This window comes from Aquitalea palustris (genome assembly GCF_003693445.1).
Classification (GTDB): Bacteria; Pseudomonadota; Gammaproteobacteria; order Burkholderiales; family Chromobacteriaceae; genus Aquitalea; species Aquitalea palustris.
This window is the reverse complement of record NZ_RFAR01000026.1, coordinates 57,672-107,919: the sequence shown is the minus strand read 5'-3', so window position 1 is coordinate 107,919 and position 50,248 is coordinate 57,672. Positions and strand designations below refer to the sequence as shown.

Sequence of the window (50,248 nt, the reverse complement as noted above, 5' to 3'; positions counted from 1 at the left end):
TTTTCAATCCGCTGCTCTACCAACTGAGCTAACTGGCCATCACTGCTACGCTTTCGCGTCATCAGAGCCACGCATTTAATCAGAGCCAGCTTGCCGCGTCAAGATTTTTTTCAAATACCGCTTTAAAGCCCTGGCACTCAGCCGTCACGCCGCTTTGCGTTGCGGCATTGGCTGCTGCACTAAACGGCATCCGGCTGCTGTGCCGGGTGTGCAGCCTGTACCGCTGGCAGCGCGCTCAAGGCCGCATCCACCCGCACGATATGCGGGAAAGCTGCCAGATCCACGCCGAAACGCCGCGCGGCAAATACCTGCGGCACCAGGCAGGCATCCAGCAAGCCAGGGGTATCGCCACAGGCATAAGTGGCTGGCTGGCTGGCCAGCTGCAGCTCCAGCGCAGTAAAGCCGGTGGCAATCCAGTGACGTATCCATTGGGTTTTCTGCGCATCGTCCTGGCCCAGCTCGGTCTCCAGATACTTAAGCACACGGGCATTGTGCAGCGGGTGGATATCGGCACAGATGCTGAGTGCCAGTGCACGCACGCGGGCGCGTTCCATGCAATCGCTTGGCAGCAAGGCCGGGGTATCCGGATAGGCTTCGTCCAGATATTCACAGATAGCCAGCGACTGGCTCAGCAACTGGCCATTATCCAGCAGCGCCGGCACCAGCCCCTGTGGGTTGAGTGCCAGATAGGCCGGATCGCGCTGCTCACCCTTGAGCAGATTGACCGGCTGCTGCCGGTATTGCAGGCCTTTGAGATTCAGCGCAATACGCACCCTGTAGGCCGCACTGGAACGGTAGTAGCCGTACAGCACACGCTCAGTCATTGCCCATCACCCGCTGATCGATACAACCGAAAATCGACTGTCCGCTGGCATCCAGCATTTCGATACGGACATGATCACCCGGCTGCATGAAAGGCGTGCGCGCTGCGCCGCCCTCGATGATTTCAATCATGCGCTGCTCGGCGAGGCAGCAAGAGCCGGTGCTGCGGTCGTGATTGGAAATGGTACCGGAGCCGACAATGGAGCCGGCCGCCAGCTGGCGGGTTTTCGCCACATGCGCCACCAGCTGCGCAAAACTGAACTGCATCTCCACCCCGCATTGGGGTTCGCCGTACAAGGCCCCGTTGTATTCCACGCGCAGTGGCAGATGCACCTTGCCATCGCGCCAGGCAGCACCCAGCTCATCCGGGGTAACTGCCACTGGGGAAAAGGCGGTGGCAGGCTTGCTCTGGAAGAAGCCGAAGCCCTTGGCCAGCTCGGCCGGAATCAGATTGCGCAGGGTGACATCATTCACCAGCATCAGCAGGCGGATATGCCCGGCGCAATCGTCAGCCTGGCTACCCAGCTGCACGTCATCGGTAATCACTGCCACTTCGCCTTCAAAATCCAGCCCCCAGCTGACATCGGCCAGCGGAATGGCGGCATGGGGTGGCAGGAAGGCGTCCGAGCCGCCCTGATACATCAGCGGGTCGTGGTAAAAGCTGGCCGGCACTTCGGCACCGCGCGCCTTGCGCACCAGCTCGACATGATTGAGATAGGCACTGCCATCGGCCCACTGGTAGGCACGTGGCAAGGGGCTATGGCAGGCGGACTGGTCGAAATCGACAGCCCCGTTAACCGGCCCCTGGTTCAGCGCGACATAGACCTCCTGCAAGGCCGGTTCACAGCGACTCCAGTCATCCAGTGCGGCTTGCAGGCTGGCGGCGATATGCGGTACGGCGACGGCGCGGGTGAGATCGCGGCTGACGACCATCAGCTGGCCATCGCGGGTGTGATTTTGGTAGGTGGCTAGTTTCATGTGTGTTCTTTCTGCTCACCGACCGGCCTTGGCCGGTCGCGGGAGGCGATCAGGGGATGATGCGGCTCAGGCCTTGGGCTTCCAGCTATCGACATAGCCGGCCCACTCTACCGCTGGCAGGCCGGGGCCCTGCTCCAGTGCACTGCGGGTATCTATCATCACCGCCACTTCGTCGGTGAATTTCTTCGGCTCGGTCATGGCCTTGGCAAAAGCCTTGGGATGCGGGCCATGGGTGAAACCGGCCGGATGGAAGGTGAGCATGCCGGGCTTGATATTGTCGCGGCTGAAGAAGTCACCAGCGTGATAGAAGATGACTTCGTCGTAGTCGTCGTTGTTGTGATAGAACGGCACCTTCAATGCGCCAGGGTCGGATTCAATCGGGCGCGGCACAAAGGTGCAGACCACAAAACCATCCGCCACAAAGGTGCTGTGTGCCGATGGCGGCAGATGGTAACGATGGCTCATCAGCGGGCGGATGTCGCGCCAGTTGATACGCGCCACCGCGATATTACCGTGCCAGCCGATGGCATCCAGCGGATTGAAAGGGTAAGTCACGGTGGACAGCGCATTCAGGCGCTTGATCACCACCTGCCACTCGTCCTCGGTCTGCTGCGCCTTGAAGGCATCGTCGATGGCCGGCACATCCAGCATGGCCTCATCGAAAATCGCGTGCGGCCCCACCAGTCCCTTGTCCGGCAACTGGTAAGCGCCATTACTGGCCTCGATCAGCAGCATGGTGGTGGTGTCGGCCGGCTCGATGCGCCAGCTGGTGGAACGCGGAATCAGGATGTAATCACCATCGCGATAGCTCAAGTGGCCATAGTCGCAAAACAGCTCGCCGCTGCCGGCATGGATGAATAACAAATCATCGCCATCGCCATTGCGGAACAGCTGGGTCATGGCCTGGCTGCAGGTCCAGATACGGAATTGGCACTGGCTGTTATGCAAGACCAGCGGCGCGCCCCACGGAGCCGCCGTTTCTTTGGGCAGGTCATTCAAATCAAAGGCACGTGGCTTGAGCGGGCCTTCCCAGGCCGACCAGCCGGTGGGCGGGTGCTTGTGATGCAGATGGGTGGCCGGGCCGAAAAAGCCGCTACGCCCGACTTCGCGTTCATAAATGCCTTCGGCCGGCAGATCGGCATGAGCCTGACGGGAAATTGTCCCTTCCCGGTGCGGGAAACTTATCCATTTGCGCATGGGCCATTCCTTGCCATATGGCGCAGCAAGCGCCGCAGGCTGTCGATTTAGCGGAGCGGCGCGCAGTACCAGGCTGCGCGCCACGCAGTCACTGTCTGGTTCAGTCGGCCTTCAGCACGCCACGGCGGATCTGGTCTTCTTCGATGGATTCGAACAGCGCACGGAAGTTGCCCTCGCCAAAACCTTCATTGCCCTTGCGCTGGATGATTTCAAAGAAAATCGGCCCGATGACGGTTTCGGTAAAGATCTGCAGCAGAATGCCGGCGCCTTCGACCGGCGCGCCGTCGATCAGAATGCTGTTCTTACGCAGGCGGGCCAGATCTTCACCATGGCCGGCCACGCGGCTATCCACCTTGTCGTAATAGGTGTCCGGCGTATCCAGGAAACGGGTGCCGGCGGCTTTCAGCGTTTCCACCGTCTGGTAGATGTCGCGCGTGGTCAGCGCGATGTGCTGGATGCCTTCGCCATGGTATTCGCGCAGGAATTCCTCGATCTGGCTCTTGTCGTCGGAAGACTCATTGATGGGGATGCGGATCTTGCCGCAGGGGCTGGTCATGGCCTTGGATACCAGGCCGGTCAGCTTGCCCTCGATATCGAAATAACGGATTTCGCGGAAATTACCGATGCCGGTGTAGAAATCCGCCCACTTGCCCATATTGCCGCGGAAAACATTGTGGGTCAGGTGGTCGATCTCAACCAGGCCGACACCAGCCGGGAACTGCTCGACCCCCTCCAGCGGCAGGAAATCGACATCATAGATATTGTGCGACGGGCCGTAGCGATCAACGAAATACAATGCCGAGCCACCAATGCCTTCAACCGCAGGAATATTCAGCTCCATCATGCCGATGGGGCGCACGTAGGGCTTGGCACCGTGGGCCAGCGCATAGTCGTAGGCCTTGGCGGCATTCTGGACGCGCCAGGCCATGGCACAGGCCGACGGGCCGTGCACCTTGCCAAATTCATTGGCCGGCTGGGACGGTTCACCATTCAGGATGAAATTGATGTCGCCCTGGCGGTACAGGCTGACATTCTTGCTGCGATGGCGGGCCACTTCGATAAAACCCAGCGACAGGAACAGCTGGCGCAGATCGGCAATGCCTTGCTCGGTGGGGGCGGTGTACTCGACAAACTCGAAGCCGTCGGTCGCCAGCGGGTTTTGCAGCAGTGCTTCCATTTTCATCATTTCTCCTCTTTATCCATTGGCAGTGCCGACCTGGATCACAAGCCGGCCGCCATGGCTGATGTGCAATACGGCAAGGGTCACAACCGGCCATGCAAGGCAGCAGGAGTCAAGGCGGGGGACAATGGACAAAGCGGAGGAACGGGCAGCGTATTGGCTAGTCAGCAGGCAGCCCCGCAGGGCAGCGGTGCACGCAACAGACCAGCCTCAACAAGCCGGATGTGGCAGAGGGTACCGCTGGGATGGACCATGCCATGCGACAGCCAGCGCCATCGCCTTTCCCTGGCGGCACGATTGTGTGTGTCTCACCGGGGCTCTCCTCTATCTTTGCCGACATTATCCAGTGATCTCGCGCCACCGTGTAAAATGTCCGGGTTAGGCTATTTATTCTAGGGAAAATGCCTGGCAATTTTCTTGCAAACATTCCCCAGACAAACAATAACTAGAAATATAATTTCAAAAAATTCAAATCAGAGGAGTTTACATGCCAAGTCTTACGCTAGATAAGACAGACTTGCGCATCCTGTCAGAGCTGCAGCTCAATGGCAGGTTGACCAATGTGGAGCTTGCGGAAAGAGTGGCCCTCTCTCCCTCACCTTGCCTGAGACGTCTCAAGCAACTGGAGGAGTCCGGTGTCATCCGCCAATATGTCGCCCTGCTCGACCCGGCCAAAATCGGCCTCGGTTTGCAGGCCTACGTCCGTGTCGTGCTGGAGAAGCGTGGCAATACCCATGTGCAAAGTTTCATCGATGCCGTCCAGCGCTGGCCGGAAGTCATCAATTGCTTTGCAATGACCGGGGAAATGGACTACCTGCTGCAAGTTTATTTTGAAGATCTGGAACATTTCTCGCGCTTTGTCATGGATGAGCTGCTACAACAGCAAGGCGTGGAAGATGTGAAATCCAGCTTTGTCCTGAAAGAAATCAAGCGCACCACTTCGCTACCGCTCAGCCAGCTCAGAAGTCTGTGAGCCGGCATGCCTGCCTGAGTCGCTGCGCCATCCGATATATCCTGGAGGAATAAACAAAGGCCCCGGCATGAGCATGATCCGACGACTGCACATTCTGCCCCTGGCTGTTGCAATAATGTTGCACAGCACGGCATGGGCGTTTTCGGTCACTTTCATTTCGCCGGGGCGTCATGACGAAGCGTATTGGCTCAGTGCAACGCGGGCCATGCAGGCGGCGGCACAGCAACTGGATATCCAGCTGGAGGTGTTGTATGCCGAACGCGACCCATTGCAGATGGTCAAGCTGACCCGTGCCGTCACCCAGCGCCGCCACAAACCTGACTACCTGCTGCTGGTCAACGAAAAACTGACCGGCCCAGCCCTGCTTTCACTGGCCGATCAGGCCGGTATCCCCTGTTTTCTCAGTTTCAACCAGCTCACCCCCACCCAGTTGCGCAACAGCGGCCTGCCGCGGCAAAGGCTGAAACACTGGCTGGGCTCGCTGGCGCCGGACAATGCCACCGCCGGCACGCTCACCATGCAGGGGCTGCTGAGCGAGGCCAGCCGCCACTTTCCCGCCGGCACGCCACTGCATGTGCTGATGATGGCCGGCGATCACGCCACTCCGGCTTCCAGCGAACGAGTGGCTGCCGCCCAGCGCGTGCTGGCGTCCCATCCGGAGGTGCGGCTGACGCAGCTGGTTTATGGCGAATGGGAACGCCAGCGCGCCATCCAGCAAGGGCAGTGGCTGTTGCAACGCTATCCACAGATCAATCTGGTGTGGGCAGCCAATGACGAAATGGCCTTCGGTCTGGAAGAAGCCATCCACCGCAGCGGCAAGCAAGCCGGCCGCGAGGTATTGCTCAGCGCCATCAACAACTCACAGCAAGCCATGCGCGAACGCCAGCAAGGCCGGCTTAGCGCCCTGGCCGCCGGCCATTTCATGACCGGTGCCTGGAGCCTGGTGCTGCTGTACGACTATCAACACGGCCGCGACTTCGCCAGCGAAGGCCTGCAGCTGCAACCGGCCATGTTCAGCGCCATTTCCGCGCCACAAGCCCTGCACTTTCAGCAACGATTTGCCGATAATGATTTCAGCAGCATCCGTTTCAGACAGTTCAGCAAATTTGCCAATCCGGCCCTGCAGCACTACGCCTTTCGCTTCAACATGGTGCTGGACTAGCAGCTGCTGACACGATGCGCACTACAGGACGCGTGCTGCCGCCTTGCTAGCCGGCATGACCGCCGCGGGCCGTACCCTGGTACTGTCTGCGCCGGCGCGACTTGCACCACGGACGCAATACCATTTTGTGAGCCGCTCTTAACAAACTCTGCCGTGCAGCATCGCGCTAACAGGCCATAGGAGCTGGCACATGCCAACCCGCAGACTCACCCGCCAGCTGATCTGGCAGCTGCTGCTGTATACCTTGTTGTTCGGGGCTGTGGTGACCGGCCTGAAAGCCGCACTGGTCTGGCGCAACGGTCAGCAGCAGATGGATGCCATACCGGCCACGGTATCGCGCCTCTATCTGCCGCTATTGAGCCAGAGTGCCTGGGATGTCGATATTCCGGCCATCCAGCTGCAATTACGGCTGATCGCGCAGATTCCCGGCGTACAAAGCGTGGTCCTGCGCACCGAGCTGGGCCAGTCGCTACGCTATGACAACCCGGAACAGGGCGGGCAGGACAATAGCGGCCAATACCAGTTGCCCCTGCGCTCGCCACACAGCATGGAGGCAATTGGCAGCCTGCAGCTGACAGTCTCCCGCCAGCACATCTACAGCGCCATGCGCCAGGAAGTGGCCAGCGCCACCCTGGCCTTCCTGCTGGGCTTCTTCGGCCTGGCCCTGCTGCTATGGCTGCTGTTCAACCGCCGGCTGGTACGCCCGCTGCAAGGCATGGCGGAAATCGTGCGCAACTATCAGCCCGGCATGCAGCTGCCACCGCTACTGCCCGGCCAGCAGCACGGCCAGATCGACAATGAGCTGAGCGAACTGGCGCAGGCTTTCCGCAGCATGAGCAACAATATCAGCCACCACCTGCAGGAACGGCAGCGGATCGAAAACGAACTGGCCAGCCACCGCGACCAGCTGGCCGGCCTGGTGACCGCACGCACGCGCGAGCTCAAGCAGCTGCTCAGCTTTCAGCAACTGATTGCCGGCATTTCCACCCGCTTCATCAATATTCCGCTGCATGACATCGATCAGGCCACCCAGATGGCGCTGGGCGAGATCGGTCACTTCATGCAGGTGGAGCGCTGTTATCTGATCAGCTTTGCCGATGACTGGCTGGTCAATACCGTGCACGAATGGTGTGCTTCCGGCATCCAGCCCACTACCCACGCCCTGCGGGGCCAGAGCATGTTGCAGCGCAGCTGGGCCTGTCAGCAATTGCAGGAGCATGGCCTGCTGTCGCTGGACAATCTGGACGCGCTGCCCGAGCACGCCATGCTGGAACGCCAGGAGCTGGAAGAACACGGGGTACAAAGCCTGTTCATGCTGCGCATCGATCACATGGGCCGGCCGGTGGGGCTGTTCGGCTGCGACATGGTGAGCCACCCGCGCCAGTGGCAGGGCAAGGAGCAGCAACAGGCGCGCCTGCTGGGTGAAACGCTGGCCAATACCATCATCCGCCGCCAGCAGCTGCAGGCACTGGGCCTGGCTCAACAGCAGCTGCACGCCGCCAATGCCGATCTTGCACGCATGGCCTTCAGCGACGGACTGACCGGCATTGCCAACCGCCGCCATTTCGACGAGCAGCTTGGCCTGTGCTTCCGTGAGGCCCGCAAGCAAGGCAAGGCCCTGAGCGTCTTGCAGATCGACATCGATTTTTTCAAGCAATTCAATGACAGCTACGGCCACCTCGCCGGCGACCAGTGCCTGCGCCAGGTGGCGCTATGCATACAGGCGCAACTTCCCGCCGCCACGGATCTGGTGGCGCGGGTTGGCGGTGAGGAGTTCGCCGTGCTGTTGCCGGGCTACCAGGCCACGGCGGCCGCCACGCTGGCCGAAGCCATCCGCCAGGCCGTCTGGCAGCTGGCCATTGCTCATGGTCGCAGCAGTGCCGGCGACCGGGTCACCATCAGCATCGGTGTGGCCAGCCTGCAAGGACCGCCACAGTCCGAACACCAGTTGATGCGCGACGCCGACAAGGCGCTCTATCTGGCCAAGCACCGGGGGCGCAACCGGGTGGAAACGGCCACCGCCCATGCAGGAACACCCCAGGGCAATTGATCTGCGACCTCGCCCGACCATGAAAAAGCCCGGCAATGCCGGGCTTTTTCATGATGGCGCGGTAGGGATTACAAACCCAGTCGCTGCCATACGGTGGAGACCAGGCCAGCCTGGTTCAGGGTGTAAAAGTGCAAGCCCGGTGCACCATTGGCCAGCAGGCGGTCGCACAACTCGGTCACCACATCCAGGCCCAGGGCGCGGATGGAGGCCGTGTCGTCATAGTAGGACTGCATGCGCTGACGCAGCCAGCGCGGCACTTCGGCCCCGCACATATCGGAGAAGCGGCACAGCTGGCCAAAGTTGGCAATCGGCATGATGCCCGGCACGATGGGAATGTCCACGCCGCGCGCCTGCGCTTCGTCGACAAAGCGGAAGTAGGCATCGGCATTGAAGAAATACTGGGTCATGGCCGAGTTGGCACCGGCCTTGACCTTGCGCACGAAATTGTTCAGGTCGTCCTCGGCCGACTTGGACTGGGGATGGAATTCCGGGTAGGCCGCCACTTCGATATGGAAATGCTCGCCGTGCTCGCTGCGGATGAACTCCACCAGTTCGTTGGCATAGCGGAATTCACCGGCCGCCACCATGCCGGACGGCATGTCGCCACGCAGCGCCACAATGTGGCGGATACCGTGATTGCGGTATTCATTGAGAATGGCGCTGATGTTTTCCCGGGTCGAACCGATGCAGGACAGGTGCGGCGCGGCGGCATGGCCTTCGCTGCGGATTTCCAGCACGGTGGACAGGGTGCCATCGCGGGTGGTGCCGCCGGCACCAAAAGTCACCGAGAAGAATTGTGGCTTGAACTGCGCCAGTTGCTGGCGCGTGGTACGCAGCTTGGCCACGCCTTCGGGGGTCTTGGGCGGGAAAAACTCGAAGCTGAAGGTTTTTTTCGGTTCGTTCATGATCGTCTCTGTCCCTGCTCGTGGCGGCAGGCTGTGTTCTGGTACTGCAGCATGGCGGGCCTGCCGTGGCCTGCCGATAAAAAAACGGACAGGTGCATTCTACCCTGCCCTGTCCGTTCGCCTTACAGCCCGCTATCAATAACGATAGTGCGCCGGCTTATAAGGACCCTGCTTGGGCACGCTGATATAAGCAGCCTGCTCGTCGGTCAGCTCGGTCAGATTGGCACCGATACGCTTCAGGTGCAGGCGGGCCACTTTTTCGTCCAGATGCTTGGGCAGCACATAGACTTCCTTGCCGTACTTTTCACCGTGCTGGAAGATCTCCATCTGCGCCAGCACCTGGTTGGTGAAGGAGTTGGACATCACGAAGCTGGGGTGGCCGGTGGCGCAACCCAGGTTCACCAGGCGGCCTTCGGCCAGCAGGATGATGCGCTTGGCCGGTTCATTACCCTGGGCCGGGAAGATGATGTGGTCTACCTGCGGCTTGATATTGTCCCACTGGTATTGGCGCAGGCTGGCGACTTCGATTTCGCTGTCGAAGTGGCCGATATTGCACACGATGGCGTTATTGCGCATCTTCACCATGTGATCATGGGTGATTACCGACACATTGCCGGTGGTGGTGACAAAGATGTCGCCCTGGTCGGCCACGTCATCCATGCGTACCACGCGGTAGCCTTCCATGGCGGCCTGCAGCGCGCAGATCGGGTCCACTTCGGTGACCCATACCGTGGCACCCAGGCCACGCAGGCTCTGGGCGCAGCCCTTGCCCACATCGCCATAACCCAGCACCACCGCTACCTTGCCGGCGATCATCACGTCGGTGGCACGCTTGATGCCATCCACCAGCGATTCGCGGCAGCCATACAGGTTGTCGAACTTGGACTTGGTGACCGAGTCGTTGACGTTGAAAGCCGGGAAAGGCAGGCGGCCTTCCTTTTGCATCTGGTACAGGCGATGCACGCCGGTGGTGGTTTCTTCGGTCACGCCCTTGATATGCGGCAGACGCTTGGAATACCAGTGCGGGTCCACTTCCAGATAACGGGCAATGGCGGCAAACAGCGCGGTTTCTTCTTCATTGGCCGGGTGGCTGATCACGCTGCGATCCTGTTCGGCCTTGCTGCCCAGCATCAGCAGCAAGGTGGCGTCGCCGCCGTCGTCCAGAATCATGTTGGCTTCCTGACCGGCCGGCCATTCGAAGATCTTGTGCGAGAATTCCCAGTACTCGTCCAGGCTCTCGCCCTTGAAGGCAAATACCGGGATATTGGCAGCGGCAATGGCTGCGGCGGCGTGGTCCTGGGTGGAGAAGATATTGCAGGAAGCCCAGCGTACATCGGCACCCAGTTCAACCAGGGTTTCGATCAGCACGCCGGTCTGGATGGTCATGTGCAGCGAACCGGCAATGCGCGCGCCGCGCAGCGGCTTCTGGTTCGCGAACTCTTCGCGCAGCGCCATCAGCCCGGGCATTTCGGTTTCGGCAATTGCCAGTTCCTTGCGCCCCCAGGCGGCAAGGTTGATGTCGGCTACATGGAAATCGGTGAATTCAGCCATCGTGCAAAGTCCTTTTACACGCCGGCCAGAACGCGGCTCACCCGCTATTCCGGCTTCGGCACGGAGTTTAGTCAGGTGAGCGCCGTTTGCAAGAAGCCCGAGCCTGGGGATGAACCTCGCAGCGCTCCTCGGGAGTGCCGTAATTATACCTAGAGACGCAAAAATGTGAATGAAACTTCTCTGGCAGGGGTTACACTGGAATATTGCCATCCGCATAGTCACATTGCATAGAGAAGCGCATGTCCTTTGTTTTCACCACCATTTCAGCGACTGCCGGCCTGGCTGCACTGAGTGCGGCCACCATCGGCATCCTGGCCTGGGAGCGACGCCAGGTGACCGGCGCACGCTATCTGGCCTGGCTGATGCTGGCAGTGACCGTATGGGCTGGCGCAGCCATGCTGGAATTGTCTTCTTCCTTGCTGCACGAGAAAATTTTCTGGTCCAAGGTGGAATACCTGGGCACCCTCAGCGCGCCGGTGTTGTTTTTCCTGCTGGCGGCAGACTACAACCAGCTGGACAAGGCGCTGCGCCTGCGCAGCATCGCCACGCTCTTCGTCATCCCCCTGCTCAGCCTGGCACTGGCCATCAGCAATGAAAAACACGGCCTGATCTGGAGTAGTTACCAGGCCTCACCATCCGGGCACAACCTGCTCATTTTCAACCATGGCCCCTTGTTCTGGCTGCTGGTCGCCGGCTATTCCTATCTGATGATGCTGCTGGCTTCCTTGCTATTGCTACGCACCCTGCACTTTTACCCACCCCATTACCGCGGCCAGTCGCTCATCCTGATGCTGGGCGCCATTGTCCCCTGGGTCGGCAATCTGCTCTATCTGTCGGGCAACATCCCACTACGCGGGCTGGACCCCACCCCCTTGTGCTTTGCCATCACCGGCATGGTGTTTGCCTTCGACCTGCTCTACCTGCGCATGCTGTATGTGGTCCCCATCGCTCGCGGCAATGCCTTCAATGCCATGGGGGATGGCATCGTGGTGATTGACCCCAACAAGACCGTGCTCGACATCAACCCGGCAGCCGCCAACCTGTTTGGCAAGCCGGCTGCCGTATTGTGTGGCCAGCCGCTGCAGATTGCCGCACTGCTTGCCGTCGCCGATCAGGATGGAGCCCATCAGGTGGAACTGAATGGCCCGGGCTCACGCTCCATTCTGGAGGTACGCGCTTTTCCCATCAGGGAGTCGGGAGTCACCCTGGGCGGCCGCATGCTGGTGCTGCGCGACATCTCACGCCAGCGCCGCGCAGAGGAGGCCTTGCATCAGGCTTATATGCAGTTGAAAAACCGCATCGATGAAATCGAAACCTTGCAGGACACCCTGCGTGAACAGGCCCTGCACGACCCGCTGACCGGACTCTACAACCGCCGCTACCTGGAGGAGACGCTCAGCCGGGAAATCAGCCGGGCAGAACGGGAACAGCAGCCGCTGTCCTTTGCCCTGATCGATCTGGACAATTTCAAAGGAGTGAATGATCGCTACGGCCACATGGCTGGCGATCAGGTACTGTGTGCGCTGGCCGACCTGCTGCGCCGCCATTGTCGTCAGGCGGATATTGTTTGCCGGCTGGGCGGCGAGGAATTCATCGTGGTACTGCCTGCGGCCGACCAGCGGAACAGCTGGATGCGGCTGGAACTGCTGCGCCGGCGCTTTTCCGATTTGCGCTACCGAGTGGAAGGAGTGGAATTTTCTTCCACCTTTTCCTGTGGCATTGCCTGCTACCCCAGCGACGGCAATAGTTTCTCCAAACTTTACCAGCTGGCAGACATGGCCTTGTATGAAGCCAAGGCGCATGGCAAGAACCAGGTCAGGCTGCATGGCAATCCGCTGCAGGACCTCACCGACATTCCCTTGCTGCAAGCCCATATGGTCAGCAAGGAGCCATAAAAAAACCGGGAAAGCATCCCGGTTTTTCATGGTACATCTGCGGCCTTACTTGACGATGCGCAAGCTGGGCCGACCGCTAGGACGCGGTGCGGCAGCATCATCATCCTTGCTCTCTGCCGGCTCAGGCTCGCTGGCAGCTACCGGCGCCAGCGCCGGAGAGGCCGCCGTGCTGCCCAATTCGACCTCGAAGCCCATGCCTTCACCGGTTTCCCGGGCGAAAATGGACATCACATTGCCGACAGGCACCCAGATATCACGCGACACCCCGGCAAAGCGCGCGGAGAAAGACACCCATTCATTGTCGATACGCAGGTTCTGGGTGGCCCCAGCGGCAATATTCAACACGATTTCGTTGTTCTTCACGTACTCGCGCGGGACATCGGCGTGCTCGTCCACCCACACCACCAGAAACGGCGTATGGCCATTATCCGTACACCATTCATACAGGGCACGGATCATGTAAGGCTTGGTGCTGGCGCTCATGGTCATTCCTTACTTGCGCATGGCCTTTTCGGACGGGGTCAGCGAGTCGATGAAAGACTGGCGCTGGAAAATGCGTTCCGCGTACTTGAGGATGGGCGCAGCATGCTTGCCCAGGTCGATGTTGTAATGCTCCAGACGCCACATCAGCGGGGCGATGGCCACGTCGATCATGGAGAAGTCATCACCCAGCATGAACTTTTGCTTGGCAAACACCGGGGCAATGGTGGTCAGGCCGTCACGAATGGCTTCACGCGCCTTGGTGGCTTCCTTGCCGGTTGCGCCGGCTTCCAGCACCTTCACATTGCAGAACAGTTCGTTCTCGAAGCGATGCAGGAACAGGCGGGCACGGGCACGCATCACCGGATCAGCCGGCATCAGCTGCGGGTGCGGGAAACGCTCGTCGATGTATTCGTTGATGATGTTGGATTCGTGCAGGATCAGGTCGCGCTCTACCAGTACCGGCACTTCGTTGTAGGGATTCATCACAGCCAGGTCTTCCGGCTTGTTGTGAATGTCCACATCGATGATCTCGAAATCCATTCCCTTTTCATACAACACGATACGGCAACGTTGGCTGAAGGGGCAGGTAATTCCAGAATAAAGAGTCATCATGGCTAGCGGATATCCTTGACAGAGGCAATCATTTTCGATCGAAGCGGTGATTTTACCATTTTCAGGCAGGCAATTTCCACAACTACATCGCAAAGCCATGATTACAAAAGAAAAAAGGCGGAAATTTCCGCCTTTTTCGTCATCCAGCAGCAGTGCTTAATGCACGTCTTTCCAGTATTCCTTCTTCAGGAAGTAGGTCAGCGGCAACAGCAGCAGGCCGAGGAACATCAGTACCACATAACCGATCTGGTGACGCTTGACTTGTGCCGGCTCGCCGATGAAGACCAGGTAGTTGGTCAGGTCAGCCATGCGCTTGTCAAACTCCACGGTATTGGCCTTGCCGTTTTCCAGCTTGGTCAGGCTACCGGCCTTGACCAGTTCGAGCTTGTGCTCTTCATGGCCAGCGGCGTTCTTCTCGGTCTTCAGTACCTGCTCGCCCTGCATTTCCCACAGCACATGCGGCATGCCAACCTTGTCAAACACCAGGTTGTTCCAGCCGGTAGGACGAGTCGGATCACGGTAGAAGCCACGCAGATAGGCGTACAGGTAGTCTGCACCACGCGAACGCGCAATCAGCGACAGGTCTGGCGGCGCTGCGCCCAACCATACCTTGGCATCCTTCTTGTCCATGCTGACATTCATCTGGTCGCCGATCTTGGCACCGTCAGGCAGCAAGTTGGCCTTGATCTGCTCTTCGGACAGACCGATATCTTCCAGACGGTTGTAGCGCATGGCGCTGGCCGAGTGGCAGGACAGGCAGTAGTTGCTGAACAACTGTGCACCGCGCTGCAGGCTTTCGGTGTCCTGGATGTCGATCGGCGCTTTCTCCAGCGCCGGGCCTTCATTGGCCAGAACGGTGCCGCTTACCGGCAACACCAGCGCCATGGCAGCGATCAGGTGGCGGATTTTGCTTTTCATATGTCCTTTCCCCTTGCTTACACGTTGGTGCCGAACAGATAGGCCGCGATGATCGTCACAGCCACCAGCACCAGGAACTGCAACTGGCACTTGCCATTGGTCTCTGTCACGCGGGTCGGTACCGGTACCGAGCCAACATCGTTCTTGGTGTAGAACGGCATGCCCAGGAAGAAGGCAAAGTAGATGAACGAAAGAATCTGCGAAATCAGGGTACGGCCAGCCGTCGGCGGCATGGCGCCCAGCATGCCCAGACCGATGAAGGCGATGATGAACAAGACCAGCATGAACTTGAACTTCGGACCGCGATAACGGATGGACTTGATCGGCGAACGGTCCAGCCACGGCAGGAAGGCAATCACCACCACCGCAGCGCCCATGCCGATCACACCCCACACCTGGGTACCCAGGAAGGACGGAATGGCACGCAGAATGGCGTAGAACGGGGTGAAGTACCATACCGGCGCGATGTGCGGCGGGGTCTTCAGCGGGTCAGCCTGGTCGAAGTTCGGATGCTCGAGGAAGTAGCCACCCATTTCCGGCAGGAAGAACACGATGGCGGAGAACACGATCAGGAACACTGCCACACCGAAGATATCCTTCACGGTGTAGTAGGGATGGAAAGGAATGCCATCCAGCGGGATGCCCTTTTCGTCCTTCAGTTTCTTGATTTCCACGCCGTCCGGGTTGTTGGAACCCACTTCGTGCAGGGCAATCAGGTGAGCCACCACCAGAGCCAGCAGCACCAGCGGCACAGCAATCACGTGCAGGGCGAAGAAGCGGTTCAGCGTGGCGTCGGACACCACGAAGTCACCACGAATCCACACCGACAGATCAGGACCGATGACCGGGATGGAACCGAACAGGTTCACAATCACCTGCGCACCCCAGAAGGACATCTGGCCCCAGGGCAGCAGATAACCCATGAAGGCTTCAGCCATCAGGCACAGGAAGATCAGGCAGCCAAACACCCACACCAGTTCGCGCGGCTGCTTGTAGGAGCCGTAGATCAGGCCACGGAACATGTGCAGGTAAACCACCACGAAGAACATGGAGGCACCAGTGGAGTGCATGTAGCGGATGATCCAGCCACCTGCCACATCACGCATGATGTATTCCACCGAGGCGAAGGCCACCGGGATGCCAGCACCGTTGAGGGTGCCATCCGGCTTGTAGTTCATGGTGAGGAAGATACCGGTGACGATCTGAATAACCAGCACCAGCATGGCCAGCGAGCCGAAGAAATACCAGAAGTTGAAGTTCTTCGGTGCGTAGTACTCGGTAACGTGCTCTTTCAGCATCGACGACAGCGGGAAGCGGTCGTCAATCCAGTTCAGTAGCTTTTGTCCTTTGCTCATTTTTCCCCCTAAGCTTATTTGTCGTCGCCAATCAGCAGGCGGGTATCGGACAGATACTTATGCGGCGGGATTTCCAGGTTCTTCGGAGCCGGAACACCCTTGAATACGCGGGCGGCCAGGTCGAACTTGGAACCATGACACGGGCAGTAGAAGCCACCCAGCCATTCCGGGCCCAGATCGGCGGGAGCCAGATCGGGACGGAAGGTCGGCGAACAGCCCAGGTGGGTACAGATGCCCACGGCTACCAGCAGTTCAGGCTTGATGGAGCGGCCTTCGTTCTGGCAGTACTTGGGTTGTTGCTCTACTTCGGACTTGGGGTCCACCAGCTTGGGGTCGTTCTTCGGCAGGTCGGCGATTTGCTGCTTGGTACGGGACAACAGCCATACCGGCTTGCCACGCCACTCGACGTTGATCTTCTGGCCCGGCTCCAGCTTGCTGATATCCACCTCAACCGGTGCGCCAGCAGCCTTTGCCCGTTCAGACGGGAAGAAACTCATCAGAAACGGCGTTGCCACCCCGGCAACGGCCACACCCCCAACAGCGCTGGTTGCTACCGTCAGAAACCGACGGCGCCCCGTATCGACTTGTTGTTCACTCATTACAGTCATCCTCAAACGTGGAAACCGAGCTCAAACTTCAAACCAGACGATTTTACCTGATTACCAGTAGGGACATGAAGCGCCTATGCAAATAAATTGAGCCAGGTCGGGTAGATTTGTCTAAACCGGATTGAAAAGATCGACAAATTCAACAGTTATGCCGGGTAAATGAGAAACCTTCTCGCCCAGAGCCTGTACGCCGTAGCGCTCTGTTACATGGTGTCCTGCTGCAATGAATGCCACGCCATACTCCTCGGCCAGATGGAAACATTGTTCCGAGACCTCACCGGTGACAAATGCATCAACACCGAGGCGGATGGCCTCCTGAAAGAATGACTGCGCCCCGCCCGTGCACCAGGCCAGCCGGCGTACCGGCCGCTCGGCCGGCCCCAGCAGCATGGCTTGCCGCCCCAGACTGACAGAAATCTCCTCTGCCAGTTGCGCGGCAGTCCCGCCGGCAGGCCAACTGCCATGCCATAACAATCCCTGCTCGCCAGCTTGCCCCTGGGCCTGCCAGCCCAATCGCTTGGCCAGGGTGGCGTTATTACCCAGTTCCAGATGTCCATCCAGCGGCAGATGATAAGCAATCAAGCTGATGTCATGCTGCAACAGTTTGGCCACGCGCGCACGCTTCATGCCAATCAACCGGGCATCTTCTCCTTTCCAGAAATAGCCGTGATGCACCAGGATGGCATCTGCGCGGCGGGCAATCGCCACATCAATCAAGGCTTGCGAGGCCGTCACTCCCGTGATGATGTGACGCACTTCTGCCCTGCCTTCTATTTGCAAACCATTAGGCGCGTAGTCCTGATAGCGCCATGGCTCCAGCCATTCATCCATGCTGGCAAGCAGCTGCGGTAATTGCATGATGTATCCTTGCGAAATGAGCTGCTGCCTATTGTGCCAGAGAAGCCGGCAGCTACCCGCCATCGCGCAGAAAAACAAAAACCCCGCACAAGTGCGGGGTTTTTGATTCAGCGAGAGGCTGAGACAGCTTACATCATGCCGCCCATACCACCCATGCCGCCCATATCCGGCATGCCGCCAGCAGCCGGCTTGTCTTCCGGCAGTTCTGCGATCATGCAATCGGTAGTCAGCATCAGGCCGGCAACGGAAGCAGCGTGTTGCAGAGCGGAGCGGGTTACCTTGGCCGGATCCAGCACGCCCATTTCCAGCATGTCGCCGTATTCGCCGGTAGCCGCGTTGTAACCGAAGTTACCCTTGCCTTCCAGTACCTTGTTCACCACTACGGACGGCTCGTCGCCAGCATTCTTGACGATCTGACGCAGCGGGGCTTCGATGGCCTTCAGTACGATCTTCACACCGGCATCCTGATCAACGTTGTCGGTCTTCAGGCTGTCCAGAGTGGAACGGGCACGCAGCAGGGCCACGCCACCACCAGCCACAACGCCTTCTTCTACAGCGGCGCGGGTAGCGTGCAGCGCGTCTTCAACGCGAGCCTTCTTCTCTTTCATTTCAACTTCAGTAGCGGCACCAACCTTGATCACGGCAACGCCGCCGGCCAGCTTGGCCACGCGTTCTTGCAGTTTTTCGCGGTCGTAATCGGAAGAAGCTTCTTCGATCTGGCGACGGATTTCACCCACGCGCGCCTGGATGGCATCAGCCTGACCAGCGCCATCGATGATGATGGTGTTTTCCTTGCCCACTTCGATACGCTTGGCTTGGCCCAGCATGTCCAGGGTGGCTTTTTCCAGGGTCAGGCCCAGTTCTTCGGCAATCACGGTACCGCCGGTCAGGATGGCGATATCCTGCAGCATGGCCTTGCGACGGTCGCCAAAGCCCGGAGCCTTGACAGCAACCACCTTCAGGATGCCACGAATGGTGTTGACTACCAGGGTAGCCAGCGCTTCGCCTTCAACATCTTCAGCGATGATCAGCAGCGGACGGCCCGACTTGGCCACTTGCTCCAGTACCGGCAGCAGGTCGCGGATGTTGGAAACCTTCTTGTCAAACAGCAGTACGAACGGATTGTCCAGAGCGGCAATCTGTTTTTCCTGGTTGTTGATGAAGTACGGGGACAGGTAGCCGCGGTCGAACTGCATGCCTTCCACCACGTCCAGCTCGTTGTTCAGGCTCTTGCCGTCTTCAACGGTGATCACGCCTTCCTTGCCCACTTTTTCCATGGCGGTGGCGATGATTTCACCGATATCGGAATCGGAGTTGGCGGAGATGGAGCCAACCTGGGCGATTTCCTTGGTGGTGGCACATGGCTTGGCGATCTTGGCGATTTCACCGACCAGGGAGATTACAGCCTTGTCGATGCCACGCTTCAGGTCCATCGGGTTCATGCCGGCAGCAACGTACTTCATGCCTTCCTGAACGATGGCCTGGGCCAGTACGGTAGCCGTGGTGGTACCGTCACCGGCCACGTCGGAAGTCTTGGAAGCCACTTCCTTCACCATTTGCGCGCCCATGTTTTCGAACTTGTCTTTCAGTTCGATTTCCTTGGCAACGGAAACACCGTCCTTGGTGATGGTCGGCGCGCCAAAGGAGCGGTCCAGTACGACATTGCGGCCTTTCGGGCCCAGGGTAACCTTGACAGCGTCGGCCAGAATGTTGACGCCAACTACCATCTTGGCACGAGCGGAATCACCAAACTTTACGTCTTTTGCAGCCATTCTCAAATCTCCAGAATTCTATAGGGTCGTTTGAAGTCGGTATGGGTCGGAATTACTCGACGATGCCCATTACATCTTCCTCGCGCATCACGAGGACTTCTTCGCCGTCAACCTTGACGGACTGACCGGAGTACTTACCGAAAATCACTTTGTCGCCAACCTTCAGCTCCAGCGGACGGCGCTCGCCATTGTCCAGAACCTTGCCGTTACCGACAGCCAGCACCTCGCCCATGTCGGGCTTTTCAGCAGCAGCACCCGGCAGAACGATGCCGGAAGCAGTCTTTTCTTCAGCCTCAAGGCGCTTGATAACAACACGATCGTGCAGCGGACGAATTGCCATTGATCTCTCCTAAATACAAAGTGGCTGTTGAATGCAATATGTACTGCCAGGATGGCAGCGCGGGGCGGGTTTTAGCACTCACCCCTGACGAGTGCTAATAATAGGGACGGGGGGACGATGTTTCAAGAGGGGGGCCGGCAAAAACTTGCCCGCCCCTGTCCACACTGGGGGAAGGCTCAGCGGGAAGAGTCGTCGCGGCGCAACACCATCCAGCGCGGGGTTTTGAAGTGGACAATCATGCGGTACAAGCGAAGATAGGCCAGCACAAACAGCAGCACCAGCAGCATCAGAATCCAGGTGTGATTCCAGAACAGCATGGCTGGCACCACCGAAAAAGACGCCAGAACCCACAGGTAGGGGGAGGTCATGCTGTTGCGCTGGGTCAGATGGCGGGCCTCTTTGGAGCCGACCATCCACAACACCATGCGCTTGTACACCATCTGGTGCAGATGCAAGGCGTCCGGATAGCCTACCGCCCGCCCCTGCAGAAACTTGCGCCGATAAATGGAGAAAATCGTTTCGAAAACCGGATAAATCACGCACAGCAAGGGAAACCACGGAGAGACAGCCGGATTACGTGCTACCAGCAGTACGGAAACTTCAGCAATCATGAAGCCAATCAGATAAGCCCCGCCATCCCCGGCAAAAATCAGCCCACGCGGAAAATTCCAGAACAAAAAGCCCAGAATGGCCCCGAGCATGGCAAAGCACACGCTCATCAATACAATGTCCTGCACTTTGAAGCAGACATAAGCAATGGCCAGAAAGATGAACACCGCCACCATGCCGGACAGCCCGTTATAGCCGTCGATAATGTTGACGGCATGAGCCACACCACCTACCGCCACCATGGTCAGCAGCAGGGATAGCCACCAGTAATGTCCCAGCAAGGTATCGATCAGTGGAATATCCAGTCGAGCCAGCCCGGCACCCAGCAGAAAATACCCCAACGCCGCCGCAACAAAAGTGGCGAGCAAGCGCGGCAAGGGGCCGATTTTCTTGGTGAGATCCTCGACAAAGCCCGCAGCAAATGCCGGGAAGGCCGACAGCAACAGCAGCAACACCCACACGGATGTATTGAGATAACCAGACAAGGCACAACCGGCAATCAGGCCCAGCATGATGGGCAGGCCGCCAATGCGGGGAACCGGCGTGGCATGGAATTTCTGCACGCCAGTGACGTCACCATCGCTAGAAAAACGTGCGTGCAAATGCGCATACCGAATCAGCAGCAGCCCGGTAGTAAAAGAAGCAATCAGTGCGAGCAAGAGAATCTGCAACATGGGGCATCAAGGCCTGAATGGGCGTGAAATCGGAATAATCGGGCCTACCCGCAGCAGTCGCAAGACTGTACAAGGAGAAGCCGGGCAATTTTGTCTTATAATGTCGGCCTTGCAGGCGAGCACTGTGCACTTGCCCGCGGCGGTCTACTTTACCATGGCCCCGCGCCAAGCAAAAACCACTTACTTATTGGAATTGTTAAATGATATTGGTGACTGGCGGTGCCGGCTTCATTGGAGCCAACTTTGTTCTGGACTGGCTGAATGGCAATGACGAAGCGGTCATCAACCTGGACAAGCTGACTTACGCCGGCAATCTGCAAACCCTCGCCAGCCTGGAAAACGACCCGCGCCACCTGTTTGTCCAGGGCGATATCGGCGACAGGACGCTGGTTGGCCGACTGCTGCAGGAACATCAGGTGCGCGCCGTCATCAACTTTGCGGCGGAAAGCCATGTTGATCGCTCCATCCACGGCCCGGGCGACTTCATCCAGACCAATGTCGTGGGCACCTTCAACCTGCTGGAAGCGGTGCGGGACTACTGGAATGGTCTGGAAGGCGAGGCCAAGGCTGCCTTCCGCTTCCTGCATGTTTCCACCGACGAGGTGTACGGCACGCTGTCCGCCAGCGACGCACCATTCAGCGAAAGCAACCGTTACGAACCCAACAGCCCCTACTCCGCCAGCAAGGCTGCGTCGGACCACCTGGTACGTGCCTGGCACCATACTTACGGTCTGCCGGTCCTGACGACCAACTGCAGCAACAACTACGGCCCCTATCATTTCCCGGAAAAGCTGATTCCGCTGGTCATCCTCAATGCACTGGCCGGCAAGCCCTTGCCCATTTACGGCGATGGCCAGCAAATCCGCGACTGGCTGTATGTAAAAGACCATTGCAGCGCCATCCGCACCGTGCTGGCACAAGGCCGACTGGGTGAAACCTATAATGTTGGTGGCTGGAACGAAAAAGCCAATCTGGATGTGGTACGCAGCATCTGCAGCATTCTGGATGAACTGCGCCCCAAGACAGATGGCACCGGCTACGCCACGCAAATCACTTATGTACAGGACCGTCCGGGCCATGACCGTCGCTACGCGATAGATGCACGCAAGCTGGAACGCGAGCTGGGCTGGAAACCGGCAGAAACCTTTGAAAGCGGCATCCGTAAAACCGTACAGTGGTATCTGGATAATCAGGACTGGGTCAACAACGTCACCAGCGGTCAGTACCGCCAATGGCTGGAGCAACATTACGGGAACAAGGCATGAGCCGCATCCTGATTACCGGCATCAATGGCCAGCTGGGCTTTGAACTGCGCCGCTCGCTGGCCATGCTGGGCGAATGCATCAGCCTGGATCGCCAGCAACTGGACCTGTCCCGCCCGGCTGACATTGCTGCCGTGCTGGACCAATACCAACCGGACATCATCGTCAATCCGGCAGCCTACACCGCCGTGGACAAGGCGGAGAGTGATACCGAGCTGGCCCATGCCGTGAATGCCGCCGCACCGGCAGCCATGGCAGGCTGGGCCGCGGCAAAGAATGCCTTGCTGCTGCACTACTCCACCGACTATGTATTTGATGGCGACAAGGCCATGCCTTATGAAGAGGACGATGCCACCAGCCCGCAATCGGTATATGGCCGGAGCAAATGCCAGGGTGAGCAGGCCATCCGTGCCAGTGGTGCCAACCACATCATCCTGCGCACCAGCTGGGTGGTGGGCGCACATGGCGGCAACTTCCTCAAAACCATCATGCGCCTGGCGCGCGAACGCGACAGCCTGAATGTGGTGGCCGACCAGATTGGCGCGCCCACACCCGCTGCGCTGATTGCCGATGTGACCGCCCACATCATCAAACAATGGCAAACCAACCAGGACCAGCAGCTGCTCGGTACCTATCACCTGACCAGCAGCGGCAGCACCAGCTGGCATGGCTATACCGCATACCTGCTGGCACTGGCAGAACGTTACGGTGTCGCACTGCAGCTGAAACCGGAAAACCTGCATGCCATTCCCGGCAGCGCCTATCCGACCCCGGCGAAGCGCCCCGGCAACTCCAGGCTAAATTGCAGTAAAATCCAGGACGCGTTCGGCCTGATCATGCCAGCATGGCAGAGCGGCGTGGAACAGGTGTTCCAGCAGATCTTCAATTCCTGATGCAGGACGCAAGCAGATGAAACGTAAAGGCATCATTCTGGCAGGGGGCAGCGGCACCCGCCTGTACCCCGCCACACTGGCTGTCAGCAAACAATTGCTGCCAATCTACGACAAGCCGATGATCTACTACCCGCTCAGCACACTGATGCTGGCCGGGATTCGCGACATCCTGATCATCTCCACCCCGCAGGACACCCCGCGCTTCGAGCAGTTGCTGGGCGATGGCAGCCAGTGGGGCATCAGCCTGCAATACGCAGTACAGCCCAGTCCGGATGGTCTGGCACAGGCCTTCATCATTGGTGAAGACTTCCTGGCAGGCGCGCCTTCGGCACTGGTACTGGGCGATAACATCTTCCACGGCCATGACTTTCCCAAACTGCTGAAAGCGGCCAACGCCAAGCAGCAAGGCGCCAGCGTGTTTGCCTATCATGTGCAGGACCCGGAGCGCTATGGCGTGGTGGAATTCGATGCCCAGGGCAAGGCCTTGTCCATCGAGGAAAAACCGGCAGTACCCAAATCCAACTATGCCGTCACCGGCCTGTACTTCTACGACAATCAGGTTGTCGACATCGCCAAGTCCATCCGCCCCTCACCGCGCGGCGAACTGGAAATCACCGATGTCAACAACCACTACCTGCAGCAAGGCCAGCTGGATGTTCAGACCATGGGGCGTGGCTATGCCTGGCTGGATACCGGCACCCACGAATCCATGCTGGAAGCGAGCCAGTTCATTGCCACAGTAGAAAACCGCCAGGGCCTGAAAGTGGCCTGCCTGGAAGAAATTGCCTACGTGCAGCAGTGGATTGATGCCGCCAGACTGGAACAGCTGGCACAACCGCTGAAGAAAAATGCCTACGGGCAATACCTGCTGCAGCTGCTGAAGTAAGAAAGCAAGCCATTCATGAAAATCATCGATACCGCCATTGCGGACGTCAAAATCATTGAACCTGCCGTATTTGGCGACGACCGTGGTTTTTTCTTCGAAAGTTTCAACCAGAAGCGCTTTGAAGAAGCCATTGGCCGCAAGGTTGAATTTGTCCAGGACAACCACAGCCGCTCCGCCAAGGGCGTGCTGCGTGGGCTGCACTACCAGATGCCGCCGTGTGCACAAGGCAAGCTGGTACGCTGCACGCTGGGCGAAGTATATGACATTGCTGTGGATATCCGCCGCAGCTCGCCCACCTTCGGTCAATGGGTGGGTGTGATGCTGTCAGCTGACAACAAACGCCAGTTGTGGATTCCTGAAGGCTTTGCCCACGGTTTTGTCACTGTGTCCGAGCATGCCGAGTTTCTGTACAAGACCACCAACTACTATGCCCCTGACCTTGAGCGCAGCATCATCTGGAACGATGCAGAACTGGGCATAGACTGGATGCTGGACAGCACGCCCTTCCTGTCCGGCAAGGACGAGCAAGCCTGCGCTTTCAATGCCGCGCAGCTTTTTGATTGAACGGAAGCACATCATGAAAGCAGTCATTCTGGCAGGCGGGCTTGGTACCCGGATCAGCGAAGAGACATCTGTCCGCCCCAAACCCATGGTTGAAATCGGTGGCAAACCCATCCTGTGGCACATCATGAAAATGTACTCCCACCACGGGATCAACGATTTCGTCATCTGCTGCGGCTACAAGGGCTATGTCATCAAGGAATACTTTGCCAACTACTTCCTGCACATGTCCGATGTGACCTTTGACATGTCGAGCAACAGCATGGAAGTTCACCAGCGCTATGCCGAACCCTGGCGCGTCACCCTGGTGGATACTGGTGAAGACACCATGACCGGTGGCCGCCTGAAACGCGTCCGCAAGTATGTGGAAGATGAAGAAGCCTTCTGCTTTACCTATGGCGATGGCGTTGGCGATGTCGACATTGGCGCACTGGTGAAATTCCACCAGCAGCAAGAAACGCTAGCCACCCTTACCGCCACCTACCCGCCCGGCCGCTTCGGCGCACTGGATATCCAGGCCGACAAAGTAACCACTTTCAAGGAAAAACCCAAAGGCGATGGTGGCATGATCAACGGGGGCTTTTTTGTGCTGTCGCCCAAAGTGATCGACTTCATTGATAACGATGCCACCATCTGGGAACGCGAACCGCTGGAGCAGCTGGCCAGCAAGCAGCAATTGTCGGCTTTCCGTCATGAAGGGTTCTGGCAACCCATGGATACCCTGCGCGACAAGAACCATCTGGAAGAGCTGTGGCAAAGCGGTCAGGCGCCATGGAAGGTATGGGAATGAAGCGTGAGTTCTGGCAAGGCAAGCGGGTTTTCCTGACCGGGCATACCGGTTTCAAGGGAAGCTGGCTGTCGCTATGGCTGCAACAGTTAGGCGCACAGCTCACCGGCTATGCGCTGTTACCGGCAACCACACCGAACCTGTTTGAAACCGCAGGGGTTGCCGCAGGCATGACGTCCATCATTGGCGACATCCGCGACCCGGCCAAGCTCATGCAGGCCATGCAGGCTGCGCAGCCCGACATCGTCATCCACATGGCAGCCCAACCGCTGGTACGCTACTCCTATGCCAATCCGGTCGAAACCTACTCCACCAATGTCATGGGGGTGGTGTACCTGCTGGAAGCCATTCGGCAAACCCCGAGCGTACGTGCCGTAGTCAATGTCACCAGCGACAAGTGTTATGAAAACCGCGAATGGCTGTGGGGCTATCGAGAAAATGAGGCAATGGGAGGTTACGACCCTTACAGCAACAGCAAAGGCTGTGCTGAACTGGTGACCAGTGCCTATCGCAACTCCTATTTCAACCCGGCCCACTATCAACGCCATGGCGTGGCCCTGGCCAGTGCCCGTGCCGGTAATGTCATCGGAGGTGGCGACTGGGCGGAAGACCGGCTGATTCCCGATATCATGCGCTCCATCGAACAGGCCAAGCCTGTGCAGATACGCAGCCCACATGCCATCCGCCCATGGCAGCACGTACTAGAGCCCTTGTCAGGCTATTTGCTGCTGGCAGAGCAACTATTCAGCGCAGGTTGCGAATTTGCCGAAGGCTGGAATTTCGGCCCACGCCCGCAAGATGCCCAGCCGGTGGCCTGGATAGTGGACACCCTCACCCGGATCTGGGGCCAGGGTGCCAGTTACCAGATCGACCCTGCCGGTGCAGACCTGCACGAAGCCCATTATCTGCGTCTGGATTGCAGCAAGGCACAAACCCGTCTTGACTGGCAACCACGCTGGACACTGCATACCGCACTCGAACACATCTGCAGCTGGCATCAGGCACACCTGGCCGGGGCCGATATGCAAGACATCACCATTCAACAAATCAAGGCCTTTGAGGCCCAGCCCGCCCAGGGACAGCATTAATGAGCACACAAGACAAAGCCCAACAACTTCGCCAGCAAATTGCCCAGCTGGTTGATGAATACGCAGCCATTGCCATGGCCCCCCGCCCGTTTGAAGCAGGCAAGACCGTCATTCCCCCATCCGGCAAGGTCATTGATGGCGCGGAACTGAAAAACATGGTTGAGGCCTCGCTGGATGGCTGGCTGACCACCGGCCGTTTCAACGACATGTTCGAAAAACGCCTGGCGGCCTTTCTGGGGGTGCGCCACCTGCTGACCACCAACTCCGGTTCGTCGGCCAACCTGCTTGCCTTCTCGGCATTGACCTCCCCCAAGCTGGGCGAGCGTGCCATCCGTAAAGGTGACGAAGTCATCGGGGTTGCTGCCGGCTTTCCCACCACGGTCAATCCCATTTTGCAATTCGGCGCAGTCCCGGTGTTTGTCGATGTCGACATCCCCACCTACAACATCAAGCCCGAGCTGATTGAAGCCGCCATCACCAGCAAGACCAAGGCCATCATGCTGGCCCACACGCTGGGTAATCCGTACAACCTCAAAGTGATCCGCGAGCTGTGCGACAGATATGGCCTGTGGCTGATCGAAGACTGCTGCGATGCGCTAGGCAGTACCTACGACGGCAAATTGGTAGGTACCTTTGGCGATATCGGCACTCTAAGCTTCTACCCTGCCCATCACATCACCATGGGTGAAGGCGGCGCGGTATTCACCAACAATACCGAACTGAAAAAGATCATCGAGTCTTTCCGCGACTGGGGTCGTGACTGCTATTGCGCACCGGGCTGCGACAACACCTGCGGCAAGCGCTTTGGCTGGCAGCTGGGCAGCCTGCCGGCGGGCTACGACCACAAGTACACCTACAGTCACCTGGGCTACAACCTGAAGATCACCGACATGCAAGCCGCCTGTGCCCTGGCCCAGCTGGACAAGGTGGAAAGCTTCATCCAGGCGCGCAAGGACAACTTCCGCTATCTGAGCAATGCCCTGCAAAGCTGCAGCGAGTTCCTGATCTTGCCGCAAGCTACCGAAAACAGCGATCCATCCTGGTTTGGCTTTCCCATCACCATCCGTCCGGAAAGCGGCATCAGCCGTGTCGACGTCCTGCAATACCTCGACCAGCATCGTGTGGGCACCCGACTGCTATTTGCCGGCAATCTGACCCGCCAACCGTATATGGACGGCCAGCCATACCGCATCAGCGGCGAGCTGAACAACACGGACCTGGTGATGAACAACACTTTCTGGATCGGCGTGCATCCGGCACTGACCCAAGACATGCTCGATTACAGTGTTGAGAAAATTGAAACCATTATTGGCGTGAATTTTTGAGAATCACATGAAAATTCTGCTGACAGGTGCCACCGGCTTTCTGGGGCGAAATCTCCTGGCCACCCTGCAGCAGCAGGGCCATGTGGTAGTGGCACTGGCTAGACCGAGTAGCGACAGGGATCGGGCGGGAGAGGCTGGCAAACAGGCCTCTTGGCATATTTGCTCTGAGGGCGCGCCAGATGTATTCGATACCCATCCTGATGTGGAATGCGTAATACACACCGCGACCTGCTATGGCAGGCAAGGCGAAGATTTAGCGGCTGTGCTGGACAGCAATCTGAACCAGCCCCTCTCATTATTGAGCCGTGCCATTGCCAAAGGTGTAAAACTGTTCATCAACACCAGCAGCTCCTTGCCACGCGACCTCAACTATTACGCACTCAGCAAGGCTCAATTTTCCGACTGGGGTGCCTATTTTGCAGGTCAGGAGAAAATTCGATTTGTTGACATCTGCCTGGAACACATATACGGACCAGGCGATGACACGACAAAGTTCATGACCTATGTCATGGATTCCTTGTTGAAGAATACTCCAGAGCTCAAGCTGACTAAAGGAGAGGCCGAGCGCGACTTCATCTATATCGATGACGTTATCGCAGCCTATCTGACAATTCTCAACAGCTCACATAATCAATATTACAAGAAGTATTCGGTTGGCTCAGGCAAGACGATCAGCATCAGGAAAATGGTCGAATTGATCCACACACTAAGCTGCAGCAGTACCAATTTACAGTTTGGTGCCATTCCCTACCGGAAAAATGAAACCATGTTATCCGTAGCCAATAATACCGAAATTGAAAAACTTGGCTGGAAAGCACAAACGGATATCATTGACGGAATTGAAAAGACATTTAAGGCCATGAAATGAAAATACTGATTACGGGTGGGTGTGGTTTTCTTGGTAGCAATTTGGCAGCAGAAGCATTACGACGCGGTGATGAGCTGACGATCCTAGACAATCTATCTCGTCAAGGTAGTACAGAGAATCTTGCCTGGCTACAACAGCAAGGCAAGATTCATTTTATTCATGCGGATATTCGTAATAGCAATGATATTGCTACGGCCGTACGTCAGAATAAGCCCGATGCCATTTTCCACCTTGCGGGTCAAGTGGCAATGACTACATCAATTGCGAATCCCCGCAAGGATTTCGAAATCAATGCACTGGGCACACACAATATACTGGAAGCCGTCCGTGACTTCAGCCCGGAAACCGCCATTCTTTACTCATCAACCAACAAGGTTTACGGCGACCTGGCACAATTCGGCTATACCGAAAATTCGACACGCTATATTTGCAATGACTTTCCTGATGGTTTCGATGAGCAGGTAACACTTGATTTCCACTCACCCTATGGCTGCTCAAAAGGTTGTGCTGACCAGTACATGCTGGACTATGCCAGAATATTCAACCTGAAGACCATGGTATTCCGCCACTCGTCCATGTATGGAGGCAGGCAGTTCTCCACCTATGATCAAGGATGGATTGGCTGGTTTTGCCAGCAAGCAATCGAAACCATTCAAAACCCTTCACACAGCTTTACCATTTCTGGAAATGGCAAACAGGTACGAGACGTACTGCATGCCGATGACATGGTCAGCCTCTACTTTACCGGACTGGAAAAAATTGATTCCGCCCGTGGCAATGCATTCAATATTGGTGGCGGAATCGACAACAGTCTTTCCTTGCTTGAATTATTCAACCTTCTAGAGGAAATTACCGGCCAGAAGCTAAATTATACCAAACTGGCACCTAGAGAAAGCGATCAGCTTGTATTTGTCGCCAACCATAAAAAAGCACAGCATTTGCTCGACTGGCAACCCAAAGTCTCTGCAACAGATGGCATCCACAGAATGGTCGAGTGGGTAAGATCACTGAATGAAAAAAATAAATAAGATAGCTGATTTGGTCGCTACAACAAAAATCCCCCCTCATCTTTTTGTTGCAGCGACATCCTGGCTGTGCCGACTATTATCTGCATTTTTACAGATCATCAGTATCCGTTATCTGATACAGCAACTTGGCATTGATAACTATGCTGTTTTTACGCTGATCTCGGCCATGATTGCATGGGTTGCGCTCACCGACATGGGTATTGGCACCAGCCTTCAAAATTACATTACCGAGTATAAATCCCAAGAAAAGAACTATACCGACTGGATCGCCAGCGCTGGGATATGCTGCTTCATTTTGCTTAGTATTTTTCTGCTGGTAGCGTGGCCGCTTGCATCAGCACTATCGACCCATTACCTGAAAAACGCAACGCCCACAGGAAATTACGCCAATACTGTTTATCTATCATTAGTCTTGTTTGGCATGACCTGTATAGGTGGTGTCTCATATAAAATATGGTTTGCCGAACATAATGGATGGATTGCAAATCTGGTTCAAACCGCAGCGACTATCGCAGGATTGATGCTGGTAATCATCTTTGGAGCAGTCAGTACACATCCAAGCCTCACTCTATCAATTTTTCTATACTATCTACCGACAGCCATGATTCCGACCTTGGTTCTGGCGGGGAAAACCTGGTCTGCCATCAAGACATGTCGTATCAGCACACTGAAAAATAGAGGCTTTGCGCTTTTAAAACGAGGGAGTGGATTTTGGCTATTTTCAATAGTTGGAACCATCACCCTGCAGACAGACTACATTGTCATTTCCCAAAAGCTTTCCAGCAATGACATTATTGCCTATGGGATACTAACAAAAATATTCAGCTTCATTCTTATTTTATATGCCGCGCTATTACAAGCCGCATGGCCTGCACTCGTTGAAATGCGTATAAATAGGAAATTCCCAGCAATGAAAATCGCCATTCAGCGATATATTACTGTTGGCATGACACTAGCACTACTTGGAGTCATATGCTTTATTGGACTCAAGGACGTAATCATCAATACATTAACGCCCAAGCACGCATTAAGCGTTAGCTTGACAACGATTAGCATATTTGGCTTTTACCTGTTGATCCGAATTTATTCGGATACCTATGCCATGGTGCTACAAAGTCTGAACAAAACAAATCCGTTGTGGATCATCACCCCTATACAAGCAATGATTGGTTTTCTTTGTCAATGGAATTTAGCCAACCGCTATGGCATTAATGGCATCCTGATGGGACTTTGTCTTTCCTTCATTTTGACTGCAATTCCCGGGCTGACCTTCTTCACCCGGAAAGAACTTAATAACTTACAATCAATATAATTTGAAATATTGCGGACACACTGCACATGAGCCCGAAACTATCAATCGCCATACCAACCTACAATAGATCACAATTCCTACAAGGAGCATTGGATCGCCTGTTCGCAAGCGATGCGATTTTGGATGCGCAGATTGAAATTGTCATTTCGGATAATGCATCTACTGACAACACCGAAGATATTATCCACTCCGCATCCGAAAAATATGGAAAGGAAATTCATTATTTTCGCAACGAAAAAAATCTTGGTATTGACGGCAATATTCATCAGGTAGTCAACAGAAGCAATGGTGAATATGTATGGATGCTATCCGACGATGATGTCATTGCTGACAATGCCATTGATTACGTATTGAACAAAATTAACCAACAAAATTTCTGCTTTCACTTCCTGAACGCCAAACCATTGAATCTTGAGGGGAAAACATCCAAAGTTATCGATACCGATCAGGATATCATTACAACAGATAACAATATTTTTATAGAAAAAATATGGGTTTGGGCAACATTTATTTCTTCATTCCTGTTCAAACGCGAACACTGGATCAATATCCACAACCGGGAAGATTACATTGGTACTGATATTTATCTCACGTACACCCTGTACGCCCTACTAGCCAACAATCCTTCTGAGAAAAAAATTATCGGATCAACCCCGATCATTCTCATCAGAAGTCAATACACAGGCAGTTACCGCATATTTTATGCTTTTGGTTATCAATGGTTCAAATTACTAACTGAAACTGCAGTGCAAATGGGATTTGACCGATCTTGCCTTAAGAGAATTGCGAGAAAGTCTATCCTGCGCGACCTGATATTCCGCGTCTACTCAGCAAAACTGAATAGCACCGCCAGTCTATCCATTGAAAACATTCGCAACCTGACAAGATACACTTATGCGATACCGATTGCCTGGCTCACCCTATACCCTATCTTAATATTTCCCATTTCAATTATAAAATTTACCAAACGCATTTTCGGTAAAATTGGTATCAAGCCATCATCCCACTTCAAATAATTATCGATTAATTTCAAAATCGCACCCAATAGCAGGCAAAATTAAAACAGCTAAAAATGGAAAATTACCCTGATCTACGGAATATCTTTCGCCGACAACTTTCCTGGCTAGCATGCTAAAATATGGAAAATGAGAAAATTCAGCCACTGGTTTCGATTATTGTTGCCACATATAATGGTGAAAAATATCTGGCACAACAACTTGAATCCATCAGGCAGCAAACATATTCAAATATTGAAATCATTTTTCAAGATGATGTCTCTTCCGACAGCACCGTAGCCATTGCCAAGCAGGTTGCCGACCCCCGGATCCACATCCGGATCAATCCGAGTAATATGGGATTTGTCAGAAATTTCGAAGAGGGTCTGAAAGCAGCAAAGGGTGATTACATTGCGCTGTGTGATCAGGATGACATCTGGGAAGCCAACAAGATTGAACGCTTGCTGGAACATATCGGCGATGCTGATTTGATTCACTCAAACTGTAGTCTGATTGATGAAAACGGCCAGTTCATCAACCGTATCTGGAAAGTGAATGAACGTCCAAGTAGTAGTCTTGCTGAATTACTATTTTTCAATAAAATTACTGGATGTACCGCGATAATACGAAGGAAAATCCTGTTACGCGCTCTGCCTTTTCCGGATGGAATTGCCTATCATGACTGGTGGCTGGCACTATGTGCGGCCCAAGGCAATGGGGTACGCTTTCTGGATGAAGCACTGGTCAGATACCGGCAGCATGCCAATCAGGATACCGGTGCCAATCAAAAAGCTGGTTTGTGTGAAAAAATAGGCTTTGTGCAAAAAGGATTAAGGCGAAAAATTGCCCAGAAGCAATTGAATAACCTTTCATCTATCAATCCAAGTCAACTTGACCATACAGAACAGCATATATTGCACCAAGCAATCTGCTTCCACCGTAGTTTGAGTCAAGGTATGCTGCATCCGCAGGCGGCATTGATCTATTGTTGGCAATACAAGAATATCAAACCCAATAAAGGCAAATTTTCTTTTATTGATTTTATAAAATTTCTATATTGGTAGCTACCAGATCAGACCTTCCACAAGCATGCATCCGGTGAAATATCTACTCAAAGCAATATGTAGTAACCAACCACAATAATTGAATAATGAAAAATGACATTTGTGCCGTCATTGTCAGCTTTAATCCAGAGCCGACAAACCTGCAAAGGCTGACAGACCAACTGCTAGCTTGTGGTGTATCGGTTTGCCTTGTGGATAACAATTCGGGAAACAAGGAGCAGATTAGTTCCATTTACCCTACATCGGCAGCTGTTAAGGTCTTTTTCCTTGAGGAAAATACTGGTATTGCCCATGCCCAGAATGTCGGTACTCAATTTGCACTGGATCATGACTATGCCTACGTGGTGTTTTTCGACCAGGACAGCACCATTGACTCGGCTTTCATCCAGCAGCAAGTAAGGGAATTTGAACACATCCGCTCAGTGCAGCCACGACTCGCCGCGCTGGGTCCTGCTTTTGTCGACAAGAAACACGGTTTTCATTACAAGATTGTCAATATTAACCGTCATGGCCGACGCACAAAAATTGATACGCAGCATTTGGAGCAGCCTTTCGCAGCATCGCTGATCATCTCCTCCGGTAGCCTTGTTGCGGTAGATGCCCTGCGCGACATAGGCCCGATGGATGAGCGCTTTTTCATTGATTATGTCGATACTGAATGGTGCCTGCGTGCCCACGCCAAAGGCTACGTCATCTTTGTGAATCCGCAGGTTAAAATGCAGCACGCCATTGGTGATAACTCGCTAAAACTATTTAGGTGGCGTGTGCCAGTGCATAGTGCATTCCGCCGCTATTACCGTATCCGCAATGCCTTTTTCCTGTTGAAGATGCCGCATGTTCCAACCTTGCTTGCCGTTCGGGAGATTACCTTCAATCTGGTACATCAAATGGTATTGATTCTGTTTGGGCAGAACAAACTGGCTTATGTGCGTTCACTGTGGCGTGGGCTGAAGGATGGACTGAATGGAAAGTACTGAAATGCCCAAGCTTTTTGCATCCATCGTGCTGTACAAGCATCAATACCAGGGTGTGAAACCCACCATGGATGCGCTGCTTGGTTGCAGCAGCCTGCATGGTCTGGTGTTGGTGGATAATGGCGGCTGTGAATGGGCCGGACAACTGGCGCTGCCCAAGGTGCATTACATCCGCTCGGACCGTAATGGTGGGTATGGCCATGGTCACAATCAAGCCATACGGGCATTTGCCGGACAAGCGGATTACTTTCTGGTTTGCAATCCGGATATCCAGTTTCACAGTGCGGACCTGGACCGTTATCTAACTGGGCTGAGTGGGCATACAGCAGGCTTGTTCATGCCGCGCATCGTTTACCCGGATGGCACACAGCAAGAGCTGTGCAAGTTGCTGCCTACTCCGGCCAATCTGTTTGCCCGTCGTTTTCTGCCCCCCCTAGCGGAGAAGCTGGACCAGCGCTATATGCTGCGCCACGCCGACTTTGACAAAGCCTTCTTTGCTCCGTCGCTATCCGGCTGCTTCATGCTGTTCCGCGCCACAGCGCTGCTGGAGCTGAACGGCTTTGATGACCATTTCTTCATGTATATGGAGGATGTTGATCTGTCACGTCGCTGTGCAGTGCGCTTTGGTAATCTGTATCTGCCGGCGATGACCGTGACGCATCATTTTGCCAAGGCATCGTATACCGACAGGAAATTACTGAAAGCTCACATCCGCTCGGCCGTGCAGTATTTCAACAAGTGGGGCTGGCTGTTCGACCAGACACGTTGCCAGCTAAACCAGGCATGCCTGGCGCAGTTGCCGCGGCGCTGAATGGTGTTCAGGCAGCTTGGAGCTTCAATGCGCGGGATGATCTGGCAGCTTCCACTCAGCCAGCACAATGGCGGCCATCCCCAGCAAAACGGCAAACCACATGGTGGCAAAGCGGATGCCAACGGCAGCCAACACTGCTGTTGCCATCGACGCATCGTGCCATAGCAGGCTGGCTACGATGACTGATTCGGTTGAGCCAATGCCGCCAGGCAACATGGAGGCCGCCCCCGCCAGCATCGCCAATGGGTAACTGGAAAACAGAGCCCACCAGGACATGCCGGGGGATAAGGACTCCACCAAGCAGACAAAGGCCGTGGCCGTGAGTGCCCAGGCCGCCAGGCCCGCCAAGGCGGCAACGGTCATGTCTTGCCATCCCAACCAGCGCACGCCACCGCGTATGCCGCGACGTAACAGGCGCACCAGCCGATACAGCCGGTAGCAGCGAGACCAGCGCAGTCTCGCATGCAAGCGCCCCAACCAGCGTGGCTGCCTCATCAGGATGGCCAGCACCAGCAACACTGCACCAACAAACAAGGCCAGCACCGGAAACAGTGGCGCGCCTAGCATGCCAGGCATGGCCAGCAGCAGGACCACCAGCAAATCCCAGCCCCGTTCATAGATGAAGGCCGATAACACCTGCTCGTGCGGAATGCCCAGTCGCTGCAGGTAACGGATGCGGATTAGCTCCCCTACCTTGCCTGGTGTTGCGGTATAGGCGAAGCCGGACAGATAAATGCAAAAACCCAAACAGAATGGCTGCGCATGCCCAGCACGCCTCAACAGGTAATTCCAACGCAAATAACGCAGGAAAAATGACAAAAAGGCCATACCCATCAGTGTCGGCATGATGCTGGCAAGCACCGGCAAACGGGCAAACATGTCATGCCGGGCATCCGAAATCAGCAAGGCCGCCAGATAACAGGCAGTCAGTGCGGCAAAGGCGAGTAGTGGTCGACTCAGCTTCATGCCTGTTTCAGCGGAAAGACCAGCGTTTATGTCCCAGATAACTGGTGAACACCGGGGCAGCCACCCCGATGGCGTGGGCGATCTCACGACTGAAGTGCGTCACCCCAAGCATGGGCAGCAGGTAGAGCGCCAGACCCATGCTGATCAGCCAGGTCTGTATCACCGCGACCAGATTGACCAGGGTGAAATACAGTACCGAACGTTGCATGGACTGGCTGCTTTGCTTAAAAACAAACAGGCGGGCCAATACAAAGGCCGTGATCATCCCGGTGAGGTAGGCCAGGATCACGGCAGTGGAGAAGTCACACCAGCGGTTGTACAGGATGCGCGAGCCAAAGTTGACCGCAGCAGCCAATCCCCCGGTCAGCAGGAACACCAGAAACTGACGCGACATGAAGTGACGGATCATGCCACAGCCTTCTGCGCCAATGCCCGGCCATAAGCAATGCTCTCGGAAATGCCACGGTCCTCCGGATAATAATACGAGGTATCTGCCACCCACAGACCTTGTACCGGCAAGGCAGCCGGCGGCAACTGCTCTAGATAACCCGGATCGCAGATCGGCTGTGCATGACGATAACGGCTGGCGTGCATGGCGATGAAATCGTCGTCCTGCAGCGCCGGGTTAATCTTCTTGAGATAGCGCTTCACTTTGTCCAGAAATACATCATCGGGGTCGGCATACTTGGCATGTTCACCCGGCATGTAAAACGGCACGTAGACAATGTGCTGATCCAGCGGGCGCAAATTGCTGTATTCCACCAGGCCAGGAATGTCCATTTCCTCATCGTTGGTGTTGAGCCAGAAGTTTTCCGTTACCGGTTTTTTCAGCTTGGCAATGACGCAGACGACGGCGATGTTCTTGATTTGCTGAAATTTGTGCAGGATGTCTGCAGGCAGGTCCGGCATGATTCTGGGAACAAACGGCAGCGGCACTGTGCTGATGACCTTGTCGAAAGCTTCGAAGCCCGTAGCAGTCTCCACTCCGCGCACTTCGCCGCCCTCCATGACGACGCGCGTCACCGGTGTGCTCAGACGAATCTCCCCGCCATGCGCCGCGATATCATTGTGCATGCCTTGCAGCAAGGTCGCCGAGCCACCCTCCAGATACCCCAGCTTTTCACGGAACAAGCTATAGCGTGATCGCCCGATGCGGCGGATGCGGCTCCAGATCCAGGCGGCAGACAGGTTGGAGCTGTAATCGTAAAACTTGTAATCAAACAGGCGCCGCCATAGAACTTCATAGGCTTCTTCTCCTACCCAGCAGCGTATCCAGCCAGTCGCCTCGACATGATCCAGCGGCTTCCAATCGTTACGTTTGGTGGAGAGAAAGGCATGCAGGCCATAACGGAACTTCGCCACCAGGCCCAGCCCCTTGAAACTGAGCAAGGCCAGCGGATTACCCCATGGCTGCAAGCGGTTCTGGAACCAATAGCCCATTTTGGTTTCCACCCATTGCATTTTGCTGCCCAGATTCAACTCATCCAGCATCTGCAGGAAGGCGTGGTCGGAAATGCAATGAAAGTGGTAGTAGCGTTCGATATCCAAGCCGTCAAAATCAAAAGTGGCGGTCATGCCACCGACCCGGTCATCTGCTTCGAACAGAACAGGCACATGCCCGTCCCGTGCCAGTTGATAGGCAACGGCCAAGCCCATCGGGCCGGCACCCAGTACTGCAATGCGTTGTTTGTTCATGCTCAGAAATCCAGTACTACCCGGCTGTATTGCGGGTCGTTGAAAGTTGCATCCACAGCCTGGCTGAATGGCGTTGGTGTCACCTGGAAAATTGTCGGCCAATCAATGACCTCGAATTCGTCATGCGCCACCAGTGCCTTGAGCTGGTCCGCCGTGAAGGGCGGATTGCGGTCAAACAGGGCCCAGATCTTCAGCAGGACATAAAACAGGCCATAAGGGATGTGCAACAGCATGGTCCTGGCAGCGACAGCCTTGCGAATGGCGCGGATGATATCCACATAGTCGATCTTTTCCCGGCCACTGATATTGAAAACCTGACCGTGGATACCAGACTTCAGGCAGCTGACGATAATGCTGGCGAAATCGCCGACATAGAGCGGTTGGCGCATATAGCGACCATCACCGGGGATGGGAAACAGCGGCACCTTCTGCATGAAGCGCGACAACCAGCCCAGATGCTTGCGGTCAAACCAGCCAAACATCAGGGTCGGGCGCAGCACCACGCAATTGATGCCACTGGCCAGCACCATTTCTTCCTGCTCTTTTTTGGTGTTGGTGTAGTCATCATTCGCCACCGACTCCACCACGGATGAACTGATGTGCACGGTATAGGGAATGTTGTAGCGCTTGATGGCCGCCAGCACATATTTGGTGGAGGTTATGTTGTTACGAATAAAGGGTTCCAGCGTGGGAGCACCGATTTGTGCTTGCAACATTACCAGTGCTGCCGCACCTTCAAAATGACGTTCCCATTCACCCGGCTCCGCTAGATCGGCATATTCAACGATAATGTCAGGATGCAGGCTGCGCAGGATTTCCAGATTGGTCTGGTGCTTGTCCAGCACCACCAGATTGGTATAACCCGCTCTTTTCAGGTGCACTACCAGATTCTGACCTACCAAACCAGCACCACCAGGCAAAATTATTTTACTATTCATGATTCAATTCCTATTCACTCCACTCATCGGAGCACAATACCGCTCATGTCATTTCAGCTGCGAAAAATTAATTACATGACCAGCTTGCATTCAGGGTTGGATCCGATGGCCGTCAGAGATCGGGTCATCAAGGATTTCCGGACATATCCACCAAAACCAGAATAAAGCGCAGCGGCCCCATATTTTGCCTTGACATCGTCACGGGCCAAGCCTATTTCGGCATAGCCGACAATAAAACCCTGCTGATTAAGCACCGTGATCCTGTCAGGAACACGCTGATCAGCAAGAGAAAATATCCAACCATCAAAGCGCAAGTAATCCGGCTCATCGCGCATCTGATAAACATGGTCGACAGCACCAATACAGAGGCGGTTAGCGGTGATGCTGGCAGACCGACCGATGTTGCTACGCATGCTGGCCAAAGGCTCACGAGAGAAAATGGAAATACCGCCGCGCTCTATCCCGGGAAGTAACAACCGTGGATATGCCGGATCGGGGAAAAGATTGAGGATCATATCATCATCTTTCACCCCCATCGCCAATGCCAGAGCAGCATGGCTGCGGATGAATGAGGTTCTGTTAGCCGAACGTAGCGCCTTGAACTGTAACAACAACATCAACAGAACCAGCAACACGATGCCAATACTCAGCCCGGTCGGAAAAAACCAATCCGGCCAAGTCACAACACGCCCCAGCGACAAAGCCATTGCAGCCCAGGCCATCAAGACTGGCGTGGTATAGCGCGACTCAAGTGCCTGTTCGACCCCCAGCATCAACCTTCCCGTCCCAGTGGCCAATGCTGTCAACAAGATATAAATCACAAAGAACACTAGTGCCAACATATATGGATGGCGCTGTGTATCCTTCAGTACTCGCAGCACAACCAGTACGAATAGCAGAATGAATACCGCACCACTGAAGATGGCGGCAGGCATGGCACCAAGAAACAGGTAATAAAATGGGCTACCCAGATAAGTCAGCACGTACAGCAGCAATTTTTGCTTATGTGTCAGCAAGAGCGACAAGGATGTACCACTACCTGACGGAGAGTGGTAATCATAGAAATAGGCGACAATGCCAAGTACGGCGAACAAAAGCACAATCGAACAATATTTCACTGACTTCATTGAGAATAAGGAAAAAACAAATAGCAAAGGCAGCGCCAATACCCCGTTCGCCATGGTTCCCAATGCAAGGCATGCACAAACCATGGCATACCAAAAATACTTTTCGCGTGACTCATCCACACTCTTGGCAAAAAAATAAAAAGACATCAAAGGCAATAATTGAGCGAGAACAAACTGTGACTGAAACGCCTGATAGAAATTATCAGCCTGACTCCATAGAAAAATCCAGGAGAACAACAGTAGGGAAAAAATACGTTCCCAGGTCTTTGGCAACTGCCTATCCCGCGAGAGCGCCCTGAGATAAAAGACAAAAAAAACCGCCGAGCCAAATACAAAAATATAATTCACCAGCTCTGAAAAAATACTCGCATCACCAAAAAAAGCAGAGTCCAGCCAAAATATCACTCTTGACAACAAGATGCGATGCTCATTGTGCTGCCCCCACCAGACAGCATATTCTCCACGCTGCAATTTCAACAAAAAATCCAAAGTACCATTCCACATATCCCAATAAGGAACGGCCGTATAGTTATAAATCCCACCAAGAATAGCCAAGCCCAGCATCAGCAACGAGGTAATTAAAAGGATACGCAACAGCCACCGCGGGCCTTCTACATTATTATTTTTTATCACAAAATGTCTTTCGCTAGTATACTTTTAAAATCAAAAATGACGCATGAAATAAGGTAAAAACTCTACCGTAAAATCCGCATTCCATAACAAGACTCTGGAGTCAGACATTATCGAGACACTTCTGACTTTCTTATCCAGCAAGGCTGGGTCTTGTGCATAAACCATGTTGAATTCTTTGCTTGTCTCGATAAGAGGGGAAATAACGAACCCGGGACTCATCATACCGGACACCACATGGAATGTTCTGACCTTGCCATTGGCCAGCGTCAGCTGTGCTGACAGCAAGGCAGGTTTGAACAACAGCGATACCAGATTACCCAGCTGGTTTTTATGAACATAGACCCGCATGACAACCACACTGCCCTTGTCCGGAACACGAATCTCTTCACCCAGACGGGCAGTGCGCGTTTCATGCCCCGCAGCAGACAAGTGCACAGCAGATTGGCTTGTGTTTTTCCCCAGCTGCAGATAATCATCAAACTGACTGACCGGGTGATATTGCTGCCATAATGGGATCCAGCTGGCGCCATCCTCCAGGGATGGCAAGCGCTCATCTATTGGCTGGACCTTGAAGAAAATATTGTCCGGGGCTTGGCGTGAGGTTAGATGCTGCAAGTTGAGTTGTGAGAGCTTATCGGTATAAACCGAATAACTCTGGAAAATGGGGCGAGGTCGCCAGTCATTGCCAGAGGCGATCAGGAAGGCCTGGTCATAGGAATAAACATCACTGCTGCCATTCAATAATGGAAACTTTCCCTCTTTGGCAATCTCCGTCAGGCGAGCCTTGTAACGCTGCGGGATGACATCGGGCTCGAAAAGACGATAGTAGCTTCCCTTGAGCAGATTGCCATAAGTAGAGGCGACGGCCTGCAATGCCTGCTTGGGGAGTGGTTTGTTATGCAAGGCACACACACCGAGCCAGACAATATAAGACAAAACCAGCACCGAACGGGTGTTTCTACTGTTAATCAAGGAGCAAACCAGTACCGTACAAATGGCGAGGCTACTAGCAGCAATCACTGCGTGGCCATCATGCCTGACGAAGCCGGCCTTAAAGGTAATGAATAAGGTGATAAACAAGCAGGCCAGAAACAGCATCTTGTCAAAAAAATCCAGCTCCAGCTCTCTGGCTGTGACGATTAGCAGCAAGATGGCCGCCAACAGGTACAACAATAGCTCGCTGATGCGACTGTTATACGCCATGGCCTCGGTATAACCCGTAATAATCGGGAGCATTGACTGGAAGTAATCAGGCAACGCATCAATCGGCTGTCCTGCCAGCCACCAGAATCCGGCCATGGCAGCAAGCGGTAGTAACAAAACCAGAGCTGCGAGCAACAATTGCTTTCTTCTGAGCAAGAATGCAATTGAAAGTACCATTCCGCACAAGCAGGTTACCAGAAATGACCCTTTAACCAGCACAATCATGCCAAATGGCGTAAATAAGGCCGACATCAGGATAACCCTGGCCAAATATTGGCTTGACGTCCGGGACGGACTCCAGTCCAGCCGGGTCAGCGCAGTAAACACCAACAGGGGATAAACCAGAAAACGAGGATCAAACGCAAAATTGACAGCCAAAACCAGTATCAGGAGCAGCGTCATCCGCAGCGAAATACTGGCGAAATTCAGAATTGCAGCCAGAAAGAAACAACTACCCAGGAAAAAACCTGACCAGAGCATGCTATGCGCAACGGCTGGATGGTATTTGTTGGCGTAGACCGATGCATATGGCCCAAAGGTAAAGATCAGGTCTCGACCAAACACCATGCCCTTGGCCAAGGCCTCATTGACACCCAGTTGCCACGACTCATCCAAGCCACCGGATGGCATGCCCGGCATCAATGGTACAAAAACTGCATATACAGTCAGGAGCAATAGCCAGAACTGAAATTTGCTGCGGGTCGATATGAAATTCGGCTTCATGTAATCACAGTTCTGCAGGTCAGATATTCATCTGGTTGAAAATGACACGGGGCAAATGCCGGATGATCAGCATGATCAACTGCCACTTGGCCGGTGCATAAATCACCATTTTGCCACGCGCCACACCGGATACGATGTTGGCGGCCACCTGCTCCACGCTCGCCAGCTTTGCGCCACTGCTCTTGATATGAGCAGTCATCGGGGTGTCGGTCGGGCCTGGCTTGACCAGCAGCACTTGAATCCGGCTGCCGGCAAAGCGGTGCTGCAGGCCTTGTGCATAACGGGTAACCAGACCTTTGGCGGCACCATACACATAATTGGACTTGCGGCCGCGATCCCCGGCTACCGAGCCAATCAATACCAGTTTACCTTGCCCGGCCTGTTCCAGATGGGTGGCAAAGGCTTCGGCAAACAGCACTGGCGAGAGGGCATTGACTTCTAGTGCGGCGCGGTTTTGCTGCAGGTCTTGCTGACAGTCAGCCTGCTCGGGCAGCGAGCCATGGGCAATCAGCACGATGTCAGGGTTGATGGTGTTACAGGCCTGGTCAACCGTCCGGGCAATGGCCTCCGGCTGCAGGAAGTCGCTGCTGATGGTCTCGATGCGGCACTGCGGAGCACGCACGCGCAAATCGGCGGCAACCCGCTCGGTACGCTGTACATCGCGCCCGATCAGCACCATTTCGTCGACACCTTGTTGCAGCCACAGGCGGGCACAATGCTCGGCCATGGCGGAGGTAGCACCCACAATCACAATTTTACGCATGGTAGACATCAGTATCCGATCAGACGGCGTGACAGGGCAGAACTGAGGCCCGGATCACGATAATTGAGGAATTCAGCAAGCCGGGGATAGCCGGCCTCGAACAAATCGCGCGGCATGCGCGCATCCTTGGCCATGTACAGGCGGCCACCGGCCTCGCGCACGATGGCATCCAGCCGCTGGAACAAGGCGAGAGTCGATGCGCCCTTGTTGGGGAAATCCAGCGCCAGCGTCACCCCCGGCTGTGGAAAACTCATCATGCCGACGGCTTGACGGTTGCCGAAGGTTTTCAGCACGGCAAGGAAGGACCCGGCACCAGAACGGGTGATTTCTTTCAGCATGGCAGCAACGGCATCCTGGCCAACGTGTCGTGGCACTACGCTCTGATATTGGTAAAAGCCGCGCGGCCCATAGATGCGGTTCCACTCCAGCAGATTATCCAGCGGGTAAAAATACCCGGCATAGTGCTGGATACGACGACCGGATTTACGTGCCTGTGCGTGGAAATAGGCCGCATTGAAGGGACGCAAGGACAGCGGATTGATGAGTGAAACCGGCGGCACCAGCGGAACGGTCAGCGCTTTGGCTGCGGGTTCAGGCTGGCTGATGTCTGCAGCTGCCGGATTGCCGCGCATGAAGATGCCGCGACTGTGACTACCCGACATGCAGTCGATCCAGGACACAGTGTGCTCCCATTGCGCTTCAGAGGTATCGGCCAGCTGAAAGAAGTCATCCAGCGAGTGATAAGGACAGGTTTCCGTCTCCATCCACGGCCCGGCTACCGGACGCAATTGCAGGCAGGCCTGGGTAATGACACCGGTCAGGCCCAGCCCGCCCACGGTGGCGGCAAACCACTCGGCATTCTGTTCAGGTCCGCACTCGATCACGCTGCCATCGGTACGTAACAGGCGTAGCTGACGGACATGGTCGCCAAAGGAACCGTGTACATGATGGTTCTTGCCGTGTACATCGTTGGCAATGGCGCCCCCTACGGTCACCAGCTGGGTGCCGGGAGTCACCGGCAGGATCCAGCCCCGGGGAATGAAAGTACGCTGGATATCACGTAACAGGACGCCAGCTTCGCACACCAGCAGGCCAGATTCCGGGTCGAAAGAAACGTAGTGATCCAGCGCGGTGGTTTTCCACAATGTGCCTTGCGGATTCAGGCAGCTGTCACCATAGCTGCGGCCCATACCATGTGGCAGCGCACGCTGCCCGTCAGCCAATGCAGGCAAACTGCCGGCACTGGCAAGCATGCTCACAGCGTGTGGCTCACCACTGAGCCGGCCCCAGGAATACACCTTCATGCCATGCCTCCTACTGAACCTGCCACCAGCAAGATGGCAAATACCAGGCCGGCCAGCAGGCTGGCCTTGTCCTTCACGGCAAATACCAGCGGGTCGTCATGCATCTCTCCACGCGCAGCACGCAACCACATCCAGCTGATCCAGAACAGCATGACTGGCACAGTACCCCAGACCCACTCCGGATTGCGATATAGCAGCAGCACTTCCTTGCTGTTCAAATACATGGCCAATACCAATACGGCGGAAAACCCGGATGCAATCCCCAGCATTTGCACCAATGGTGCATCACTGGAGTAATAACCCCGGCCATGAGCTTTGTGCTTGTTGTGCAAGATCTGCATTTGCAGTTCGGCAAAACGTTTGACAAAGGACAGCGACAGGAACAGAAAGCCGGAAAATGCCAGCAGCCAGAATGACATGCTGAGGGAAACGGCTGCCGCACCGGACAAAATGCGCAAGGTGTACAGCAAGGCCAGTGTCAGACAATCCACCAGTGCCAGCTGCTTTAACTTGAGCGAGTACAGGCAGGTCAGCAAGAAATAGCCCACCAGCCAAGGCAGGAAGCTGCCCCCCACATGGCAGGCAATGCCAAAGCTGGCCAGCAGCAATATTGGCGCAGCAATGCAGCCCTGCCATACCGGGACGGAACCTGAGGCAAAGGGACGCTGGCACTTGCGGGGATGAGCACGGTCACTTTCCAGGTCCAGCAAGTCATTGGCGATATAAACCGAAGATGCGCACAGACTGAATGCCAGGAATCCCAGCAGCAAGGACAACCAGGCGTCCATGTCAGCAATACGATGGGCGGCAATCAGGGGGATGAACAGCAGGATGTTCTTCAACCACTGGTGCATACGCAATACGCGCCGCCACACTGCGATTCCCTTATTGGGGCCGGCAAATACCTGCTCCACCTCGACGCAGCTTTCGGCATCCTGCAGCACGGTTGCAGAAGCATTGACCACCACGGCCTTGCGTGCATGCTCCCAGACCGCGATATCGGCGGAGGAGTTACCCGCGTAATCGAAACCCTTCTCGCCAAATCGTTGCACCAGCGCGTCAGCCTTGTTTGCCCCCGCCAGATTGACCGCTCCTTCGCTGGCCATCACTTCGTCAAATACCTGTAGGTGCTCGGCAATACGCTGGGCAATTTTCTGGTCGGATGCGGTGCACAGTATCAGCCTGCGTCCCTGGGCGTGCTGTGTGCGCAGCCAGTCCACAAAAGCCTGGTTGTAAGGCAAGGTTGCCGGATTGAAATCTCCTGCTGCAGCCACTTTTTCCTTGAGAACGGCCTTACCCTGCAACAGCCAGCCAGGCAGACGCAGTGCGGCAAACGGCTTGACCTTCAACATGCTCAGCGTTGATTCATGCAGCATGTCGGAGTAAATCAGTGTTCCGTCCAGATCAACACACAAAGGCACGGCATTGTTTATTATCATTTGACTCATTATAAATGTCCGGAATATAAGCGAAAAGCAGCATTTGACACCAGAATCCAACGAATTATTCTGCCACTCACATCATAATGTTATAAAAATTCTCTTTTTATATAAACACCATCACTCATTGGCACCATGATATATGTACCCTGCGCACGCTTCACTACAACCCAGTCCGGCCATTCGTTCAATGAAAATTTCGTCATGGAAACAACAAAAATTAACAGGATAATAAATCCAGATACATTTTTGGCCAATCTTGAAATAGAATAATGATATGTAAAAATATTGGCCCACAGCATGAATAGCAAAGGCAGGTACAAATATCTGGAACCATCAGCACGCCAAGACAAGTGCATAGTCAAATTACCAACTCGGAACATGCCAATCAGCCACAGCATGAAACTAAAAATATAAAATAGCAATGCTATATAACGGCATTCCGCCAGCCACCCAGACCATATCATCATCGCAAAAAAACACACACCAAGTACGACATTAAGATAAATATGATTATGCCCATGAATAACAGAGAATGAGCACAGATCTGAGAAATACTGAACCAGAAAAGTGAGCAAAAAATGATCACCAATCAAAGAAGTACTTTTCTGCGGATAATTAAAAATCACCCACAATTGAAAAGAAACCGAAATAAAGTACGGCAAGACCCATATATAGCTCTTGCTTACTCGCCACAAACCATTCACCACAAAAAAAACAACCCAAAAAGGGAAGAAAAAAACGCCGAACGGCCCAGTCAGCGTCAGCACAGATAATATAAAACCCCTGACCAAGAGGTTTGAAAAATCAAATTCACCAACACTGCACTCCCACAACATAATCAAAATCACAGGACACAAAACCCACTGCAAATTGGTTATTGTCAACAGAAGCTCACCATTCTGCGGCGTCACTACAGGAGAAAAAGCAACCATGATTGCCACACCACTGGAAAAATTTCGTAGTGCATTGAAAAGATAACAACAAGAAAAACCCATTATCAATAACGAGATACTCGAAAGCAAGTAAGGCAGATAAACCACATCTACTACCATACAAGCAAAATTTGCAATCACCCTAGAAAGCAAATGAATATAACCAGCATAGGGCTTGAACAATGAATACCAGCCAAACTCATAACTCTGCTTAATAAATACAGATGCATCTTCGGCCCATAAATACCCATGAATTATACGAAAAGGCGCCCGTGCAAAAACAAAAGCCACTACCGCAAAAAACACAAAGTACTGCGAGTAAACAATGTTACTTAATTTATTTTTCATTGCTTAACATCTCATAACAAGCATCAATATTCAAAAAGATCGGCAATTATTTTTACCTACAGAATTGGATGAATAGATCTCTGCCAGCAAGGCCCCGGCCACAAACAGGAAGAGCTGCAGCATGTGATCGCGGAAGATGCTCTCATTGAGCATGCGCCCCAGGAAACCACACACCATCAGCATCAGTATCAAACCCCGTACATCCTGCTGATAGCGGAAACGCCGATAGCCGGTGACAAACAGGCTGGCGCAAAACAGCAACCACAGCACAATGCCCGGAACACCCAAAGCCAGCCCCAAATCAATGAAACCGCTATGCGCATGGCCCAGATTATTTTTGATACCAATGCTGGTGGCAGCTTGGGCAAATACTTCGCGCATGAAGCCAAAGCCCAGCGGGTGGCTGACAATCATGTCCAGTCCACTGTGAATCCAGGCCACGCGCTTGAAGGCCGAGTCGTCCACCGGCTCGCCATTTGACATCAGCGGCAAGGGGCCGATCTGGGTCCATGTGGGGTGATGCTGGTAATCCCAACCGGCAGTAACCGATTCGGTAAACGCCAGATTGCGGCTGTCTTGCTTGATTGCATAGGTCACCAGCCCAGCAAGACTGGAAATCACCACCAGCCAGATCAGCAATAACTTGACCCAACCATGTTTGACGCCCTGGAAAATGGAATACAGCAGCAACATGGAGAAGCTTAGGTAGACCATGCCGATCATGCCGTTTCGAGCGGCCGCATGCAGGCTGACAAATACAAACAAGGCCAGAATGGCCAGCAGCCATGGTTTGCTGATGCGGCTGACCTGAGTACGACCCCAATGGCCAAAACACAAGGTGGCGACGACAAAGGCCAACACGAAATTGATCAGGAAAGTGAACTCAAGATAGGTAGGGGTGGCGAAGGTTTCGCGGTAAGGCCAGATGCCGGTAGCCAAGTACTGGTAGCCTTCCAGGCCAAACTCGGCCAGTGCCAGCGCCACGCCACCGGCAATCACCACGTCGCTAATGGAAAACTTGCGGCATACCCGGTACAAGACCATCCCGATAAAGAACCACAAGGTGGCCATCCCCAGCTGGCTGCGCAGTTCTGCCATGGAAATGGCTGGCCAGCGTGACAACAACAAGGTGTGCAAGGTGGCATAGGCCATGAACAGGCCAAGCAGGATAATGGGATATCTGGCTGCACGGAAGGTTGGCAGGCTATGACCGAGCAAAGGAAGTGCCAACAGCAGCAGACCGCCTTGCAAGGCATAGCGCAGCGCTACCGTATGCCCCACGCTGCATACGGCAACGTAGATGAAAGACAGCAGCAGTACCGCTATTGCGTGCCAGCCTTTGCTGGCCGCCGCGTCGCTCATCGACAGAAAACGACTCATGAATACCTCGTACATGGCAAACAATGGTGGCCAGGCATGCATAGCGCCGCGTACCTACGGCTAGCAAGCAGCCACGCTAGAAAATGCGTGTGCTCTGTGCAGATGGCGTGCAAACCAGTCTGCATAAACAAAATAAAAACCGGCACATTGTAACAGCTGCCTTGGTTACCGCCACGCACCGTATACGTAAAGAAAAAGCCCGCCAGTCGGCGGGCCTCTTTACACAAAGCTACAGCCAGTGAGGCTTACCACACCTGCAAGTAGCTCAAGATACCTTCCGCTGCCTGGCGGCCTTCGAATACGGCGCGGACCACCAGGTCGGCGCCGCGTACCTGGTCGCCGCCAGCGAAGATCTTGGCATGGCTGGTCTGGTACTTGAATTTTGATTTTTCCGAGGCGATGGTGCGGCCGTTGGGCTGGCTGCTGATGCCGGCGCGGTCAAACCAGCTGGCGGCTTCCACCTGGAAGCCGAAGGCGATGATGACGTGATCGCATTCGATACGCTCTTCGCTGCCCGCTACGATTTCGGCGTTACGACGGCCCTTGGCATCCGGCTCACCCAGACGGGTTTCGGCCAGGATCACCGCCAGTGCGCCATTGGGCAGCTGTTCGATGCCTACCGGCTGGCTGTTCCAGCGGAACTCCACGCCCTCTTCCTTGGCATTGGCCACTTCGCGCTTGGAACCCGGCATATTGGCTTCGTCGCGGCGGTAGGCGCAGGTGACGCGCTTGGCACCCTGACGGATGGCGGTGCGGTTGCAGTCCATGGCGGTGTCGCCACCACCCAGTACCACCACGCGCTTGCCGGCCATGGAAACGGCGGCTTCGCCTGCCGGCAGGGTTTCCATGCACTGGCGCACGTTGTTCACCAGATAAGGCAGCGCTTCCAGCACGCCCGGCAGGTCTTCACCGGCAAAGCCACCCTTCATGTACTTGTAGGCTCCCATGCCCATGAACACGGCGTCGTACTGTTCCAGCAGGGCTTCGATTTCGATGTCCTTGCCGATTTCAGTATTCAGCACGAATTCCACACCCATGCCTTGCATGATTTCGCGGCGGCGTTGAACCACTGCCTTTTCCAGCTTGAATTCGGGAATACCAAAGGTGAGCAGGCCGCCGATTTCTTCGTAGCGGTCATACACCACCGGCTTCACGCCGTTGCGGACCAGCACGTCGGCACAGGCAAGGCCTGCCGGGCCGGCACCGATGACGGCGACTTTCTTGTTGCTCCAGATCACCTTGGACATGTCCGGACGCCAGCCTGCCTTGTAGGCTTCGTCGGTGATGTATTTTTCGATGCTGCCGATGGTGACGGCACCAAAGCCGCCCTGATTCAGCGTGCAGGCGCCTTCACACAGACGGTCTTGCGGGCAGACGCGACCACAGATTTCCGGCAGGCTGTTGGTCTTGTGCGACATTTCGGCCGCTTCGAACAACTTGCCTTCGTCCACCAGCTTCAGCCAGTTGGGGATGTAATTGTGTACCGGGCATTCCCATTCGCAATAGGGATTGCCACAGGACAGGCAGCGCCCGGCCTGTTCGGCTGCATCCACCTGGTGCAGCGGCTGGTAGATTTCCTTGAACTCAATCTTGCGCACCGCAGCTTCGACTTTTTCGCCGGGGTTGCGGGAGAGCTTCATGAACTGGAATACGTCACTCATGATCGTTTCCTGACTGCGGGTCCGGCCGTATAGGGCAGCAGACCCTGTTGTTTCCATTGTGGCGGGGCAAGCGCCCCGCCCTTGATCGTCAATCCTTGAGCAGGCTGTCCAGCGTGGCGGCCTTCGGCTTCACCAGCCAGAAGTAGTCCACGTAGTCGTCGAAGTTTTGCAGCATGGCGCGGCCGGTTTCGGAGCCAGTCAGCTCGACATGCTTGGCAATCTTCTCCAGCAGGAAGGCACGGTACATGCCCATTGCTTCGCCGTTGATCAGGTGAATGTCGACCAGTTCATTGTTGTAGCGGTAAGCAAAGCGCTCGCCCGGGTCGTAGACGAAGGC

Annotated in this window: 46 protein-coding genes and 1 riboswitch (1 of these 47 running past the window's edge); of the genes, 18 read left to right on the top strand and 28 right to left on the bottom strand. The window is 55.1% G+C overall.

What is annotated here, in order from left to right:
- Nucleotides 1-179: 179 nt before the first annotated feature.
- From maiA to hppD, 4 genes are all read right to left on the bottom strand, one after another.
- The gene (gene maiA / locus EAY64_RS08025) at nucleotides 180-824 is read right to left on the bottom strand and encodes a maleylacetoacetate isomerase (RefSeq protein ID WP_103524253.1); all 645 of its coding nucleotides are present in this window, start codon (nucleotides 822-824) and stop codon (nucleotides 180-182) included.
- Nucleotides 817-1,800 (bottom strand): fumarylacetoacetate hydrolase family protein, encoded by a 984-nt coding sequence (locus tag EAY64_RS08020; protein ID WP_103524252.1) that lies wholly within the window; start codon nucleotides 1,798-1,800, stop codon nucleotides 817-819. Before EAY64_RS08020 ends, maiA begins: the two co-directional genes overlap by 8 nt.
- A 66-nt stretch (nucleotides 1,801-1,866) precedes the next feature.
- Nucleotides 1,867-2,997, bottom strand: a complete 1,131-nt coding sequence (locus EAY64_RS08015; protein WP_103524251.1) for a homogentisate 1,2-dioxygenase — start codon at nucleotides 2,995-2,997, stop codon at nucleotides 1,867-1,869.
- 100 nt (nucleotides 2,998-3,097) lie between these two features.
- Nucleotides 3,098-4,180, bottom strand: a complete 1,083-nt coding sequence (hppD, locus tag EAY64_RS08010) for a 4-hydroxyphenylpyruvate dioxygenase (RefSeq protein ID WP_103524258.1) — start codon at nucleotides 4,178-4,180, stop codon at nucleotides 3,098-3,100.
- Between the two features lie 484 nt (nucleotides 4,181-4,664).
- Here hppD and EAY64_RS08005 point away from each other — a divergent pair, with 484 nt between their 5' ends.
- The 3 genes from EAY64_RS08005 to EAY64_RS07995 all read left to right on the top strand — a co-directional run bounded on the left by EAY64_RS08005 (nucleotide 4,665) and on the right by EAY64_RS07995 (nucleotide 8,362).
- A complete protein-coding gene (locus tag EAY64_RS08005) occupies nucleotides 4,665-5,150 on the top strand; it encodes an Lrp/AsnC family transcriptional regulator (RefSeq protein ID WP_089085887.1) in 486 nt (161 codons plus the stop codon).
- A gap of 73 nt (nucleotides 5,151-5,223) precedes the next feature.
- Nucleotides 5,224-6,312 (top strand): ABC transporter substrate-binding protein, encoded by a 1,089-nt coding sequence (locus EAY64_RS08000; protein ID WP_158604638.1) that lies wholly within the window; start codon nucleotides 5,224-5,226, stop codon nucleotides 6,310-6,312.
- A 190-nt stretch (nucleotides 6,313-6,502) separates the two neighbouring features.
- Nucleotides 6,503-8,362, top strand: a complete 1,860-nt coding sequence (locus tag EAY64_RS07995; RefSeq protein WP_103524249.1) for a sensor domain-containing diguanylate cyclase — start codon at nucleotides 6,503-6,505, stop codon at nucleotides 8,360-8,362.
- 68 nt (nucleotides 8,363-8,430) lie between these two features.
- On the opposite strand, the gene metF is transcribed toward EAY64_RS07995, so the two are convergent.
- Together metF and ahcY are read right to left on the bottom strand one after the other, a co-directional pair.
- The gene (metF, locus tag EAY64_RS07990; protein WP_103524248.1) at nucleotides 8,431-9,267 is read right to left on the bottom strand and encodes a methylenetetrahydrofolate reductase [NAD(P)H]; all 837 of its coding nucleotides are present in this window, start codon (nucleotides 9,265-9,267) and stop codon (nucleotides 8,431-8,433) included.
- A 135-nt stretch (nucleotides 9,268-9,402) separates the two neighbouring features.
- A complete protein-coding gene (gene ahcY / locus EAY64_RS07985; protein ID WP_103524247.1) occupies nucleotides 9,403-10,818 on the bottom strand; it encodes an adenosylhomocysteinase in 1,416 nt (471 codons plus the stop codon).
- Between the two features lie 70 nt (nucleotides 10,819-10,888).
- Nucleotides 10,889-10,953: riboswitch (S-adenosyl-L-homocysteine riboswitch) on the bottom strand.
- A gap of 104 nt (nucleotides 10,954-11,057) precedes the next feature.
- On the opposite strand from ahcY, the gene EAY64_RS07980 reads away from it, so the two are divergent.
- Nucleotides 11,058-12,713, top strand: coding sequence for a histidine kinase N-terminal 7TM domain-containing diguanylate cyclase (locus tag EAY64_RS07980; protein ID WP_103524246.1), 1,656 nt, complete (start codon nucleotides 11,058-11,060; stop codon nucleotides 12,711-12,713).
- 45 nt (nucleotides 12,714-12,758) lie between these two features.
- On the opposite strand, the gene EAY64_RS07975 is transcribed toward EAY64_RS07980, so the two are convergent.
- The 9 genes from EAY64_RS07975 to EAY64_RS07935 form a co-directional block, all read right to left on the bottom strand.
- On the bottom strand, nucleotides 12,759-13,196 hold the full coding sequence (locus tag EAY64_RS07975; protein WP_103524245.1) for a ClpXP protease specificity-enhancing factor: 438 nt from the start codon (nucleotides 13,194-13,196) through the stop codon (nucleotides 12,759-12,761).
- A gap of 9 nt (nucleotides 13,197-13,205) precedes the next feature.
- Complete coding sequence (locus EAY64_RS07970; protein ID WP_082693274.1) at nucleotides 13,206-13,808, bottom strand: glutathione S-transferase N-terminal domain-containing protein; 603 nt, start codon at nucleotides 13,806-13,808, stop codon at nucleotides 13,206-13,208.
- Nucleotides 13,809-13,964: 156 nt separating this feature from the next.
- On the bottom strand, nucleotides 13,965-14,726 hold the full coding sequence (locus EAY64_RS07965) for a cytochrome c1 (RefSeq protein ID WP_103524244.1): 762 nt from the start codon (nucleotides 14,724-14,726) through the stop codon (nucleotides 13,965-13,967).
- 17 nt (nucleotides 14,727-14,743) lie between these two features.
- Nucleotides 14,744-16,081, bottom strand: coding sequence for a cytochrome b (locus EAY64_RS07960; protein WP_103524243.1), 1,338 nt, complete (start codon nucleotides 16,079-16,081; stop codon nucleotides 14,744-14,746).
- Nucleotides 16,082-16,095: 14 nt separating this feature from the next.
- Nucleotides 16,096-16,680 (bottom strand): ubiquinol-cytochrome c reductase iron-sulfur subunit, encoded by a 585-nt coding sequence (gene petA, locus EAY64_RS07955; protein WP_045846650.1) that lies wholly within the window; start codon nucleotides 16,678-16,680, stop codon nucleotides 16,096-16,098.
- 120 nt (nucleotides 16,681-16,800) lie between these two features.
- Nucleotides 16,801-17,547, bottom strand: a complete 747-nt coding sequence (locus EAY64_RS07950) for a Nif3-like dinuclear metal center hexameric protein (protein WP_103524242.1) — start codon at nucleotides 17,545-17,547, stop codon at nucleotides 16,801-16,803.
- A 128-nt stretch (nucleotides 17,548-17,675) separates the two neighbouring features.
- Nucleotides 17,676-19,319 carry a chaperonin GroEL gene (gene groL / locus EAY64_RS07945; RefSeq protein WP_103524241.1) on the bottom strand — a complete coding sequence of 548 codons (1,644 nt, stop codon included), beginning with the start codon at nucleotides 19,317-19,319 and terminating at the stop codon, nucleotides 17,676-17,678.
- Between the two features lie 52 nt (nucleotides 19,320-19,371).
- Nucleotides 19,372-19,659: a co-chaperone GroES gene (gene groES, locus EAY64_RS07940; protein WP_045846653.1), complete on the bottom strand. Its 288-nt coding sequence runs from the start codon at nucleotides 19,657-19,659 to the stop codon at nucleotides 19,372-19,374.
- Nucleotides 19,660-19,835: 176 nt separating this feature from the next.
- Entirely contained in the window at nucleotides 19,836-20,942 is a 1,107-nt protein-coding gene (locus EAY64_RS07935) for an MraY family glycosyltransferase (RefSeq protein WP_103524240.1), read from the bottom strand.
- Between the two features lie 200 nt (nucleotides 20,943-21,142).
- Between EAY64_RS07935 and rfbB the strand changes: the two genes are divergently transcribed.
- The 14 genes from rfbB to EAY64_RS07865 all read left to right on the top strand — a co-directional run bounded on the left by rfbB (nucleotide 21,143) and on the right by EAY64_RS07865 (nucleotide 34,796).
- Nucleotides 21,143-22,207 carry a dTDP-glucose 4,6-dehydratase gene (gene rfbB / locus EAY64_RS07930; protein ID WP_103524239.1) on the top strand — a complete coding sequence of 355 codons (1,065 nt, stop codon included), beginning with the start codon at nucleotides 21,143-21,145 and terminating at the stop codon, nucleotides 22,205-22,207.
- Entirely contained in the window at nucleotides 22,204-23,097 is an 894-nt protein-coding gene (gene rfbD, locus EAY64_RS07925; RefSeq protein WP_103524238.1) for a dTDP-4-dehydrorhamnose reductase, read from the top strand. The genes rfbB and rfbD overlap by 4 nt, the downstream gene beginning before the upstream one ends.
- Before the next feature lie 16 nt (nucleotides 23,098-23,113).
- Entirely contained in the window at nucleotides 23,114-23,983 is an 870-nt protein-coding gene (gene rfbA, locus EAY64_RS07920) for a glucose-1-phosphate thymidylyltransferase RfbA (RefSeq protein ID WP_045846657.1), read from the top strand.
- 15 nt (nucleotides 23,984-23,998) lie between these two features.
- Nucleotides 23,999-24,547, top strand: a complete 549-nt coding sequence (gene rfbC / locus EAY64_RS07915; protein ID WP_103524237.1) for a dTDP-4-dehydrorhamnose 3,5-epimerase — start codon at nucleotides 23,999-24,001, stop codon at nucleotides 24,545-24,547.
- 13 nt (nucleotides 24,548-24,560) lie between these two features.
- Nucleotides 24,561-25,334: a glucose-1-phosphate cytidylyltransferase gene (gene rfbF / locus EAY64_RS07910; protein WP_103524257.1), complete on the top strand. Its 774-nt coding sequence runs from the start codon at nucleotides 24,561-24,563 to the stop codon at nucleotides 25,332-25,334.
- Entirely contained in the window at nucleotides 25,331-26,419 is a 1,089-nt protein-coding gene (gene rfbG / locus EAY64_RS07905) for a CDP-glucose 4,6-dehydratase (protein ID WP_199734416.1), read from the top strand. Before rfbF ends, rfbG begins: the two co-directional genes overlap by 4 nt.
- Complete coding sequence (rfbH, locus tag EAY64_RS07900) at nucleotides 26,419-27,744, top strand: lipopolysaccharide biosynthesis protein RfbH (RefSeq protein WP_103524235.1); 1,326 nt, start codon at nucleotides 26,419-26,421, stop codon at nucleotides 27,742-27,744. Before rfbG ends, rfbH begins: the two co-directional genes overlap by 1 nt.
- Before the next feature lie 7 nt (nucleotides 27,745-27,751).
- The gene (locus EAY64_RS07895; protein ID WP_103524234.1) at nucleotides 27,752-28,612 is read left to right on the top strand and encodes an NAD-dependent epimerase/dehydratase family protein; all 861 of its coding nucleotides are present in this window, start codon (nucleotides 27,752-27,754) and stop codon (nucleotides 28,610-28,612) included.
- Nucleotides 28,609-29,640: a GDP-mannose 4,6-dehydratase gene (locus EAY64_RS07890; protein ID WP_103524233.1), complete on the top strand. Its 1,032-nt coding sequence runs from the start codon at nucleotides 28,609-28,611 to the stop codon at nucleotides 29,638-29,640. Before EAY64_RS07895 ends, EAY64_RS07890 begins: the two co-directional genes overlap by 4 nt.
- Nucleotides 29,624-30,952, top strand: a complete 1,329-nt coding sequence (locus tag EAY64_RS07885; protein ID WP_103524232.1) for an MATE family efflux transporter — start codon at nucleotides 29,624-29,626, stop codon at nucleotides 30,950-30,952. Before EAY64_RS07890 ends, EAY64_RS07885 begins: the two co-directional genes overlap by 17 nt.
- Before the next feature lie 26 nt (nucleotides 30,953-30,978).
- Nucleotides 30,979-31,968, top strand: a complete 990-nt coding sequence (locus tag EAY64_RS07880; RefSeq protein WP_103524231.1) for a glycosyltransferase family 2 protein — start codon at nucleotides 30,979-30,981, stop codon at nucleotides 31,966-31,968.
- Between the two features lie 122 nt (nucleotides 31,969-32,090).
- On the top strand, nucleotides 32,091-33,011 hold the full coding sequence (locus tag EAY64_RS07875; protein ID WP_103524230.1) for a glycosyltransferase family 2 protein: 921 nt from the start codon (nucleotides 32,091-32,093) through the stop codon (nucleotides 33,009-33,011).
- Between the two features lie 86 nt (nucleotides 33,012-33,097).
- Complete coding sequence (locus tag EAY64_RS07870) at nucleotides 33,098-33,988, top strand: glycosyltransferase family 2 protein (RefSeq protein WP_103524229.1); 891 nt, start codon at nucleotides 33,098-33,100, stop codon at nucleotides 33,986-33,988.
- A gap of 1 nt (nucleotide 33,989) precedes the next feature.
- On the top strand, nucleotides 33,990-34,796 hold the full coding sequence (locus EAY64_RS07865) for a glycosyltransferase (RefSeq protein ID WP_103524228.1): 807 nt from the start codon (nucleotides 33,990-33,992) through the stop codon (nucleotides 34,794-34,796).
- Between the two features lie 24 nt (nucleotides 34,797-34,820).
- On the opposite strand, the gene EAY64_RS07860 is transcribed toward EAY64_RS07865, so the two are convergent.
- The 13 genes from EAY64_RS07860 to gltB form a co-directional block, all read right to left on the bottom strand.
- Nucleotides 34,821-35,762, bottom strand: a complete 942-nt coding sequence (locus EAY64_RS07860) for a lysylphosphatidylglycerol synthase transmembrane domain-containing protein (protein ID WP_103524227.1) — start codon at nucleotides 35,760-35,762, stop codon at nucleotides 34,821-34,823.
- 7 nt (nucleotides 35,763-35,769) lie between these two features.
- Complete coding sequence (locus EAY64_RS07855) at nucleotides 35,770-36,171, bottom strand: GtrA family protein (protein ID WP_103524226.1); 402 nt, start codon at nucleotides 36,169-36,171, stop codon at nucleotides 35,770-35,772.
- A complete protein-coding gene (locus tag EAY64_RS07850) occupies nucleotides 36,168-37,457 on the bottom strand; it encodes an NAD(P)/FAD-dependent oxidoreductase (protein WP_103524225.1) in 1,290 nt (429 codons plus the stop codon). Before EAY64_RS07850 ends, EAY64_RS07855 begins: the two co-directional genes overlap by 4 nt.
- 2 nt (nucleotides 37,458-37,459) lie before the next feature.
- The gene (locus EAY64_RS07845) at nucleotides 37,460-38,395 is read right to left on the bottom strand and encodes an NAD-dependent epimerase/dehydratase family protein (protein ID WP_103524224.1); all 936 of its coding nucleotides are present in this window, start codon (nucleotides 38,393-38,395) and stop codon (nucleotides 37,460-37,462) included.
- Between the two features lie 71 nt (nucleotides 38,396-38,466).
- Entirely contained in the window at nucleotides 38,467-40,155 is a 1,689-nt protein-coding gene (locus tag EAY64_RS07840) for a hypothetical protein (RefSeq protein WP_147456201.1), read from the bottom strand.
- Between the two features lie 30 nt (nucleotides 40,156-40,185).
- Entirely contained in the window at nucleotides 40,186-42,081 is a 1,896-nt protein-coding gene (locus EAY64_RS07835) for a hypothetical protein (protein WP_103524222.1), read from the bottom strand.
- A 19-nt stretch (nucleotides 42,082-42,100) separates the two neighbouring features.
- Nucleotides 42,101-42,844 carry an SDR family NAD(P)-dependent oxidoreductase gene (locus tag EAY64_RS07830; protein WP_199734415.1) on the bottom strand — a complete coding sequence of 248 codons (744 nt, stop codon included), beginning with the start codon at nucleotides 42,842-42,844 and terminating at the stop codon, nucleotides 42,101-42,103.
- A gap of 8 nt (nucleotides 42,845-42,852) precedes the next feature.
- Nucleotides 42,853-44,148: an FAD-binding oxidoreductase gene (locus EAY64_RS07825; RefSeq protein WP_103524220.1), complete on the bottom strand. Its 1,296-nt coding sequence runs from the start codon at nucleotides 44,146-44,148 to the stop codon at nucleotides 42,853-42,855.
- Nucleotides 44,145-45,596, bottom strand: coding sequence for a UbiA family prenyltransferase (locus tag EAY64_RS07820; protein WP_199734414.1), 1,452 nt, complete (start codon nucleotides 45,594-45,596; stop codon nucleotides 44,145-44,147). The genes EAY64_RS07825 and EAY64_RS07820 overlap by 4 nt, the downstream gene beginning before the upstream one ends.
- An 80-nt stretch (nucleotides 45,597-45,676) precedes the next feature.
- Nucleotides 45,677-46,870: a hypothetical protein gene (locus EAY64_RS07815; RefSeq protein WP_103524218.1), complete on the bottom strand. Its 1,194-nt coding sequence runs from the start codon at nucleotides 46,868-46,870 to the stop codon at nucleotides 45,677-45,679.
- Nucleotides 46,871-46,900: 30 nt separating this feature from the next.
- Nucleotides 46,901-48,250 carry an O-antigen ligase family protein gene (locus tag EAY64_RS07810; RefSeq protein WP_158604637.1) on the bottom strand — a complete coding sequence of 450 codons (1,350 nt, stop codon included), beginning with the start codon at nucleotides 48,248-48,250 and terminating at the stop codon, nucleotides 46,901-46,903.
- A gap of 245 nt (nucleotides 48,251-48,495) precedes the next feature.
- Nucleotides 48,496-49,911, bottom strand: a complete 1,416-nt coding sequence (locus EAY64_RS07805) for an FAD-dependent oxidoreductase (protein ID WP_103524216.1) — start codon at nucleotides 49,909-49,911, stop codon at nucleotides 48,496-48,498.
- Nucleotides 49,912-49,999: 88 nt separating this feature from the next.
- Nucleotides 50,000-50,248 carry the 3' end of a glutamate synthase large subunit gene (gene gltB / locus EAY64_RS07800; protein WP_103524215.1) on the bottom strand. 4,200 nt of this gene lie beyond the right edge of the window, so the window shows 249 of its 4,449 coding nt (coding positions 4,201-4,449); its start codon lies beyond the right edge, outside the window — the gene reads right to left on this strand; its stop codon occupies nucleotides 50,000-50,002.

Bases quoted from the DNA above. Each gene is read 5' to 3' on its own strand.
- maiA (WP_103524253.1), bottom strand. From the start codon at position 824: ATGACTGAGCGTGTGCTGTACGGCTACTACCGTTCCAGTGCGGCCTAC.
- EAY64_RS08020 (WP_103524252.1), bottom strand. From the start codon at position 1,800: ATGAAACTAGCCACCTACCAAAATCACACCCGCGATGGCCAGCTGATG.
- EAY64_RS08015 (WP_103524251.1), bottom strand. From the start codon at position 2,997: ATGCGCAAATGGATAAGTTTCCCGCACCGGGAAGGGACAATTTCCCGT.
- hppD (WP_103524258.1), bottom strand. From the start codon at position 4,180: ATGAAAATGGAAGCACTGCTGCAAAACCCGCTGGCGACCGACGGCTTC.
- EAY64_RS08005 (WP_089085887.1), top strand. From the start codon at position 4,665: ATGCCAAGTCTTACGCTAGATAAGACAGACTTGCGCATCCTGTCAGAG.
- EAY64_RS08000 (WP_158604638.1), top strand. From the start codon at position 5,224: ATGATCCGACGACTGCACATTCTGCCCCTGGCTGTTGCAATAATGTTG.
- EAY64_RS07995 (WP_103524249.1), top strand. From the start codon at position 6,503: ATGCCAACCCGCAGACTCACCCGCCAGCTGATCTGGCAGCTGCTGCTG.
- metF (WP_103524248.1), bottom strand. From the start codon at position 9,267: ATGAACGAACCGAAAAAAACCTTCAGCTTCGAGTTTTTCCCGCCCAAG.
- ahcY (WP_103524247.1), bottom strand. From the start codon at position 10,818: ATGGCTGAATTCACCGATTTCCATGTAGCCGACATCAACCTTGCCGCC.
- EAY64_RS07980 (WP_103524246.1), top strand. From the start codon at position 11,058: ATGTCCTTTGTTTTCACCACCATTTCAGCGACTGCCGGCCTGGCTGCA.
- EAY64_RS07975 (WP_103524245.1), bottom strand. From the start codon at position 13,196: ATGAGCGCCAGCACCAAGCCTTACATGATCCGTGCCCTGTATGAATGG.
- EAY64_RS07970 (WP_082693274.1), bottom strand. From the start codon at position 13,808: ATGATGACTCTTTATTCTGGAATTACCTGCCCCTTCAGCCAACGTTGC.
- EAY64_RS07965 (WP_103524244.1), bottom strand. From the start codon at position 14,726: ATGAAAAGCAAAATCCGCCACCTGATCGCTGCCATGGCGCTGGTGTTG.
- EAY64_RS07960 (WP_103524243.1), bottom strand. From the start codon at position 16,081: ATGAGCAAAGGACAAAAGCTACTGAACTGGATTGACGACCGCTTCCCG.
- petA (WP_045846650.1), bottom strand. From the start codon at position 16,680: ATGAGTGAACAACAAGTCGATACGGGGCGCCGTCGGTTTCTGACGGTA.
- EAY64_RS07950 (WP_103524242.1), bottom strand. From the start codon at position 17,547: ATGCAATTACCGCAGCTGCTTGCCAGCATGGATGAATGGCTGGAGCCA.
- groL (WP_103524241.1), bottom strand. From the start codon at position 19,319: ATGGCTGCAAAAGACGTAAAGTTTGGTGATTCCGCTCGTGCCAAGATG.
- groES (WP_045846653.1), bottom strand. From the start codon at position 19,659: ATGGCAATTCGTCCGCTGCACGATCGTGTTGTTATCAAGCGCCTTGAG.
- EAY64_RS07935 (WP_103524240.1), bottom strand. From the start codon at position 20,942: ATGTTGCAGATTCTCTTGCTCGCACTGATTGCTTCTTTTACTACCGGG.
- rfbB (WP_103524239.1), top strand. From the start codon at position 21,143: ATGATATTGGTGACTGGCGGTGCCGGCTTCATTGGAGCCAACTTTGTT.
- rfbD (WP_103524238.1), top strand. From the start codon at position 22,204: ATGAGCCGCATCCTGATTACCGGCATCAATGGCCAGCTGGGCTTTGAA.
- rfbA (WP_045846657.1), top strand. From the start codon at position 23,114: ATGAAACGTAAAGGCATCATTCTGGCAGGGGGCAGCGGCACCCGCCTG.
- rfbC (WP_103524237.1), top strand. From the start codon at position 23,999: ATGAAAATCATCGATACCGCCATTGCGGACGTCAAAATCATTGAACCT.
- rfbF (WP_103524257.1), top strand. From the start codon at position 24,561: ATGAAAGCAGTCATTCTGGCAGGCGGGCTTGGTACCCGGATCAGCGAA.
- rfbG (WP_199734416.1), top strand. From the start codon at position 25,331: ATGAAGCGTGAGTTCTGGCAAGGCAAGCGGGTTTTCCTGACCGGGCAT.
- rfbH (WP_103524235.1), top strand. From the start codon at position 26,419: ATGAGCACACAAGACAAAGCCCAACAACTTCGCCAGCAAATTGCCCAG.
- EAY64_RS07895 (WP_103524234.1), top strand. From the start codon at position 27,752: ATGAAAATTCTGCTGACAGGTGCCACCGGCTTTCTGGGGCGAAATCTC.
- EAY64_RS07890 (WP_103524233.1), top strand. From the start codon at position 28,609: ATGAAAATACTGATTACGGGTGGGTGTGGTTTTCTTGGTAGCAATTTG.
- EAY64_RS07885 (WP_103524232.1), top strand. From the start codon at position 29,624: ATGAAAAAAATAAATAAGATAGCTGATTTGGTCGCTACAACAAAAATC.
- EAY64_RS07880 (WP_103524231.1), top strand. From the start codon at position 30,979: ATGAGCCCGAAACTATCAATCGCCATACCAACCTACAATAGATCACAA.
- EAY64_RS07875 (WP_103524230.1), top strand. From the start codon at position 32,091: ATGGAAAATGAGAAAATTCAGCCACTGGTTTCGATTATTGTTGCCACA.
- EAY64_RS07870 (WP_103524229.1), top strand. From the start codon at position 33,098: ATGAAAAATGACATTTGTGCCGTCATTGTCAGCTTTAATCCAGAGCCG.
- EAY64_RS07865 (WP_103524228.1), top strand. From the start codon at position 33,990: ATGCCCAAGCTTTTTGCATCCATCGTGCTGTACAAGCATCAATACCAG.
- EAY64_RS07860 (WP_103524227.1), bottom strand. From the start codon at position 35,762: ATGAAGCTGAGTCGACCACTACTCGCCTTTGCCGCACTGACTGCCTGT.
- EAY64_RS07855 (WP_103524226.1), bottom strand. From the start codon at position 36,171: ATGATCCGTCACTTCATGTCGCGTCAGTTTCTGGTGTTCCTGCTGACC.
- EAY64_RS07850 (WP_103524225.1), bottom strand. From the start codon at position 37,457: ATGAACAAACAACGCATTGCAGTACTGGGTGCCGGCCCGATGGGCTTG.
- EAY64_RS07845 (WP_103524224.1), bottom strand. From the start codon at position 38,395: ATGAATAGTAAAATAATTTTGCCTGGTGGTGCTGGTTTGGTAGGTCAG.
- EAY64_RS07835 (WP_103524222.1), bottom strand. From the start codon at position 42,081: ATGAAGCCGAATTTCATATCGACCCGCAGCAAATTTCAGTTCTGGCTA.
- EAY64_RS07830 (WP_199734415.1), bottom strand. From the start codon at position 42,844: ATGCGTAAAATTGTGATTGTGGGTGCTACCTCCGCCATGGCCGAGCAT.
- EAY64_RS07825 (WP_103524220.1), bottom strand. From the start codon at position 44,148: ATGAAGGTGTATTCCTGGGGCCGGCTCAGTGGTGAGCCACACGCTGTG.
- EAY64_RS07820 (WP_199734414.1), bottom strand. From the start codon at position 45,596: ATGAGTCAAATGATAATAAACAATGCCGTGCCTTTGTGTGTTGATCTG.
- EAY64_RS07815 (WP_103524218.1), bottom strand. From the start codon at position 46,870: ATGAAAAATAAATTAAGTAACATTGTTTACTCGCAGTACTTTGTGTTT.
- EAY64_RS07810 (WP_158604637.1), bottom strand. From the start codon at position 48,250: ATGAGTCGTTTTCTGTCGATGAGCGACGCGGCGGCCAGCAAAGGCTGG.
- EAY64_RS07805 (WP_103524216.1), bottom strand. From the start codon at position 49,911: ATGAGTGACGTATTCCAGTTCATGAAGCTCTCCCGCAACCCCGGCGAA.